Source organism: Prevotella pallens, assembly GCF_900454935.1.
In the GTDB taxonomy this organism is placed as follows: Bacteria; Bacteroidota; Bacteroidia; order Bacteroidales; family Bacteroidaceae; genus Prevotella; species Prevotella pallens.
Genome location: NZ_UGTP01000002.1, coordinates 115343 through 169578 on the forward strand (window position 1 = coordinate 115343; position 54236 = coordinate 169578).

At 40.5% G+C, this 54236-nt stretch carries 75 protein-coding genes and 1 tRNA gene (2 of these 76 running past the window's edge); 29 read left to right on the plus strand and 47 right to left on the minus strand.

The genetic code is table 11. The annotated features are described in order from the left end of the window. The 9 genes from DX009_RS09665 to DX009_RS09705 all read left to right on the plus strand — a co-directional run. Window positions 1-115, plus strand: the 3' portion of a protein-coding gene (locus DX009_RS09665; protein WP_115083918.1) for a hypothetical protein. 134 nt of this gene lie to the left of the window's left edge; the window shows 115 of its 249 coding nt (coding positions 135-249); its start codon lies off the left edge, out of view; it ends in the stop codon at window positions 113-115. Window positions 116-122: 7 nt separating this feature from the next. After that, entirely contained in the window at window positions 123-1022 is a 900-nt protein-coding gene (locus tag DX009_RS09670; protein WP_115083919.1) for a hypothetical protein, read from the plus strand. 4 nt (window positions 1023-1026) lie between these two features. Continuing rightward, complete coding sequence (locus DX009_RS09675) at window positions 1027-1350, plus strand: hypothetical protein (RefSeq protein ID WP_036932256.1); 324 nt, start codon at window positions 1027-1029, stop codon at window positions 1348-1350. Window positions 1351-1353: 3 nt separating this feature from the next. After that, window positions 1354-1590: a hypothetical protein gene (locus DX009_RS09680; protein ID WP_115083920.1), complete on the plus strand. Its 237-nt coding sequence runs from the start codon at window positions 1354-1356 to the stop codon at window positions 1588-1590. Then, a complete protein-coding gene (locus DX009_RS09685) occupies window positions 1587-2366 on the plus strand; it encodes an ADP-ribosylglycohydrolase family protein (RefSeq protein WP_115083921.1) in 780 nt (259 codons plus the stop codon). Before DX009_RS09680 ends, DX009_RS09685 begins: the two co-directional genes overlap by 4 nt. Window positions 2367-2704: 338 nt before the next feature. Further along, entirely contained in the window at window positions 2705-3037 is a 333-nt protein-coding gene (locus tag DX009_RS09690; protein WP_147278678.1) for a hypothetical protein, read from the plus strand. Window positions 3038-3245: 208 nt separating this feature from the next. Next, complete coding sequence (locus DX009_RS09695; protein WP_115083923.1) at window positions 3246-3572, plus strand: hypothetical protein; 327 nt, start codon at window positions 3246-3248, stop codon at window positions 3570-3572. Window positions 3573-3794: 222 nt separating this feature from the next. Beyond that, window positions 3795-4625: a phage antirepressor KilAC domain-containing protein gene (locus tag DX009_RS09700; RefSeq protein ID WP_115083924.1), complete on the plus strand. Its 831-nt coding sequence runs from the start codon at window positions 3795-3797 to the stop codon at window positions 4623-4625. Between the two features lie 25 nt (window positions 4626-4650). Next, the gene (locus tag DX009_RS09705) at window positions 4651-5286 is read left to right on the plus strand and encodes a hypothetical protein (protein ID WP_115083925.1); all 636 of its coding nucleotides are present in this window, start codon (window positions 4651-4653) and stop codon (window positions 5284-5286) included. A gap of 24 nt (window positions 5287-5310) precedes the next feature. On the opposite strand, the gene DX009_RS09710 is transcribed toward DX009_RS09705, so the two are convergent. The 38 genes from DX009_RS09710 to DX009_RS09885 all read right to left on the minus strand — a co-directional run bounded on the left by DX009_RS09710 (window position 5311) and on the right by DX009_RS09885 (window position 29377). After that, complete coding sequence (locus DX009_RS09710) at window positions 5311-8763, minus strand: ADP-ribosyltransferase family protein (protein WP_115083926.1); 3453 nt, start codon at window positions 8761-8763, stop codon at window positions 5311-5313. A 49-nt stretch (window positions 8764-8812) separates the two neighbouring features. Continuing rightward, entirely contained in the window at window positions 8813-10234 is a 1422-nt protein-coding gene (locus tag DX009_RS09715; RefSeq protein WP_115083927.1) for a phage portal protein, read from the minus strand. An 11-nt stretch (window positions 10235-10245) separates the two neighbouring features. Further along, window positions 10246-11739 (minus strand): phage terminase large subunit family protein, encoded by a 1494-nt coding sequence (locus DX009_RS09720; protein ID WP_115083928.1) that lies wholly within the window; start codon window positions 11737-11739, stop codon window positions 10246-10248. Beyond that, window positions 11720-12355, minus strand: coding sequence for a hypothetical protein (locus DX009_RS09725; protein ID WP_115083929.1), 636 nt, complete (start codon window positions 12353-12355; stop codon window positions 11720-11722). The genes DX009_RS09720 and DX009_RS09725 overlap by 20 nt, the downstream gene beginning before the upstream one ends. A gap of 4 nt (window positions 12356-12359) precedes the next feature. Further along, the gene (locus DX009_RS09730) at window positions 12360-12638 is read right to left on the minus strand and encodes an S-adenosylmethionine decarboxylase family protein (protein WP_115083930.1); all 279 of its coding nucleotides are present in this window, start codon (window positions 12636-12638) and stop codon (window positions 12360-12362) included. Next, window positions 12586-14010, minus strand: coding sequence for a site-specific DNA-methyltransferase (locus DX009_RS09735; RefSeq protein ID WP_115083931.1), 1425 nt, complete (start codon window positions 14008-14010; stop codon window positions 12586-12588). The genes DX009_RS09730 and DX009_RS09735 overlap by 53 nt, the downstream gene beginning before the upstream one ends. Before the next feature lie 88 nt (window positions 14011-14098). Beyond that, window positions 14099-14452, minus strand: a complete 354-nt coding sequence (locus DX009_RS09740) for a VRR-NUC domain-containing protein (RefSeq protein ID WP_115083932.1) — start codon at window positions 14450-14452, stop codon at window positions 14099-14101. After that, a complete protein-coding gene (locus DX009_RS09745) occupies window positions 14439-14645 on the minus strand; it encodes a hypothetical protein (protein ID WP_115083933.1) in 207 nt (68 codons plus the stop codon). Before DX009_RS09745 ends, DX009_RS09740 begins: the two co-directional genes overlap by 14 nt. Window positions 14646-14648: 3 nt before the next feature. Beyond that, window positions 14649-15089 (minus strand): single-stranded DNA-binding protein, encoded by a 441-nt coding sequence (locus DX009_RS09750; RefSeq protein ID WP_115083934.1) that lies wholly within the window; start codon window positions 15087-15089, stop codon window positions 14649-14651. Between the two features lie 90 nt (window positions 15090-15179). After that, window positions 15180-15770 (minus strand): 3'-5' exonuclease, encoded by a 591-nt coding sequence (locus DX009_RS09755; protein WP_115083935.1) that lies wholly within the window; start codon window positions 15768-15770, stop codon window positions 15180-15182. Further along, window positions 15767-15964: a hypothetical protein gene (locus DX009_RS09760; RefSeq protein ID WP_115083936.1), complete on the minus strand. Its 198-nt coding sequence runs from the start codon at window positions 15962-15964 to the stop codon at window positions 15767-15769. Before DX009_RS09760 ends, DX009_RS09755 begins: the two co-directional genes overlap by 4 nt. Beyond that, the gene (locus DX009_RS09765; protein ID WP_115083937.1) at window positions 15957-16193 is read right to left on the minus strand and encodes a hypothetical protein; all 237 of its coding nucleotides are present in this window, start codon (window positions 16191-16193) and stop codon (window positions 15957-15959) included. Before DX009_RS09765 ends, DX009_RS09760 begins: the two co-directional genes overlap by 8 nt. Window positions 16194-16204: 11 nt before the next feature. Continuing rightward, window positions 16205-16960: a DNA-methyltransferase gene (locus DX009_RS09770; protein ID WP_115083938.1), complete on the minus strand. Its 756-nt coding sequence runs from the start codon at window positions 16958-16960 to the stop codon at window positions 16205-16207. Beyond that, entirely contained in the window at window positions 16947-17300 is a 354-nt protein-coding gene (locus tag DX009_RS09775) for a hypothetical protein (protein ID WP_115083939.1), read from the minus strand. Before DX009_RS09775 ends, DX009_RS09770 begins: the two co-directional genes overlap by 14 nt. Next, window positions 17297-17470, minus strand: a complete 174-nt coding sequence (locus DX009_RS13370; RefSeq protein WP_181792349.1) for a hypothetical protein — start codon at window positions 17468-17470, stop codon at window positions 17297-17299. Before DX009_RS13370 ends, DX009_RS09775 begins: the two co-directional genes overlap by 4 nt. Window positions 17471-17496: 26 nt before the next feature. Next, window positions 17497-17652, minus strand: a complete 156-nt coding sequence (locus tag DX009_RS13375; RefSeq protein ID WP_181792350.1) for a hypothetical protein — start codon at window positions 17650-17652, stop codon at window positions 17497-17499. Between the two features lie 64 nt (window positions 17653-17716). Continuing rightward, entirely contained in the window at window positions 17717-17920 is a 204-nt protein-coding gene (locus DX009_RS09785) for a hypothetical protein (protein ID WP_115083941.1), read from the minus strand. Next, window positions 17920-18276 (minus strand): hypothetical protein, encoded by a 357-nt coding sequence (locus tag DX009_RS09790; protein ID WP_147278679.1) that lies wholly within the window; start codon window positions 18274-18276, stop codon window positions 17920-17922. Before DX009_RS09790 ends, DX009_RS09785 begins: the two co-directional genes overlap by 1 nt. Window positions 18277-18278: 2 nt before the next feature. After that, window positions 18279-18590: a hypothetical protein gene (locus tag DX009_RS09795; RefSeq protein ID WP_181792351.1), complete on the minus strand. Its 312-nt coding sequence runs from the start codon at window positions 18588-18590 to the stop codon at window positions 18279-18281. Between the two features lie 2 nt (window positions 18591-18592). After that, a complete protein-coding gene (locus DX009_RS13380) occupies window positions 18593-18760 on the minus strand; it encodes a hypothetical protein (RefSeq protein WP_181792352.1) in 168 nt (55 codons plus the stop codon). Beyond that, entirely contained in the window at window positions 18735-18950 is a 216-nt protein-coding gene (locus tag DX009_RS09800; protein WP_115083944.1) for a coiled-coil domain-containing protein, read from the minus strand. Before DX009_RS09800 ends, DX009_RS13380 begins: the two co-directional genes overlap by 26 nt. A 272-nt stretch (window positions 18951-19222) precedes the next feature. Then, on the minus strand, window positions 19223-19474 hold the full coding sequence (locus DX009_RS09805) for a hypothetical protein (RefSeq protein WP_115083945.1): 252 nt from the start codon (window positions 19472-19474) through the stop codon (window positions 19223-19225). Then, window positions 19471-19734, minus strand: a complete 264-nt coding sequence (locus DX009_RS09810; RefSeq protein WP_115083946.1) for a hypothetical protein — start codon at window positions 19732-19734, stop codon at window positions 19471-19473. Before DX009_RS09810 ends, DX009_RS09805 begins: the two co-directional genes overlap by 4 nt. Continuing rightward, the gene (locus DX009_RS09815) at window positions 19709-20113 is read right to left on the minus strand and encodes an NUMOD4 domain-containing protein (protein WP_115083947.1); all 405 of its coding nucleotides are present in this window, start codon (window positions 20111-20113) and stop codon (window positions 19709-19711) included. Before DX009_RS09815 ends, DX009_RS09810 begins: the two co-directional genes overlap by 26 nt. Window positions 20114-20119: 6 nt before the next feature. After that, a complete protein-coding gene (locus DX009_RS09820) occupies window positions 20120-20575 on the minus strand; it encodes a hypothetical protein (protein WP_115083948.1) in 456 nt (151 codons plus the stop codon). Window positions 20576-20627: 52 nt separating this feature from the next. Further along, entirely contained in the window at window positions 20628-21197 is a 570-nt protein-coding gene (locus DX009_RS09825) for a hypothetical protein (protein WP_115083949.1), read from the minus strand. Between the two features lie 129 nt (window positions 21198-21326). Continuing rightward, a complete protein-coding gene (locus DX009_RS09830; protein WP_245944628.1) occupies window positions 21327-22058 on the minus strand; it encodes a P-loop NTPase family protein in 732 nt (243 codons plus the stop codon). 5 nt (window positions 22059-22063) lie between these two features. Next, window positions 22064-23050: a hypothetical protein gene (locus tag DX009_RS09835; protein WP_147278680.1), complete on the minus strand. Its 987-nt coding sequence runs from the start codon at window positions 23048-23050 to the stop codon at window positions 22064-22066. Window positions 23051-23116: 66 nt separating this feature from the next. Then, window positions 23117-23572 (minus strand): DUF4494 domain-containing protein, encoded by a 456-nt coding sequence (locus DX009_RS09840; protein ID WP_115083951.1) that lies wholly within the window; start codon window positions 23570-23572, stop codon window positions 23117-23119. A 2-nt stretch (window positions 23573-23574) separates the two neighbouring features. Further along, window positions 23575-24159: a hypothetical protein gene (locus tag DX009_RS09845; RefSeq protein WP_115083952.1), complete on the minus strand. Its 585-nt coding sequence runs from the start codon at window positions 24157-24159 to the stop codon at window positions 23575-23577. Then, complete coding sequence (locus DX009_RS09850; protein WP_115083953.1) at window positions 24140-24322, minus strand: hypothetical protein; 183 nt, start codon at window positions 24320-24322, stop codon at window positions 24140-24142. Before DX009_RS09850 ends, DX009_RS09845 begins: the two co-directional genes overlap by 20 nt. Next, window positions 24319-25050, minus strand: a complete 732-nt coding sequence (locus DX009_RS09855; RefSeq protein WP_115083954.1) for an MBL fold metallo-hydrolase — start codon at window positions 25048-25050, stop codon at window positions 24319-24321. The genes DX009_RS09850 and DX009_RS09855 overlap by 4 nt, the downstream gene beginning before the upstream one ends. Window positions 25051-25063: 13 nt before the next feature. Further along, window positions 25064-26005, minus strand: a complete 942-nt coding sequence (locus DX009_RS09860) for a recombinase RecT (protein WP_115083955.1) — start codon at window positions 26003-26005, stop codon at window positions 25064-25066. Window positions 26006-26015: 10 nt separating this feature from the next. Continuing rightward, window positions 26016-28007: an AAA family ATPase gene (locus DX009_RS09865; protein ID WP_115083956.1), complete on the minus strand. Its 1992-nt coding sequence runs from the start codon at window positions 28005-28007 to the stop codon at window positions 26016-26018. A 10-nt stretch (window positions 28008-28017) separates the two neighbouring features. Further along, entirely contained in the window at window positions 28018-28350 is a 333-nt protein-coding gene (locus tag DX009_RS09870; protein ID WP_115083957.1) for a hypothetical protein, read from the minus strand. After that, on the minus strand, window positions 28340-28549 hold the full coding sequence (locus DX009_RS09875) for a hypothetical protein (protein ID WP_115083958.1): 210 nt from the start codon (window positions 28547-28549) through the stop codon (window positions 28340-28342). Before DX009_RS09875 ends, DX009_RS09870 begins: the two co-directional genes overlap by 11 nt. Before the next feature lies 1 nt (window position 28550). After that, complete coding sequence (locus DX009_RS09880) at window positions 28551-29102, minus strand: response regulator transcription factor (RefSeq protein ID WP_115083959.1); 552 nt, start codon at window positions 29100-29102, stop codon at window positions 28551-28553. Next, window positions 29099-29377 carry a helix-turn-helix domain-containing protein gene (locus DX009_RS09885; protein ID WP_245944629.1) on the minus strand — a complete coding sequence of 93 codons (279 nt, stop codon included), beginning with the start codon at window positions 29375-29377 and terminating at the stop codon, window positions 29099-29101. Before DX009_RS09885 ends, DX009_RS09880 begins: the two co-directional genes overlap by 4 nt. A 123-nt stretch (window positions 29378-29500) precedes the next feature. On the opposite strand from DX009_RS09885, the gene DX009_RS09890 reads away from it, so the two are divergent. From DX009_RS09890 to DX009_RS09895, 3 genes are read left to right on the plus strand one after another with little or no spacing between them, the layout of a single operon-like run. Then, window positions 29501-29974, plus strand: a complete 474-nt coding sequence (locus DX009_RS09890; RefSeq protein ID WP_115083960.1) for a helix-turn-helix domain-containing protein — start codon at window positions 29501-29503, stop codon at window positions 29972-29974. A 24-nt stretch (window positions 29975-29998) separates the two neighbouring features. Continuing rightward, window positions 29999-30160, plus strand: coding sequence for a hypothetical protein (locus DX009_RS13385; protein WP_181792353.1), 162 nt, complete (start codon window positions 29999-30001; stop codon window positions 30158-30160). After that, window positions 30141-30422 carry a hypothetical protein gene (locus tag DX009_RS09895; RefSeq protein WP_061450501.1) on the plus strand — a complete coding sequence of 94 codons (282 nt, stop codon included), beginning with the start codon at window positions 30141-30143 and terminating at the stop codon, window positions 30420-30422. The genes DX009_RS13385 and DX009_RS09895 overlap by 20 nt, the downstream gene beginning before the upstream one ends. Here DX009_RS09895 and DX009_RS09900 read toward each other — a convergent pair. Both DX009_RS09900 and DX009_RS09905 read right to left on the minus strand, forming a co-directional pair. Then, on the minus strand, window positions 30403-31674 hold the full coding sequence (locus DX009_RS09900; RefSeq protein WP_115083961.1) for a site-specific integrase: 1272 nt from the start codon (window positions 31672-31674) through the stop codon (window positions 30403-30405). The two genes, DX009_RS09895 and DX009_RS09900, sit on opposite strands and share 20 nt — an antisense overlap. Before the next feature lie 116 nt (window positions 31675-31790). Beyond that, window positions 31791-31862: transfer RNA gene (locus DX009_RS09905), tRNA-Arg, on the minus strand. Window positions 31863-32341: 479 nt separating this feature from the next. Between DX009_RS09905 and DX009_RS09910 the strand changes: the two genes are divergently transcribed. Both DX009_RS09910 and DX009_RS09915 read left to right on the plus strand, forming a co-directional pair. Then, a complete protein-coding gene (locus DX009_RS09910; RefSeq protein ID WP_115084064.1) occupies window positions 32342-32770 on the plus strand; it encodes a transglycosylase SLT domain-containing protein in 429 nt (142 codons plus the stop codon). 212 nt (window positions 32771-32982) lie between these two features. After that, a complete protein-coding gene (locus DX009_RS09915) occupies window positions 32983-34083 on the plus strand; it encodes a metallophosphoesterase (protein WP_115084065.1) in 1101 nt (366 codons plus the stop codon). Window positions 34084-34321: 238 nt separating this feature from the next. Here the strand turns inward: DX009_RS09915 and DX009_RS09920 are convergent, their stop codons facing one another. From DX009_RS09920 to DX009_RS09930, 3 genes are all read right to left on the minus strand, one after another. Further along, window positions 34322-35530: an L-serine ammonia-lyase, iron-sulfur-dependent, subunit alpha gene (locus DX009_RS09920; RefSeq protein ID WP_115083962.1), complete on the minus strand. Its 1209-nt coding sequence runs from the start codon at window positions 35528-35530 to the stop codon at window positions 34322-34324. Between the two features lie 518 nt (window positions 35531-36048). Then, window positions 36049-36801, minus strand: a complete 753-nt coding sequence (kdsB, locus tag DX009_RS09925; RefSeq protein WP_115084066.1) for a 3-deoxy-manno-octulosonate cytidylyltransferase — start codon at window positions 36799-36801, stop codon at window positions 36049-36051. A 91-nt stretch (window positions 36802-36892) separates the two neighbouring features. Then, complete coding sequence (locus tag DX009_RS09930) at window positions 36893-37786, minus strand: GNAT family N-acetyltransferase (protein WP_245944630.1); 894 nt, start codon at window positions 37784-37786, stop codon at window positions 36893-36895. A gap of 221 nt (window positions 37787-38007) precedes the next feature. Here DX009_RS09930 and DX009_RS09935 point away from each other — a divergent pair, with 221 nt between their 5' ends. The 9 genes from DX009_RS09935 to DX009_RS09975 all read left to right on the plus strand — a co-directional run bounded on the left by DX009_RS09935 (window position 38008) and on the right by DX009_RS09975 (window position 44621). Continuing rightward, window positions 38008-38781, plus strand: coding sequence for a Rossmann-like and DUF2520 domain-containing protein (locus DX009_RS09935; protein ID WP_115083963.1), 774 nt, complete (start codon window positions 38008-38010; stop codon window positions 38779-38781). Between the two features lie 36 nt (window positions 38782-38817). After that, window positions 38818-39336 (plus strand): KdsC family phosphatase, encoded by a 519-nt coding sequence (locus DX009_RS09940; protein WP_115083964.1) that lies wholly within the window; start codon window positions 38818-38820, stop codon window positions 39334-39336. Window positions 39337-39417: 81 nt separating this feature from the next. Further along, complete coding sequence (locus tag DX009_RS09945) at window positions 39418-40875, plus strand: S41 family peptidase (RefSeq protein WP_245944631.1); 1458 nt, start codon at window positions 39418-39420, stop codon at window positions 40873-40875. Between the two features lie 7 nt (window positions 40876-40882). Further along, window positions 40883-41458: a Maf-like protein gene (locus tag DX009_RS09950; RefSeq protein ID WP_115083966.1), complete on the plus strand. Its 576-nt coding sequence runs from the start codon at window positions 40883-40885 to the stop codon at window positions 41456-41458. Between the two features lie 120 nt (window positions 41459-41578). Further along, a complete protein-coding gene (locus tag DX009_RS09955) occupies window positions 41579-42088 on the plus strand; it encodes a gamma carbonic anhydrase family protein (protein ID WP_115083967.1) in 510 nt (169 codons plus the stop codon). 256 nt (window positions 42089-42344) lie between these two features. Further along, a complete protein-coding gene (locus DX009_RS09960; RefSeq protein WP_006046312.1) occupies window positions 42345-42854 on the plus strand; it encodes an RNA polymerase sigma factor in 510 nt (169 codons plus the stop codon). After that, window positions 42845-43312 (plus strand): hypothetical protein, encoded by a 468-nt coding sequence (locus DX009_RS09965; protein WP_115083968.1) that lies wholly within the window; start codon window positions 42845-42847, stop codon window positions 43310-43312. The genes DX009_RS09960 and DX009_RS09965 overlap by 10 nt, the downstream gene beginning before the upstream one ends. Continuing rightward, window positions 43302-43739, plus strand: a complete 438-nt coding sequence (locus DX009_RS09970; RefSeq protein ID WP_006046314.1) for a hypothetical protein — start codon at window positions 43302-43304, stop codon at window positions 43737-43739. The genes DX009_RS09965 and DX009_RS09970 overlap by 11 nt, the downstream gene beginning before the upstream one ends. Window positions 43740-43784: 45 nt before the next feature. Next, window positions 43785-44621 carry a hypothetical protein gene (locus DX009_RS09975; protein WP_115083969.1) on the plus strand — a complete coding sequence of 279 codons (837 nt, stop codon included), beginning with the start codon at window positions 43785-43787 and terminating at the stop codon, window positions 44619-44621. Window positions 44622-44763: 142 nt separating this feature from the next. Here DX009_RS09975 and smpB read toward each other — a convergent pair whose 3' ends face one another. From smpB to DX009_RS09995, 4 genes are all read right to left on the minus strand, one after another. Continuing rightward, complete coding sequence (gene smpB / locus DX009_RS09980; protein WP_115083970.1) at window positions 44764-45243, minus strand: SsrA-binding protein SmpB; 480 nt, start codon at window positions 45241-45243, stop codon at window positions 44764-44766. Next, on the minus strand, window positions 45240-45746 hold the full coding sequence (locus tag DX009_RS09985; protein WP_115083971.1) for a DMP19 family protein: 507 nt from the start codon (window positions 45744-45746) through the stop codon (window positions 45240-45242). Before DX009_RS09985 ends, smpB begins: the two co-directional genes overlap by 4 nt. 34 nt (window positions 45747-45780) lie before the next feature. Beyond that, entirely contained in the window at window positions 45781-46947 is a 1167-nt protein-coding gene (locus tag DX009_RS09990) for a replication initiation protein (RefSeq protein ID WP_006046319.1), read from the minus strand. A gap of 870 nt (window positions 46948-47817) precedes the next feature. Beyond that, window positions 47818-49026 (minus strand): hypothetical protein, encoded by a 1209-nt coding sequence (locus DX009_RS09995; protein ID WP_115084067.1) that lies wholly within the window; start codon window positions 49024-49026, stop codon window positions 47818-47820. A 437-nt stretch (window positions 49027-49463) separates the two neighbouring features. On the opposite strand from DX009_RS09995, the gene DX009_RS10000 reads away from it, so the two are divergent. From DX009_RS10000 to DX009_RS10025, 6 genes are all read left to right on the plus strand, one after another. After that, complete coding sequence (locus tag DX009_RS10000) at window positions 49464-49871, plus strand: OsmC family protein (RefSeq protein WP_115083972.1); 408 nt, start codon at window positions 49464-49466, stop codon at window positions 49869-49871. A 330-nt stretch (window positions 49872-50201) separates the two neighbouring features. Then, window positions 50202-51119 carry a phosphate acyltransferase gene (locus tag DX009_RS10005; RefSeq protein WP_006046323.1) on the plus strand — a complete coding sequence of 306 codons (918 nt, stop codon included), beginning with the start codon at window positions 50202-50204 and terminating at the stop codon, window positions 51117-51119. 5 nt (window positions 51120-51124) lie between these two features. Next, window positions 51125-52189, plus strand: coding sequence for a butyrate kinase (buk, locus tag DX009_RS10010; RefSeq protein WP_115083973.1), 1065 nt, complete (start codon window positions 51125-51127; stop codon window positions 52187-52189). Between the two features lie 421 nt (window positions 52190-52610). Next, window positions 52611-53324 (plus strand): DUF2975 domain-containing protein, encoded by a 714-nt coding sequence (locus tag DX009_RS10015; protein WP_181792354.1) that lies wholly within the window; start codon window positions 52611-52613, stop codon window positions 53322-53324. 14 nt (window positions 53325-53338) lie between these two features. Next, window positions 53339-53551, plus strand: coding sequence for a helix-turn-helix domain-containing protein (locus tag DX009_RS10020; RefSeq protein ID WP_006046326.1), 213 nt, complete (start codon window positions 53339-53341; stop codon window positions 53549-53551). Between the two features lie 113 nt (window positions 53552-53664). Then, window positions 53665-54236, plus strand: the beginning of a protein-coding gene (locus tag DX009_RS10025; RefSeq protein ID WP_115083975.1) for a M16 family metallopeptidase. Its footprint extends 2248 nt past the window's final position; only the first 572 of its 2820 coding nucleotides appear in the window; its start codon is at window positions 53665-53667; the stop codon falls past the right edge of the window.

The following is a 54236-nucleotide window of genomic DNA, read 5'->3' on the forward strand; positions in this document are numbered from 1 at the left end:
TACCGATGTAATACCTTATACACCTTGTGGAGGTAAGGAGACGTTAGAAAGCATCGTACAAGCTGGTGGCTTTCTCAACTATAACAATATCACATTTGTACAACCAATTAAATAATATAGCAATGGAAGAGATTACACGTAGAGCCTCTGTAATGGCACTTAAAGACCTTGCGTACAGAGCGCACCAATGGACGAGTTTCCACCCCGAAAAGCGTGGAGAAATGTTATTGAATGATTGTGAAACAGAGTTACAGGCGTATTTGGCAAAGTTACCAGCAGAAATGCACGAACACTTTGAGCAACGCTACTTGGAATTGTATGCTAAATGGCTTAGTGCTTGTAGCCGTTGTATCTCCTCTTTTATAACTGGACCCGCAAAGTTCCCTGTTAAGCGTGCAGAGAAACTTAATAATTGGGAGCGTGGTGCAAGGGAAAAACTTGATAACTGGGCAAAGAGGTTTGTAGATAGAGTTTGTAACCCCACACAACACAGGCTTACTGGCTGGGCTGAAATAGAACGCCTACAAGACAAAGTAGAAAAGCTAACTGCATTGCAGGAGGCTATGAAATCAGCCAATAGCGTTATACGCAAAAAGAAGCTCACAGAGGAGGAGAAATTAGATGAGTTGGTAGCTCTTGGATTTTCAGAGGCAAATGCTAAAACGCTACTCGAAGAGCCTCAATACTCATTTATGCGCAAAGGCTTTCAGCAGTACCAGCTTACAAACAACCTTGCTAAAATCAAAGATGCCCAGCAGCGCATAGCACGCCTACAAAATATGGTAGATAGAGAAGATGCAGAGGATATGGTTAATGGTGTGAGGGTTGTTTATTGCTACTCGGAGGAGAGATTGAGATTGTACTTTGATGGCAAACCCGATGGAGAAACCATAAGCAAGCTAAAGAAAGCAGTTTTTAAGTGGTCGCCTCGCAATGGAGCTTGGCAAAGGCAGCTTACAAGCAATGCGATATATGCAGCAGAGAGAGTGCTGGGAGTAGAGAAATTAAACATAGGTAAATAACAAGATGCAAGGTGTACCAAAACAAGGTACGCCTTGCTACAATAACAAAGGTATTATGATTATAAGAACCAATTTAGAGATAGATAGAGCCATAACTGCTATTAGTAAGCGTTTGGAGGATAAAGCAATGAGCAAAGCCTGTAATGCAGCCGTAAAAGAGGGGTACACAGAGGCGTTGGCTATATTGAGAGAGCAAAGAAATGGTTATGAGGGTATAGCTGAAAGATGCCACACCATACAAGGCAGAGCTATTGCAGTACTGGCAGTTGATTTCTTGCGTGGAGAGTGTAATAAAAAAGTGTTGTGTAATGTGCCATTAAAAAAGTAAGGTATGGAGGAAAGTAAGTTTATACTGGTAGAGTTAAAAACGCCCTATATGGGGCAAACAAAGTGGTTATTTGGCAGTAAAAAAGCTATATATGATACCTTGCCAGCAAATGTTGTTGGTATAGCTCTTACCACTCTGCAAAACCGCTACAACTTAGAGGAGGTTTACGAGAACCCCAAATGCAAGATGCAGAAGTTAGTTTTACATAGAACGGTAACAAATAGAGGGAAAAGAAAATGATAGGTTCAGTAATTGGAGACTTAGTTGGCAGTACATACGAGTTTAAGCCAACAAAGGATTATAATTTTGAGTTTATGCCTAATGGCAGTGAGATTACAGATGATAGCATTATGAGTTTAGCCATAGCAGAGGCAATTATGTGTAATCAACCTTATGCAGAGCGTATGAGGCACTGGGGGCGCAAGTACCCTAACCCCAAAGGGGCGTATGGTGGCTCTTTTAATGCTTGGTTAGCCTCTCCAACGCCTCAACCATATAATAGCTTTGGTAATGGCTCTGCAATGCGTGTTGGTGCTATTGGCTGGGCTTTTAATAGCTTAGAGGAGGTGCAAATGGAGGCTTATAAAAGTGCAGAGTGTACACATAACCACACAGAGGGTATTAAGGGAGCTGTTGCCACTGCTACTGCAATTTTTATGGCACGCAAACGATACTCAAAGGAGGAGATAAAGCAGAAGATAGAACAGCAGTTTAGCTATGATTTGAGTTTTACGCTTGATGAGATACGCCCTACATACAGGTTTAATGAAAGTTGTATGGAAACAGTACCACAAGCAATAAAGTGCTATATTGAGAGCAAAGACTTTGAAGATGCGGTAAGGCTCGCTGTTTCGCTCGGAGGCGATGCTGATACGCTGGGTTGTATTACAGGTGGTATTGCAGAGGCAGGCTATGGCACAGAGAATATGCCAACAGAGTTTATGCGGGCTGCACTTATGGCATTACCAGCCGACTTGCACGATATTTTGATTAAATTCTATCAACGTTTTGTGTAGTTTTACTATTATACGGTGCATTTGTTTGGAGTACTCAATAAATAGAGCTATCTTTGCAGTATGTTTGGGTTTGAGGTTTGTACTCAACTCTTACTGCATACATACATTATAGCCAATTCGCTGTCGAAATCACCACCTCGAAAAGAATACAGGCTATATACCTATCCAATGGGCAAATTGTATCTGCTCATAACGTAGAGCTTGCACCAACGGATAGGTAGGTTTGTGGTGAACCTCGACAGCGAATGGTACGGCTCTACGTTTCTGCGTTTAGCACCTTTGTTGAGCTTACCAGTAGGAGAGGTAAAATTACAAACGTTAAACAAAGAATAAAAACTATGAAGAGATTATTTTTTATTTTTAGCCTCATAGGGCTATGTTTGGCTTTTGTTTCTTGCTCAAAGGAAGAAACAGAGCTAAAAACCATTACTAATTTAAGTGGTATTACTTGGTATAATACACACGTTTTATTCCACGAAACAGCAACGGGGGAGAGTAAGGGGTATCAAGATGCAGGTAAAATAGAAACTGGGCAATCTTTTACTGTAAATACAAGTCTTGAGTATTTCCATATTTTTGCAAAAGACCAAAAAGGGACTGGGCTGTTTTCAGACACACTCCGCTTTGTAAATGGGAAAGCAACCGTTTCATATACTAACATCAATAAGTAACATAAACCTATGAAATTAAAAACTTACACATTGTTAGCGTTGATTGGTGTAGTATTACTACTACTTTGCACTATGGTTTCTTTTGTACATAATATTACAGGGGCTTCGTGGAATGCTACTACTATACTGGTAAACAATGCTGCTTATTTAGTTGCATATAGTCTTATCGCTTTGTTTTTTTACAAATTATATAAAAACCAAAATTAAAATGGAAGATACTAACCAAATTCTTGGTGTACAAGAAACCCCTCAAGCTGTTAATAAAGAGGGTACACCATCATATCCAGCAGAGAGCATACTTAAAGGGGTTGCTATTGTTGTGCTGGTTGTAGGAGTTATAGCAGCTATTATATTGCTTGTTACTATGGGCTGGGTACAAGACCCTAAATATACCTACCATAAAGAGATGGTATTTAACCCAATGGGCTTTGTTATGTCAATCATAACATTATTATCCTCAATAACGACTTGGGCGGTACTTAATGTTTTAAGCAATATTTCAATTAACTTGTTTGAGATTAAAAAGCAACTCTAACAGTTAATACACGTTAAATAAAAGTTACTTCCAAAAGTTGTATATACAACTTTTTAAGTTGTAGTAAGGTTGTATTATATTTGCAAGTGTTTAGCATTTGCAGCAAGGTAGGGGAGGCTGCATTGCTGTAAAAAGATATCTAAGGAGCTTAGGCTGTTGTTGTACATCTCCTACATTAGTACACACGGCTTTTGCTCCTTGTTTTATTTAAGCACTTGCAGTATGAGTAATTTATCCGTATTCCAGTATAGCAATGCCCCTATTAGCTTTCGTAAGGAAACAGGGAGCTTGTTTGTGAACGCAACCGAAATGGCAAAAGGTTTTGGCAAGACAACAAAAGATTGGTTGCGTACAAAACAATCAGAAGAGTTTATCTCCTCATTATCAACCGTTAGGCAGATTAGCCCAACGGGATTAGTGCAAATTATTCAAGGTGGTAATCCCGAATTACAAGGCACTTGGATGCACGAAGATGTAGCGTTGGAGTTTGCACGCTGGTTAAGCCCTGCGTTTGCCATTTGGTGCAATGATAGGATTAAGGAGCTGCTACAAATAGGTTTTACAGCTACACAACCTACCATTGAGCAGCTTGTAGAGAACCCCGACCTAATTATAGAGGTTGCAAGCAAGTTGAAAATGTTGCGCCAACAAAATGCAGAGCAACAAAAGCAAATAGCAATTCAAAATAGGCAATTAGATAGCCTTACAACGGAGGTTGTAGAGCTGCAAAAGAAAACAGACTATATTGAGGTTATATTGAGCAGCAAGGAAACTGTAACTATAACCCAAATAGCGCAAGACTATGGTATGAGTGCCAAAGCATTTAACAAGGTGCTGGCAGACCTCAAAATACAGCGTAAAGTAAATAAGCAATGGATATTATACACTCCATACCTTAATATGGGCTTTGTGCATAGCAAAACCATACAAATAACACATCATAATGGTACTATTGGCACGGTGCAGCATACAGAATGGCGACAAAAAGGGCGTTTGTTTTTGTATGAGGAGCTTAAAAAGCACAATATCCTACCAATGATAGAACGTAAATGATTTATTTAGACTAACTTTGCAGGCAATGGATAAAAAATATAGGTACTACAAAGGAGAGCGTACCAACCCCTTTGAGGAGGTAAATGATAAGCAAGGTGCTTGGTGTATGCGCTATAATGAAATAGCTGCAATGTTTTGGTATGTGGAATACTACTGGGCTAATGGAGCTGACAAATATAGTAAATTAGAGGAGCGCAACCCTGCATATTTCTTTGAGAAATACAAAGAGCCTCAAAAGGAGTTTGCAAACATTATAGATGCTATAATAGAGTTTTCTACTCACTCTTTTGCTCACAAGCTCATTAAAAACGGCTGCAAGCAGTGGATAGAGTACCTGTATAAGCACGGTATAGAGGAGAGGTTTTATAAACCTCAATTTGAGGTTACAGAGGATTATCCTACATATTTTAGGTGGTACAAAGGAGAGGCTACCAATCCTTGGTCTTACTTAAAATCAGACAAAGAGGTAAATGCTGGCTTTTGGTGGGATTTTGAATTTATGTACCTCAAACAGCATTTTGGCAATATGCCCAGCATAGAGGTATTTACTCAACACCTTAAAGGGTATTTGTGCAACATAGAGGCTAATAGCCTACATTTTATAGAGCCTCAACAAATCGTATTGGAAGAAACAAGCTATATGGCAGAATACCCGAAGTAGTAATACACGCTTCGGGTATTCTCGTTAAAGTATTTCTTCTAACTCAACACACCAGCTACCAACTCTTGCAATGTCGGGCTTAGTAGCTTTGTACACCCTCAATACACGGAATTTGCTACCAGCTCTAAATACATATTCGTCCTCTCCCATAAAACGGCTAATAGGATTAACATCAACGCCAGTTTTACCTCTTACAAGAAAGGTTAAATCTGTACCAAACCCATCGGCTACTCGTATATCCCTTGTTGTACTCATAGGGTTTAAGCTAACCCATTCCCTGCCACTACTATAAGCACTCTGTATATCTGCCAGCATTTGTTGTGCAGCTGGTTTGCTTAAACGTACTCCTCTATATGTGTGGCTATTATATCTTGGCATCTTTTCACACACACCATTATAGGCTTTTAGGTAGTCCTCTATGAGCTTTACAAATTCATCATATACACCAGCTTGTTTCATTTTTGGCATTGCCCAGTTTATCCAATCGTCAGCTTTATACGCATACTCATTAACAAAGTTACTACCTGCTGTGTACCTACGTAATATAGAGAGTTCTTTTGCTGGTAGCCCTATTTTTTTAGCATAACTTTCACAGGCTGCACTTTCATACTCTCCACCTACTGAACCACTATACACTCCAAAACCATTGGTATTGGTTTTGTGCGTTAAATAGTCTTTTATGGCTTTCTTAACCTCTGCATCTGTATAGCCTCCTATATGTGGCAATTTTGGGTTAATACTTTGGTACTTTACACCCAAATCTGTTACATAATCAGCCAAAGCATTTTGAGCTTGTAGAACTGCACTTGCTCGATAATCTCCATTATTATTTAAGAGTGCTTTTTGAAATTCAGCGTGCAGTCGGTTATACTCTTTTGCCTCTTGTGCAGAGTACACCGATGTCATATCATATTTACTTGTACTCCCTTTGCCAACACCTTTTTTAATTAGGCGTGCTAAACGCTCTTTGTTTAACCTATCAATTTCTTTTTGTGCAGTTTCTAACTTAGCCTTAATAGCATTCTCATCAAGCGTTTGGCTGCTCATTAGTTGCTGTAATTCTGCTACTAATGTTTTTACCTTTGTACTTTTTGTTGTTTGGGCAAAAACAACGGCTGCATCAACATCGGGTTGCAGAGCTTTTATTGCAATCTTTGTATTGTATTGCTCCTCCAGCTTTTCAAAGAAATATATAAACTTTTGGGTTGTGGGATATTTGTTAGGGTTGAGTTTGGCATAATACAACTCTTTTTGGATAACCTTTTTAAGGAATAGCTCATCGGTATCGTAAATGCTTGACTTACCGATGTGCTTTGCCCAGTTCTCCATAAATACCTTTGCATTAGCCTCTCCAAACTCCAATGTAAGCCCATACAGGTTAGGCATATTCTCATACTCTGCAAGTGCCAGTTTTTTAGCCCCTGCCATTTCCTTTGCCAGCACCTTAGTAGCCTTGCTTATTTCTGTTCTGCTCTCACTCTTAACGATTGCTTGTAGTGGTGCTGTATCAACGCCCAGTAAGTCATAATGTCCTTTGTTAGCTGCGTTTATAACATTGTTGGCAACCTTAATAGCTTTCTTATATGCCGTTACCTCTGCCTCAACTTGTGTTTTAATCTCTGCTATGCTCTTTACGAAGCTGCTCCCATCGTTTACCACCTCTAACGTATAGTGCGTTATATTGGTGGTCTTGCCTGCGTGTGTAATAGCCTTAACCTCCTTGCCTGTTACTTTAAGTTTGGTATTAGGTAGGAGCATTGCCGTTTGTTCTCCTCCAATAGTGGTTTGTAGGTATCTACTGCCAGCAGGTAGCTTTATAACACAAATTGCACCTGTGTCAGCAGCGATAGAGCCTTTTTCAAGCGCAACAGAGCATAATTTACTATAATTCGTACCAATATACCGACTACCAGCAAACAAGCCTGTGTCACCATTTATTACAGCTCCCAGCGCATCGTTATCTAATACGGCTACAAATTGCGCCTCTGTTTTGGCTGCAAACTTAGCTTGTGTGGCTATCTTTTCCAGCTCTGCAAGCTCTTTTGTGTTTATATATGTTGAGAGGGTATTATTACCCTTAGCAGCCTCTTGCATTATAGCAGCCAATTCCTCTTTGTCTGCCAACTTGCTTAACTCCTCAAACTGTACACCTGTTGCAGGAGGAGCTGTACAGATAGGGAAACCTCCAGCTTTGCCAGCCTCAACATAATTGCTACATTCTGCAAACTCCTTAGCAGTGAGCGGTTGCACTTTGTTTATTGCCTCAAGCTCCAACTCTTTATTGGCTAATACTTTCTTAAAGTTTGCCAGCCCTGCCTCATTTTTATGCTCCCTTAACCACTTAAAGCCTTTGCCTATTTCTCCATTCTTGTAATTATCAGTTATAAAGTAAGGCAAAGAGGCTGCGTTGCGTATGCGCTCCTCGTTGTCTGCAATCCAACCAGTAAAGCCTGCTGGTACATCTGTAATCATACCAGCAGGTGCAAACGTACTTGTGTCCTCTCCGTTAAGTATAGCCTCTGTTAGTTGCTCCAGCTCGTTATCCTTGCAGAGTATAGGCACAATGTAACAATAGCAGTGAGGATGCCAACCCTTAAAAACAAACTCTTTGGGGTACTTACCCTGCAAATCATCGCATATATCAGTACAGGGGTGGTTATGGCTTAGTTTTACCTCATAGCCCAGCACAAACTCCATTTGTTGCCAACGTGTAATGTCGGCTGTCCTGTAAGCCATATTGGTTTCAGTTCTTGCCAAACGCATAGCGTTCTTGTAACTGCTCCTGTACACGCCTTGCCCTGTATGGTAATTCTTAGGGTTATCGTCCACCCAGTAAAAGGTATCTGTTTCCTTATCATACCTCCTGCGTTTCCATTTGCGCCCATAAATAGGGTTGCCCTCCTCGTCCTCTCCAACCTTATAACGGAATCTACGGAAGAGGTCATCGGGGTTATTAAGGTACTGCTTAACCTTGCGGTTGAGCGTGTCAGAACTTAACCCTTGCCCTATACCCAAATCAAGTGCTACCTCAAGGTCTGTTTTAGCTTGCCCCACATACTGCCAAACACGTTGTGAGAGGTTCAATCCGTCCTGCCTGCGCTCAAAAAAGCTATTCATAGCCTCTTTGTTGCGCTGGAAATAACGTGCATAGTGCTTATCCTCTATGCTGTGTTTTCCAAACAAGCCCTTAACCAGCTTATCGGTTGTGTCGTTGGCATAGTTCCACTCCCTTACAATGTTACCTCGCAAGGATTGGTACACCTCGCTATATAGCTGCCTTAGTTTGGCTTGAACGTCTGGTGCTACATCTTTATAATCCGCAAATGCAAATGGCTTATCTTCGTTAATATCCAGCTCCTCACACATAGCCACTATTTCGCCTATGCGCTTCTGAAAGGTATCACGCACGGCAAGCGCATACCACTCGGTACGCTTGCCCAGTTTAGAGTATATGTCTTTATAATCTAATCTTGCCATTGTATCAATGTTTGTTTATAAATAGTAGCACCAGCGCAAAAATGTTTTATTACTCGTAATTGAATACGCTATTTTTTGCCGTTTCAGCTTCTTTTGCCTCTTTCTCTTCCTCCTCTTTCTTGATGCGCTCTTTCTCCAACTGCTTATCTCTTACCATTGGGTTAATCTCAACAAAAGTTTCGGTACTCAAACCACCTGCTTGCTTAACTTTAATAGCAGTTGTCATAGCCTCAACAATATCCTCTCCAAATGGCTCTTGGTACTCGTGCTTTACTTTGAGCTTCATAAGCTCATCGTGTAGCTCAATGTTGGTAACATTGGCAAGTATAGCTATAATGAGGTTGGCAGTACGCTTGAGGTAATCATCGTGTGTTTCCTTGCGCATAGAGGCTTTTACCTCTGCAAGCACCATCATTTGTTTTAGAGCCTTAGCAGATACGTTGGTTAGCTTACTCATTGTATCAAAATCAATGTTAGGCGTAAAGGTGTTGCGGAAGATATGCCTTTCGTTATCCTCGCTCTCTTGCTTTTTAAGCTCATTAGCCGTATCAGGTACAAGGTATTTGAGTTCTCCCTTTTCTCCCAGCACATACAATTTGTTTTCTGTGTCCTTTTCGGGCAAACCCTTTACAACATCAGCAGTAGCCACCAGTGCAGGGTCTGCCATATAGTCGTTTACATCGGCTGTACGGCTTTTCATATACTCTTGGCGTTCCATAATGGCAGTAGCTCCGTCCCATTCCTTTTCCTGCTCAAAGAGTATAATAGGCTTTTTACCTGCATAGTTGATTTCTTGTTCAACCTCCCAGCCCATAGAGGCACGTTTGCAATGGTATGTGTAGTTGTCGGTGTATATATCCACATAGTAGCTTGTGCTATTACCCCTATCTCGTAGGTAGTAGCCTCGTGCAAAGTACAATAAGCGGTCGTACTGGTCTTTTATGTAGTAAATATCATCGCCCAGCGATTTTGCCAATACCTTAATGAGGCAATCAGCCTTACCCTCCTTGTTGCGGTAACAGTGAAAGAGCAACGCACTCTTTTTCTCTGCACCTGCCAAACGCTTTGCCTGCCTAATGCGTGCGTTAAAGTGCGTATCATCTATAAAGTCGGTATAAGCCTTGTAAGCTCTATCCGTTTCCTTTGAGCATTGTACCCACTGTACAGGGCGACCATAGATGAAAACAACAGCCATTTCGTTAATGTACTTTGGATAGGAGAGAGGGAGTTTCCACCTCTTTACCCAGCCTGTAAAATTGCCGTTCTTATCAAAAGTAGCCTTATCCATACGCTCCATAATGGGGTGCGTTTCAATGTTATACTCTTTGAGAGCTTTTGTTTGCTCAATGTTGTCGTTACTCATTAGAGATAATGCACCTCCGATGTTGCCAGCATTTACAAGCTCCTCAAACGATTGTTGGTAGCCAACAGCCGTTTTGAATTTGCTAAAAAATAAATCAATAACACTCATATCTATAAATTTTATAATATACCATTGAACATTTGCTTTGTAAGCCCATTTGGTAGCTCAAGCTCCCTAATGAGTAAATGGTCTATTGCATAGCAGAGAATATCCACATACTCATCGTGTACCTGTGTAGGGAAACCTGCAACCTCCTCCACAAAGTCCTCAACCCAATCGCCATCTACCAGCACTACACGCCCACACTCAACTTTTGGGCTGCAAGTTGAAAGCCTTGTTGCCTTGCTATCCGTTGGAGTTGGTGTTTTTGTTACGTTTAAGTCCGTACTGGCTCTTAGCTGCTGCACAACGCTTATACCGTTTGCCTTTGGCTCAATGCGCAACGTACTGTTGCGTTTATTAAAGCCCCACGTTTGGCAATAGTCGGGCAAAAAGGCTATGAGGTCGGGAAATGTTTTCCACACCTTTTGAGCGTGATAGATGAACAACTGTTGCCCAATCTTGCAACAAGCCAATATACCGCTGGGGTCGTTGTCTGTTTTCTTTTTGCGCTCATCAAAAGCCGTATCAAGGAAAAAGTGCATTGTTGCGCCCCCTCGCATAGCCTCGAATTGCGCACGGCTAATGTGTTGAAACCAATCCTTTTGTATTATGTTACCCTTTGCACTGGCTGGGGTTTGCTCATATTGCCCTGCATAGCCTCGTGTACCCAAATCAACCCTTGCCTCACTCAATACCTCTGCATCTAATCGCACTGGGTCTAATAGCCCATTTACATAACGCTCTTTAAGCTCTGCTGGCTTTACATTATCGCTTACCTCTGCTGGTAGGCAAATGTGCTTTATTTTGTCAGCTTTCTTTTTGAGCAAATAACCTGTTACATCTTCCTCGTGCAACCTCTGCATAATGGTAATTGTAGGGGTGTTCTTTTTGTTTACCTTACGAGTGGAGAGAGTTTTGGTAAATTCTGTTGCCTGTAAGCGTAACGGCTCACTATCCGCCTGTTTTGGGTTCTGTGGGTCGTCGTTGATGATAATGTGTGCGTGCTTACCAGTTACAGCAGAGCCAGTAGAGGTAACATAACGCTCTCCTCCAGCTGTGTTGCCATAAAAACCTTTACCCGATTTATCACGCCTTATGGCAACTTGTGGGAAAAGCTCTCTATACTTCTCACTCGTAATAATATCCTTACTCTTTTGCGCTTGGTCTAAACTCACATCAGAGCTATACGAGCTGGAGATAACACGCAATGTAGCATCAAGTGTCCATAACCACGCTGGGAACATAATAGTAGCTATGGTACTCTTAGTAGTGCCAGGGGGTATATTTATGATTAGGTCGTATGGCTTTGGCAAACGCTTTACTATGCAATCTGCCAGCTTTTGCAACTCATCACACAAGTACTGGATATGCCAGTTAAATACTGGTTCTTCGGGGATAATAACCGACCAAAACGTTTCTACAAATCTGTAAAAACGCTTCTTGCACATATAAGCCTGCACCTCGTTAAGCAGCTCATCTGTGGGTACTATGTTATTGTTCTTTTTTATCACGCTTTGCAGCAATCTTATAGAGCGTGGTTAGCTCCTCCTCGCTCAAATCCTCGATGTTTAATTTCGCCTGTGTGTTGGCTGGGTTTAATGGTGTGCCATTAGCACCTGTAACCTCCCTCTTATCGGGTGCATACAAGCCCAGTAATTTGCGCCTCTCTGCCAGTTGTTGCCGTATCTCTGTGATGTAGCTAACATCGCCAAATTTGCGTATCTCCTTGCGTTGCTGCTCTATCTCTGTTATGCTATGCTTCTTTGCATCTCCAGCAATAGGGCTGCCTTTCTGCTTGGCTTGCTCCTGCGTGTAGTCTGTTTTGCTTTTCTCCCACGCACTCCATAGCTCTATAATGCAATCATCTATACGCTCAAGCTCTAACTGCATTCTATCCTCTATGTTATCCAGCCTGTACTCTCTCCACTCATTGAGCAGCTTCTTAATGTCGCTCTGTATTGTAGAGGGGTTTGGCAATTTCTCCAGCTGTAACCTTGCTTGCACCTCCTTAGCAATCTTGCGCACGCTGTAACCTCGCTTGTAGAGTTGTGCTACTATTTCAAGGCGTGCCTCTCTTAGTTGCCTCTGCTTGCGGTGCTGTCGGTCGTTAAGTTCTTTAATATCCATAACCTCATAAGTCTTTTATTAGCTCTATAAAACGCTTATAGTACTCCATATTGCAACTTGATAACTCTATGTAGCTCTTGCCATATTCGGGGAATGTATGGATTGCAAAATGGCTCTCTGATAGTAGGTACAAACAGGTGTAGCCTTGTGGCTTAAAATGATGCTCGGTAACATCTAAAATATGGAAGCCACATTTATCCAACACCTCATCAAAAAACTGTCGTAACTTCTTACTCTGCGTTTCCTTTATCCACTCCGAATGATTCCAAATCTTCGCTTGCATACTCTATCTCTTTGTAATTGTTTGGTATCTCTTTAACATCGCCCTTGTAAAATACAAGTACATTTTGGTGGCACTTGCCAACCTTGCGGTTACGCATATAGCGTTGTACTCGTTGTGGAAGAGTACCTATTGGCTCAACGATAATACACTCATTGTAGAGAGGCATACCGTGCGTTGTGAAGATGCGTTTAATATCTCCCACAAAATCGTAATAGTAGCCCTCCTTGCTGCGAATATCGCCAACAACTATAACTGCAAAGCGGTTATCTTTTAAGCACGTTATAGCCCCAGCAAAGGCGTTTTCAAGTATCTTTATAAAGCCCTCGTATATTGGCTGGTTACTCGCATCGTTTGGCTTATCGCTATACACCTCTAAATCGTAGTATGGAGGACAACTAAACAACAAGTCCTGTGTGCCAGTCTTAATGTGCTTACCAACGTTTTGCCCATCATCGCAAATGTAGCGTGCATTCATACCAGCAACACGCTCATTATTAAGCCGTGCCTGTTCCTCTCTCAACTCTACGCCTGTAAAGCTCATACCCAAAGTTGCAGCCACATAGCCAAACACCGTATCGCCTGCAAAGCAATCAAACGCTGCACCACCATCAATGCCAAACCATTTGCAAACTACCTCTGCCATAACAGGGTCTAACAGGCTAACACCGTTATTGATGGTTGCCATACAGTTTGTTTCTCCGTCTGCCAGTGTGCCCTCACGGCTTTCTCCGTAATCTGCAATCTTTTCTCTCCACATAGCTTTGCGCTCTTTCCAGTACCCTTGCCGTGTGTCAAGTATGCTAAACGGAGGAGCTATAAACTTATCTGTTAGCTTGCCGTGCTTCTCTTTCTCCTTGCCTCCAACCTCATTATCACTGCTGCCTGTTGTTTGGTCGGGCTGCCAAACATCCATACCCCATTCGCCCAATAGGTTCTCGTCCCAGTTGTTAGCCAGCATATCCCAGTCCCATTGTCCGAAGCCTAAATTATCCTTGATAAGAAACTCTGCCTGCTCCTCCTCTGTGAGGTTAGAAGCATAGCATACAGGCACAACTGGCTTTTGCTGCCACTCCTGCCAGTACTCCATTAGTGCCTCCTGCTCGTAATCAGTCATACGCTGGTACTTGCTCTGCGCATTGAGGCGTTTAAGTATATCAGCTTTTGTTGCATCTTTTATCCACAGCAATGCTTTTGTGCGCTGGTTGCCACCTAAAACTGTATTGTTACCCTCCAATACAGCAGGGCGAAGCTCAAGCATCTTAGGGAAAACCAACAGGCTCTCCACAAGCTGCATAAACTTATCATCGGTTATCTCTCTTGGGTTGTCGGGGTTGAGTACGACATCTGTTACAAGTATACTATCTACATTCATCGTTTGTGCAATTTGCGTTTAATACGCAAAGAAAACAAAAAGCGTGCAAAATATGCACGCTATATGTGGCTAAAAATTGAAAGTAGAGCTATTTTACCACTAAATACTCCTTAGTGATTGAGATGAAAGCCTCGATAGAGCGACAAAGCTCGTATTTGTAGCCAACACTTTCCAAACTCTTTTGCCACTCCTTTTGAGTTGGTTGTTGCCTACCTGTTGCAGTTTTCATTTCTATGCACAAGCCGTGATACCCTTTCGCTGGATACATAAGTACCAAATCTGGGAAACCTGCTCTTGTACCCATTTTCTTAAACCTTGCAGCCTCTCTTGCATTTCTCCTACCACCATTTGGAGAGTGGTGCAGTAGCTTTGAGAGTTTAGGGTATTGCATACCAAACCAATTTACGCAAGCTATTTGCAATTCGTCCTCATCGTGTTTCATTTTCTTGCCTCCTTTCCTCATAAACCAGTAATACATCCTCAATGTTGCCGTTTGCATCAAGCTGGCTTTGTATGCGAGTTATAACAATTCCCAGCTCATCGTGTAATTTCTGCAACATAGTTGTTGTTACTTTGTGCAGTGTCTTGTTTAACTCCTCCTGTGAGAGCTGCACCTTACATTCTATTGCTGCCATAGTCTAAAATGGTAAATCATCATCATTGCTGTAATTATTCTCTGCTGCCTGTTGTACAGGTTGCGGTTGTGGTGCTGCTTGTACCTGTGGTTGTTCAGCCTTACCTCCACTGTTGGAGAGCAAAACAATCTTTTCGCAAATAACCTCCGTAATGTAGCATTTTTGCCCATTCTTGTTATCATAGCTCCTTGTTCTCATTTTGCCCTCAATGTACACCTGTTGCCCTTTCTTCAAAAAGCGTTCTGCAATAAAGGCGTTACCTCCCCACGCTACAATGTTATGCCATTCTGTTTTCTCTTGCACCTGCGTACCATTCTGCATTGTGTATGCTGGCTCTGTTGTAGCGAGTGTGAACGTAGCAACCTTGTTGCCATTGTTTACCTGTTTTATTTCGGGTTGCTTACCTAAATTGCCAATAAGCTCAACCCTGTTTAGACTTCCCATAATCTTGTTTTTTGTTCTTGTTTTTTGGCAATAGTACTATTACTTAGTATATAATATATATATTACTTATATACCCTACTACTGTAATACTTACTCTGTAATAGGCTCTTTGAGGGCGTTATTTGTGATGCGTTTGTACACCTCATAAGTGAGGTATATATCGTACATTGCATCGTGCAATTTCTCTTCCTCAATCTTTATCCCAAATGCTTGTGCAACGGTGCATAGCTTAAAGTTAAGCATACGGCTTCGCACCTCCATTAGTGCCTGTGTAGCCAGTACCATTACATCAATAGCCGAACTCCAAAACCAACTGCCAAAATAGTTATCCCCATTCTGCACAAACCACGCACGCAAAAACTGGTTATCAAAACTGGCATTGTTATAGCCACAGAGGAAAAACTTATCTGTTTTGTCGTACTTATCAACGTACTTTCCCAGCATCTGCACAAACTCACTGTACACCTCCTGCATAGGTGGGTATTGCAGTATCTCCTCCTTTGATACCCCAGCCACCTGCAAAGCCTCCTCTGTTATGTCGGCTTTTGGGTTTGGGCGTACCTTGTAGTTAAAGGTTTCTTTGATTTCGCCATCAATTACCACCATACCGCTAAACTGGTGTATTCCATTCCTCCAGTACATTGTACCTGTTGTTTCAAGGTCATAAAATAATTGTTTCATTGTTCATTAAAAAGTTTGGGCTGCTGTCTATCAAGCAGCAAGTTATTTACTCTGTTAATTTCTGCATCTACCTCCTTTTCAAGCCTTTTGCTCTCATTTAAGTATGCAGAGGTTTTGCAACGAAAGTACTCCTTTTGAGCCTTACGCATACGCTCAACCAGCCTAAAAAACTGGTATGCCTTTTCTTTACTCATCTATTACCACTTTATCCAAAAGTTGTCGATAGTGTTCGTTCTCCTCCTCCAGCCCTTCTATAATACCTTTGAGCCGTTTAACCTCTTTGTTATACCTCTCACGTTCAAAGCTCTCATAGCTGGTCGGCTTGCAGGTGCATAACTCAATATCACCACTAATGGCAACAGCCCAGCAAGTGGGAATAAGAACCCTACCAACACCCTTTATATTTTCATAATGACATCGCATAAACTATCTATTTACACAAATAAGCTTCTTTGCACGAGTGGAAAAATACATCTTTTTGCCTCTGCACAAAAATTCTTCTTAATCTCAAAGCCGTATGCTCTCCTGCCTAAATTAGCAGCAGCCAATAGTGTTGTACCACTGCCAGCACAAGGGTCTATTACCACATCGCCCTTATCTGTAAATAACTCTATTATACGCTCCAATAGTTTTACTGGCTTTTGTGTCGGGTGTATGCGTGGAGTGTATGTATCACGCTGGTACTCGAAGCAATTAAACACCATAGAGCCGTTATTATTGAACTTTGGCAATTTATCCCTGTATAGCAAAACCCCATACTCACAATTACCAACTACACGCATATTGGCTTTTAGTACCTGTGCAGAGAAGTTTTTGCGGAAAACAAGGTTTATATACTTGCTAAGCCCAAACTCCTTAGCCTTTTGGATAAGTTCAAACTGCTGTTCAAACTCACAAAATACCAGCATACAAGGGCTTTTGCCTGTTTCCTTTGGCTCTTTAACCAGCATTTTAGTGCAAAAGTGTAGAAACTCTGTAATGCGAAAATCTTTGTCCGTATCAAAGAACTCTCTACCTGCCAGCTCACTCTCCCCTTTGCTGTTATCGCCTCCTACATACCATTTGGGGTTTGAGCCATAGGCATCTTTACCTACGTTGTATGGTATATCGGCAATAATGAGTTGTGCCTTTGGTATGCCATACGTTTTGTAGTTCTGAAAATGGTCGTTATATAACTCAATATTTTTCATTTGTACGCTGTTTTAGGTACTGCCTCCACGCAAATTTATTACGCTTTACGGTGTACGCTGTGTTGTACTGGTTTGTGTATGCCTCACGCTCAAAGGATATGCTCCTGTATGCCTTATGCCACTTGCGGTAATAGAGGAGCTTAACGAGAAACTCCAATACATAAAGCAGGTAAAAGCCAATATATAGCAATTCTTTCTCCTGCTCATAGTGTATGCACTCGTGGTTGTAATCCATAGCGGTAAAGGCGACCTTTGCATCTTTTCTTACAATTATCCATTTTAGTATGGTAATTGCTTTGTAGCCTTTGAAAGGAAACCATTTGCAAAAAACTATCTTCATACTTGTACCTCCTTTACCCAGCTATTTTGTGATACTTTTTTGTAGCCTTTAAGCCTCATTACCTCATCACGTGTGCTATCCAAAATCTCATTCACACGCTTATAGCAAAGCCCAATGTATGCAGTGGCAAGGTTGCTCCAAACATCTATGATAAACATTATCTTCTTCATATTTCTTAAGTTTTTATTCAGACAACTCAGGTATTTCCATCTTTTATTGATATTTTCCCGTTACTTCTTGCTATTGTGTGCGTGTTCTTGTCATGCTGCATTATGGCAAAATCTATACTCTGAATCAAGTGGGGATAACTTTTATTTGCCATTGCTCGTGCCAAATTAAGTATTTCTCTCATTTTATAGTCTGTATTCGCGTCAACGATATAATACAGACCTTTTGAAGTATCTATATCCATTTTGTTATTTTTTCAGTCTAATCTCCACTTCTTGCGGAGAGTTTTCAAATGTTACTTCGGGAAACTCCGAATTAGGCAGCTCTAAATCTGCGTCTCGCTCGGAGGTCCAAAAGAATGTCGGTATGTCTCCTTTATCGTATGTATCTAAAATAGGCTTCTGCGTAAACAGCCATAGCCCGTCTTTATCTCTTGCTACCCATGCTTTCATTATTCGCCTCCTTTCTCGTTAAACTTCGGTATTTCACACCAATATGCCACATCAAGTATAAACTCACAATCATCGCAAAATTCACAATGCACCATTCCATTCTCATCGTCCCATGTAGCATAATATGCAAGGAATTGGTTACCATCTTTCGTTATTACGATGAATTGCAGGTCATCTAAATCACCTTTATCCTCACTTGGCAAGTCTCCATTTTCTATACTATGCCACTGGTTAGCCAACGCCCACTCTGCACCTGCCTCAAAAGCATTTCGCACTAATTCCATTTCCTCCCCTAACAGGTAAGGATTTGCTACATCTGCGTACTCTCTTGCAGCTTGTTCTATCATTTTATCCATAGTCATTCGCTTAACTTTTCGTATGTTTTTTCAAATATATCTGGCTTGCAGGGGTAAAACTCCCCATTAACACCCTTGATAATGTAATCTCCAATGTCGGCTTTCATTTCGCCCTCTAAGGTTTGTATGCGTAAACCTTTCTCTTCCACAATACGCTCATACTCGTCCCATTGCCAAAACTCTCTTGTGCTTTCTGCAATGCTCTTTCTGAATGCGATTAAATTACCACCTTTACGGAAACATTCAATTTCCATAAGGTTATTACCATTCCATTGTATGGCTTCAATAACTACTGGTTTCTTTCTGTATTTCATAATTACTTTTTCTTTAATTGATACCTGCGTTTTGTATTACGCTTTTTCTTTATTTTAGCTCTCTTTGATTTGGATTTTAAGCTCTGTACCTTTTGGTTGAGCCAATCAGCCTCCCCATTCTCAATAGCTACTTTGAAATCAATGCTATTTACAAGCTGGCTGGTTGTCATTAGAATGCTCCATTTTATATAATTTCTCTCGGAGCATTTCATTCTCATACTCCAACTCGTCTATATACGCTTTAAGCTCTCCAACCTCCTGCCTACTATATTTGAGGAGTATATGTACTGGTATCTTTTCCAGTCCGTGTACAGGTTTAGCCCTGTTTATGTTTCTTGTGCTTCTACTATTATTACCCATTGTTATTATATATTATATATTACACACCTATGTAAGTATTACTACCTGTGTAGTAGGCTATCGGTGGGGCTTTCTTCTCACACAAAACGAGCGTGTCCTATGCCAGTACGTTTTTGGCTTATGTACCACTGTGTTTGTATGGAGTTTAGGAGAGTACCCCCAGCCAGTTTTGCGTAAAATCTCCATTGCCTCATTGTGATACGCATCATCTTCTATGAATTTTCTAAAATGTAACAAATACGCTCCTCCAATTTCGATATTATATCCGTGCATCATTGGTGTACTGTTTTATAGTATGCCAGCTTAACCACATCATACATTTGCCCTATAACAGCAAAAATATGCACTTTGCCAGCAGTACTGCTTGTTACTTTTATTGCCTCTTTGTTTAAGCCCTCTATTCTGTACCTGTCGTTTGCCGTGTCGCTTTCAAAATGTTTTTTCAAGCATTCCACCAGCTCACAATAAAAAGGCTCTCCAAAGGCTTGTATTAGCTTATCTTTGTTTCTCAATGCAAACCTCATAAACTATCAGCCTTTATGTGTGGTAACAACTTTTGCGTACCTCCTTGCTCGGTCTCCATTGCCTTGTAACGCATAGCCTCCTCTTTGTGCCATTCCTCGGTATTTAGCCACTGCATACAGGGGCGTTTTTCGGGCATGGTAATGGTTGCTATCAAGCCCAGCAACTCTTCGTAAAATAACTCTCCAGTGCGCTTATCGTCATAAGACACCTCAAAGCACCCATTTTCAAGCTGCTTAATTGTTATGTTTCCCTTTGCCATTTCTTTTAATCCAATTTATATGGTTTACTACTTCGCTAACTGCCTCTTTGTTAGCCTTAATTACTTTGCTGCAATGCCTCTTGTATCGCTTCTTTCTGCGTACAACCCAGCATAAATTATCTACACTCAAATGCTCATAGTTGCCATCAATACAGGTAGCCTTGTGTCCTGCTGGCATTTTACTAACAAAATGCTCCAGCACAAGTTTTGCAATTACCACAAGGTGGTACTCATCTTTCTTGCGGAGCGTTACCCTCCTCATACCATAGCCTTTAACTATACGGAGCGTATCAGCGTGTCCGCATTTGCGCACCTTGCCCATATTGCTAACCTCATAGCCAGTGTAACCCTCTACTGGTTTCCAAATTTCTTTATCCATAGCCTGTTAGTATCTAAAATCCGTAAATTGCAATATCACGCCCTCGAAGGTGTTGGACTTTTGGAAGAACCAATTAACCCACTGCTCATAACTCAAGCCATCGTTGCGTGCTATATGCTCTATATCGCCTAAATACTCCTTACCATCAATCCAAATTTGAGGTACTGCATCTGTGCTGCCATAGCAAGCCTCCATTTGCTGCACGCCCAGCTTATCCAGCCTTGCAACCTCAACCTGTCGGCTATTGTATGGTTTACCCTCCCATACTCTGATGCTTAACTCCATTTCTCCTGCATTGATTTTTTCAGCCTTTTTTGCCCAGTAATCATAGTTCCCTCTTATGGTGTGGAGCTTTGTACCAGCTTTGATTTTATCTACAAACCCAGTAGGCTCTCCAGCGCAACTATGCCCTGCCATAAATTGCTTGCTCAACATTAAAACTGCTGTCTTTTTCTTAATCATATTACTTTGTTTTACGTTAATTATATACACGCTTTTAGCACATAAAAACCCCTTACCCCTGTGTACGCTCTAACATCTTGTTGTAGTGCCTATCGCTAAGGGTTTCACGCATTGCCAACATCTTTCTCAACCTTTGTATATCCTCCATTGTTAGCTCCTTTTCCTCGCTGTCCTCATCGCCTGCATCTCTGTATATATTATGTTTGCTAATGTATGCCTCCAAAAAGGTTTGTTTCATATCCTCCAACTCTTGTGTAAAGTTCTCTTTATGCCACTCAAACATATTGGATAACTCTGCATATTGGAGAGCTGTAAGCTCAATGCTTATTCTGTTTCTGCCAATTTGCTTGTAGGACATCGTTCCAACATTCATAACCTTTGCATAACACTGCATAAACAATGTTTGCATAGCCTTGCTTCTCCCAGTTTCAAAGGTGTACCAACGTGTAGCCTGTGTATCTAAAATATCTTCAAGCCTTATGTTATACTGTTGGCAAATCCTCTCTATAGCTTGTTGAGCTGCATACGCCTCTCCTTTGTAGCCTCTATCTGCCAATGCTTGTAGCTTTAAGAGCTTTTGTTTTATGCCCTCATACTGCTTGTTATTGCTTTTGTTGTTCATAATTACGCTTATTTTGGTTGTACTTAAATCCTTATTTGCTGTTTTTAGGCGATTTCTTTCCAGCTTCTATAACTTGTACCATATTACAGGCGAAAGGCTGTTGTCGGGGCTGAAAAGTGCCAAAAACGGCTATCTCCTGCTACTCCCTGCCATTTCAATCACATTGTAGGTCTTAAATCTGTCTATCAAACGCCCAAAACCATCGTGAAACTCACTTTTAAGCTGCTCAATGGTTAGGTTGGTAGTGAGATGCCCATATTTGCCATACTGCACCCATATCTCATTGCGAGCGTGCAAAAACTCATTGGTAAGCAATTTCGTGTCCATACCAAAGTATGTTTTGCTCTCCACGCCTATATCGTTTAGGCAAATGTTTACAGGCTCTGCCTTAAACCCTTTGTTGCTCTCCTCGTTGTAGGTGTAGCGGTCAAGGTTGTTGTGTATGGTGTAGTAGTTTACCATTTGCGTTACAGAGAGGTTTTGAAATGCTTTCGGGTTATTGGTGTACCTCAAATACTCTGCAAATATCTGCATTATGAGCGTTTTCCCTGTGCCAACATTGCCGTGTATGAGTAGGTTCTTATGCAGCTTGTACCGCTTGTTGGGAAAAACTTGCTCTGCAAGCTGGCAATCGTTAAAGTAGTAGAGGAGGAAACGGAGTAGCTCCTTGTTACGCTCATCAATTACAAACTTTCTCCTTTGTGGCTCAAGCACGATAGAGTTTGCTATTGTTATGAGTAGGCTTGCGTGCTGGTTAAACACCGCCTCATTACTCAAATCCTCAAAATGCACTCTTGAGCTTCTATAATCGTTTTGTATGTGCCTCCAAATTTCGTTTAATCTTTGAGGTTCCATTTTCATTGCTTTTAGTAATCAACCCCTCCAAAATCGCCTCCATACTCGTTGGCTGCTGGGGCTGTTGGTTGTACTTGCGTTACTTGTTGCTTCTCTTCTTCGGGGTATTCCATTTCCCACCTGCTTTGGTTTATCCACGTTTGCAGCATTGCCCATTGAGGTACAAACTCCCCAGCTGCTTTTGCAGCCTTTCTGTGTTCCTCCTCTCTTTGTAGTGCTGGCATTAGCAACGGTAACACCTCTTTCCAACTTTTGGGGTATTTCTTTTTGAAATTCTCAAACTCGGTTGTTAGCCCACGCTTCTTACCTTTGTAGGCTTTACGGAACTCATCAAAAATTTGCTCGCTCTCTTTTTTTATTATTTTTTTCTCTTTTATTTCTTCTATAGTATTATCTATATTATTATTAGAAGATATATATATATTATATTCTTGAATGTTGCCCTTTTCTTTGCCCATTGGTATGCCCTTTGTTTGCCCACTAACAGAATTACAACCTTGTAAGTTATCTGTTTTACAAGGGTTTACGTTTGCCCTTTGTTTGCCCATTTCTTCAACTTTACTTTGCCCTTTTGTTTGCCCACTGTTTGCCCTTTTGTTTGCCCCATTTGGGTTGGCATTGCTTGTAACCTCCGTATTATCAATGTTTTCTGTTTGCCCTTTGTTTGCCGTTTCGTTTGCCATTGGCTGATAAATTGCATAATTCGAGATAGTGATAATGCTGTAATTTTTGCAGCTCTCAACACTAATTTCCCCAGTAGAAACAAGTCGCGCTAATCGTGTTCGCAATGCCTTAATGGTTATGCCTGTTGCCTCGCTTAAACGTGATAGGCTTGTGATGAGTTGCCCAGCTTTAAGCTCAACCCCTCTGTACCTCCACCCTTCATCGCTGTTAGCCATTAGGAGCAAATGCACAAACAAGGCAACCATAGTAGGCTCATCTGACCACTCCCATTCAAGTATTTGCCTATGTAGCTTTATCCAACCTTTATTAGTCATTGCTGTTTTTGCCGTTTTTCACGCCCTCTGTCGCATTTTCTATGCAACAGAGGTACGTGTTATTGATTAAGAATTTTCAACGCCTGTATCGGCTTGAAATTTGTAAACATCCATTAGTGCTGTTTCTTTTATGGAGAGAGCATTGTAATCAACCATTGTTGTACTCATACCAGCTTCCAGTTTTTTCATTGCATCACGCAAATTGGCTGCTTGTACGAGTACACGGTTATTGCTTCGCTTCTCGTTACCATTACGCTCATCAATCGTGATAAACTCCAGCTTACACTCAAACCATTTGTCGGCTGCATCTTCGGCACTTTCAAATACCTCTGAGTAGCGTACACGCTTAATATCGCTTACCTCAAACTCTCCAGCCATATACGGTGTAATCTCTTTGGTAATGCGTGTTTCAGCCTCTGTAAAGCTCAAAGCATCTACTAAGTATGGCTCTGAAACTTTCTTTACCATACCATTTTCCTGCGTTTTCTCATAACGCACTTTGCATTCAAACCAGCTACTCATACTTAATCCTCCTTAACTTCTATTCCATAACATCTAAAAATCAAACTCTCGAATTGCTCTGCTACATATAGAGCCTTTTCCTCGCTTGTTAGGCACAAGGGGAAACCCCAAACCGTAACCGTACCCGCACCCCGATAACTCGCATACGCACAGCGAACACCCGAATCCTCCGAATGGCTCGCATAAGCAGAGGAGAGGAGTTTAATACCTCTTTCTTTACGTTTAGCCTCTCCCATTGCCTCTATCTCCTCTTTGGTGTAGAAGTAATACACAGGAAACCACGTTGTACCGTTCTCATCGTACTTTTGTCCGTTGTTTATGGCATCGCAAATAGTAATGAGCCTGTACATGGCATCAGCCTGTAACATTGCTTTCTTATTAAAGGAGTTGCAATCATCTACATTAAACACCTCTTTGCTGCCATCAATACCTAAATGCTTGCAGGCATCTTTGTAGGTTTTAATGCTACGGAAATCAAACTTAAAAACCTCTTCTCCGAAAAGGTGCATTAAAGTTTCTTTTGTATCATCGTTGCTATTATTGTAACAAGCAATAACACTCTCTTTGCTAATTCTTAACTCTTCCATTTTTTACTATTTTCTTTGTTTGTAATTCTTTTAATGCAATTTTCAACAGCCTTATTTTGTTTTGCAATCGTAGGCTTGGAGCTGGTTGCTCTTTTAGTTGGCTTATGCGAGCCTCCAGCACCTCCTCTATGAGTTTTGCGTTACTCTCTTTTATGTACCTCATAGCGGTATGGCATCTATATCCAACACAAGCCCAGCACTTGCTGCAACTACTTTCTTACCTAATTCAGCCTTGCATTCTGCAACAAATCGCCTCTCATCACTGTTACCATCGCTAAGGTGTATGAGTACAATGTTGCGTACACAATGCAAGTTGCTGCTTTTCAGCATAGCAATGGTGTTGCTCAACTCAAAATGGCTTGTTAATAACCTATTACGCATAGCCTGTGGTACTCTACCAGCAAGTATATTGTCTGTTAAAATATCATCTGCATAGTTAGCCTCTATCAAATAGTGGTTTACATTTGCAAATCTATACTTGCAGGCGTATGTATCGGTTAAAAACACAATCTTGCCACACTCGCTATGCTCAATAACAAAACCAACACAAGGAACATCGTGCATTACCTCAAAAGGTAATATCTTAAAGCCTCCCATTTTGTAGCCTTTACCCAGTTCTATACGCTGGCAATTCCTTGTTATTCCTTTTGCTTTCAGTACCTCCTCCAGTGCTAAGACCCTAACACCTGCTTTGGCATACTCGGAGGCATAACCTGCGTGGTCGTTATGCTGGTGGGTGCATAGGCAGCCCACCAGTTTTGAGAGCTTGAAATCTATTGCTTTTTTAGCCTCAATGAGCTTTACACCAGCTTCTATAACCAGTGCCTCATTATTACCATCAAGCACATAGCCATTTCCCTTTGATGAGCTACCTAACACTTTTAATTGCATCGTATATCCTTTTTTAGAGTGGGCATTTCTTTGCAGGTTGAGCATCTTCCTCTACACTCTCTGCTGCTGGCATATCTTGTGGCTTGGCAATCTCTCCTGTATCAGTGTTTACATTTTCACCGCTGGGGAGTTCAACATACTCTGTTGGCTCAACAGTTGGCTCAATGGTCTTTGTTGAGCTTGTATTGGCTAATGTTCGCTCACTTGCAGCTGCATCGGGTGCTAACTCCTCATCTTCTGCACTACCTAAAGCTACCTTGCAGGCACGGCTGATAACCGTTTTCTTGCACATTTGGTCAGTAAACTTGGTGTGCGCTCCACTGTTGCCCCTTGCTGCTCCTTGTTGCCACGAGCTGCGTATCATAGCCATTGTCATAATTTCCAAATGCTTGCTACCATCTTTGTTTATTACCACAGCATAAGCACCTGTAATCTTCTCAATGTTTATGTTCTCCATCTTTGTTTCGTGCTTAACCAGCTGGTATAAGCCGTTTTCATCAACGGTGTACACAAACTCATCGCCCTCATATACAACCTGTGCATTTACAGTGGCAATCTCTGTATCACGTTTTGCACGCATATACTTGCCCCTATAATCCTCCCAAAAAGAAAGCTGGTTGCCAGTTACGATAAAGTAGCATTGCTTCTTTGCCACACTCAAGCCCTTTATAATCATTTCAAGGAAGCAGTTGCAAATACTCTCTTTCGTACAAACATCAACTGCTGGGCGGTCGTTTCTATCCTTTACCGTTTGCAAGTACAACCACGCTAAACGTACAGCATTGCCAGCGTGGTAATTTTGTGGCAAAACCAATTCGCCTGTCTCCTGCATAGCATTCACTCTGTCAAGCACGTTGTTTGCAGTTTCCTCTTGGAAACGTTTAAGTGCTACTGCATTGGCTGATACAGCCATTTGTGTTGGCTGCTGTGCAGCCTGTTCTTTACTCTGTGTCATAACTCAATTTTTAATCGTTGTTATTATGTATTGTTACCAGTTGTTTATCACGGCTTACAATTAGTTGTATGCACTGGCTCTGCATTGGCATAACATCGTTAATGCTTTCTGCGTTATCAATAAAGCAAGGAGCATACACGTTGTTAAAATTGCATATAGCATTGATAATATCAATACCAGCGTTAATGCGGTCTGCATTGTTCAAATCGCTATAAGGTACACCCTTAACAGTGCATTCGCACATAGGTTTCAAAGCTCCATTTAGGCGGTGGTCAAACATCGTGAATTGTACAAAACCAAACAATGAGTTTACACGTTGCTCTAATACCTCAATGTTAGCTTTTACCAATTCCTCTGCTGTGTACTCTTGGCGTTCCAGCTCTGCAAGCTGCTCATTGAGTTTCTTTTCTTGCCCCTCAAGCTCTGTTATGCGCTTGTTTTTGTTGGCAATAATCGTTCGTGTATTGAGCTTATCACGCAAGGCATCACGTTTTGCACGTAATTCCTCTTTGTCTTTTTTAAGGCTCTCACTCATTTTAGAGGCTTCCTGTGTAGCATCTGTATCGGGCTTGTTAAGCTCCTGCGTGCGTGCCTCTGCCTCTTCACGCAAAGCCTTTAACTCTGCATCGTTCTCAATGCGTTCTGCTGCTGTAAGCACTGTAACGGCTTTGGCTTTTTCAAGCTCCTGTTTAAGCTCGTTTTCGTTTTGCTGAAGCTCCAACTGCTTTGCATCAGCTCCCTCTATTCTTTCGTTGAGCTTTTTAGTGCGTTGCTTAATATCAGCAGCCTCTTGCTGCATTGCCTCTAACTTACTTGCTTTTTGAGTATTAAATGCTCGCTCCATTTCGGCTAACATAACATCAACCTTTCCTTGCTCATATCTGCGCAAACAGGTAGGGCAAACAAGCTCATCTTCATTAGCTACGAAATGAGAGCTATCCAACTCTTGCCAGCGGTTTCTAAAGTCCTCTTTCTCGCTCTCAATAGCCTTTAACTGGGCTTGCGCTTTTTCCTTGCTATCCTTTTCCTGTGCAATTTGGTTGCGGAGGTTACGCAATTTGCTTTCTAAATTGCTAATAGTGTTTTGGCGTTCATTCGTTTCTGTATTAAAGTCTTTGCGGTGCTTAAACTCAATGTTATCTGCCTTTTCTCGCAAATCATTTACAGCTTTACGCTCATTTCTGCGTGCCTTATACTCGCTATCAATAACCTTGCTGCGGTCTGCTATCTCCTCATCAATGCGCTCAATAGCTTGTTCAGTGCTGGCTATATCTTTCTCCAGTTCCACCCAGTTACAGCCCTCATCAATGAGTGTTGCTATTTCGTTTCTCTGCTCGCTAATGCGTACAGGTATTCTATCAAGCTCTTCCTTAACCTCTTTTTTCTTATAGCTAAGGTGCTGCAAAAACGCAACGAGTTCTTCGCCATCAATCTCTTTCAGTAATTGAGTAAAAGCCTCGTTACCATCAGCAATGCTCTCCAAACTAACCTCTCCAACCATTTTTGTTAGCAAGGCACGCTGTTTATCATCGGGCAAGTTCGTAAAATAATTAGGGTTGGTAATGCACACAAATAGGCTTTCAGTACAGATGCTATCAATGTATGCTTTGTAGTCTTTCTCTGTGTACTTATCGCCATTAACAAAGTAGTTAGTGGTGTGTCCTGTTAGCTTTCGCTCCTCTTGTTGGCGTGGTTTAGTCCACTTTTCAACGTACACACGTTTTAATACAACCTCTTTGCCATCAACAAGCAAAGCGACCTCTACCTCGTGCGATAATTCGGGTAATACGTTACCCTCCTCATCCTTTGTTTTAATTCCAAACTCGCTTTTGCCCTCGCTGTTTTTGCCAAACAAACACCAGCGGAAAGCATCGGCTATTGTGGTCTTACCAGTTTTGTTAGCTCCCAGTACCTGTGTTACAGTGGGGCTAAACTCAATCTTTCTTTCTCCCAGCACACCCTTAAAGTTGCGCATAGTGAGCATTTGAATTTGTATAACCATATTGTAAAAATTAAAGTAATGTACCTTTGAAAATATCTTGCCTTACAGCCTCTTCTGTTGCCAGCACTTGTAACATTTCTGTTTTGCTGTAATAGAGTGGGCTATTTGTGCTTTTCCCCTCTCTTACAGGGTGCAGTTTGCCCTCTTGTACCATTCTCTTAACCCACGCTTCACCGTGTATAAACTCTCCACCGTGCTGCGTATCTCTTTTGCGGAAAAACTCATACGCTTTGCGTTGTGTTAGTTTATCGCTGGCTGGTTCAAGTTGCTTAATAGCTTGAGCTGCTCCACACTCTGCAACACTCTCTAAAAAAGAGCGTATTTTGTATGCTTCATTTTCCATTTTCTTCCTCCTCTTTTAATGGAGAGTGCATACAGCGGTATTGGTATGCAACTACTACTATACCCAGTATAATTGCGATTAGCAACCTAACAAATGTAAATATGCTGTAATCCTCATCGGGTGTGCTTGCCAATAAAAACATAGCAATAAAACCAATGAAACTTTTTGCCGTTTCTTTTCCTGTAAGCTCTCTTTCCATACTATCCAAATAATTTGTTATCGTTAGCGTACTTGTTGAACTCTCCCATACTATGCACACCCAGTTTTAAGAATGCTGCTTTCCTGTGGTTTGCAACTGTGTTAATGCTGATAAACAATGCTTCTGCTATCTCATCGTCTTTGCGCCCCTCGTAACACATACGCATTACCTCAAGTTGTCGCTCACTTAATGAGCTATTAAATTTTGGTTGGCAAAGTATATGGTCAAACTTGCATTCTCCACGCATAGGGCAACTTACAAACTCAAAGTTAAAGTTCCATTCAGCATCAATATCAATGGTGTTATCAAATACCCCAAAGTTGCATTTTATAAACCTGCGTGCTGCAAGGAAATCACGGTAAGGCTTATTATCTACGCTCTTACTGTATATATCCATTAAGCAACTGTAAGCTGCTGGGTAATACTCTCGGAGTGCATAGAGGAGAGGCTGTATAATATCTGTATCTTTTTCTGTTAATTGCCTCTCTGCCTTGCCTACCTCCCTAAGCGTAACATCGCCCTCTGGAGTGATATAAAACTCTACTGGCTTCATACTTTTGCAGGAAATAAAACATCAGCATTAACCCCTAAATGCTCACTAATCATTTTTTGCTTTAAGGCATCGGGGCGTTGAACACCTTGTATCCACATTCTTACTGTTTGCTGGCTACAACAACATAGAGCTGCTATATCTTCAACAAATGCCTGTTTGGGGGCTTTGGCTTGTCTTGGCAAGCTGTGATAAATATCGGAAAAAGCAATACTGGCATAGCCCCCAGCGGTTATTTTTCTGCAATTTCCATTCTGTTTATTTGTTATTACACCCATTTTTGCTTATTTTTGTATCGTTAGTTGGTTATAACGATGCAAAAGTAAACCTTTTTGGTCGTATTACCAAAAGAAAATACGACTTTTTTTGTCGTAAATTTTAGTGATTTTATATAAGTAACTATGACACAGGCAGATAATGTAGGTAAAAAAATTAAGAACTACTTCAAGGAAAAAGGTATTACTCAAGTAGTAGCTGCCGAAATGCTTGGTTCAACCCAGCAAGTAGTTGGCAGACTGCTAAATGGAAAGCCTTTTGGAAAACGAACAGCAGCTAATTGGAGTAAGGTTTTTGGATTTAATGCAGCGTGGCTAACCACTGGATATGGAGCTATGTTTGAAGCGGATATGGAAAATGTAGAGAGTACGACTAAAAAAGTTGTATTAGAGGGTTCGGAAATTGTGGCTAATGAAATCCTTAAACTCATTAGTGAGGGTAAATTATACCCAGCAAGCGTTGTTAGGGAAAAAGATGAGTTGTTGTATAAGAAAGATTTGGAGATACAAAAACTCAACAGAGAGATAGGGGCGTTAAGGAGCAAACTGCAAGATGAGTTTGACACGCCCCGTAATGAAAAAACAGAGGCTGTCGTATAATCCCATTCAAACCAAAGTATTAGTATGGAAGTTGTTGAAAAACATATAAATAAGGCGTTATTAAAGGTTGAAATTGCTATTGATAACGCTATTATAGATAGCAAGCCTATTGAGGAGCTTGCAGGTATTAAAAGCTGCCTATTAGAGGCAAAAAAATCCCTGTATTATGCCAACACAACAGAGTGAAAACATTTCTACAGGGATAAAGAGGCGTTTCTATGAGGCTTTTAATGTGCTTTTAGAAAACAAAGTAATAAGAGGTCGCCAAACTTATTGCAGGCTGTATGATATTGATAAGAGGTTGTTTTATGCTCAAGAAAAAGAATTAGAGCGTAAGCTGCTTAAACTATACTGGCTTGTTCCTCTTGTAGAGGTGTACAACGTAAGTGCAAGGTGGTTGCTTACTGGTAAGGGGCGTATGATGGCTGCTAAGAAAGTGGAGGAGTAAAACGCACAAGCTCAAGCAATGTTTTGTTTGCCTCATCTTGCTTGCTGTAATCTCTATCTATGTATATATCCGTTATACGCATTTGCTCGTCCACGTGGTTTAATGCCTCGTGTATGGTTGCTTTATCTATCCCTGCTTTATTCCTTGCCAATGTTGCCCACGTATGCCTTGCTGCATAAAACTCTAAATCGGCTATGCTCACCTCGTGCATAGCACCTATTTTTTTAAGTCCCTTGTTGATATTGGCATTAAAGGTATGGGAATCGGAATAACGCTGGTAAAAGTTGAATACTCTTTTACCAGTTTTATCCCTGTACTTTTCCAGTAATGGCATTACGCAAGGCTCAACCTTAATGCTTATTGTTGCGTGGTCGGCTCTCCTGTTGCGTGTTTTGGTACGTTGGTATATTATACGGTTGCCCTCTATTTGTGTACAGTTGTACAAATCTACACTATTCATACCTATAAGCCCAAAGGAGAGCAAAAACATATCCCTTGCCAGCGTAACCCTGCTATCCTTTGTTTTGCCATCGGGTACTTGCATTATAGCTTGTATTTGCTCTGTTGTTATACTCCTCTTGCGTGTGAGTGGTTGGCGTGGAACGTGGAAACGCTTAAATGGGCTTAATGGTATGCGTATAACTCCTGCATCTTCATCATTGTATATATCCTTTGCCTTGTTATGCAATATCCGTATGTTGCCCAAATACAAGGAGGGCGCACGCTCTCCCTTTTTTCTCCCCTGTCGTGCAGGCATATCGTTTTTTATCCATAGGTAGAAATCTGTGAGGAACTGCACCGTAATTTCGTTTATATATAAGTGTTCCCTTTTTAGCCAGCGTACTAATGCGTTTATTGTACACTCGTAACTTTTTGCAGTACCAACTCTGCCAGCCTTTATGTACTCATCAATTATTTGCCTGCCAAACTCTATAAAATCAAGGTTAAATACAGAGTGTGTCCGCTCGTAATTGCTTATATACTCCACAACCTCTGCCACCCCCATACAACTTGCTTTTGCTGTTGGAATAGTAGCCGTTATCTCTTGGTACTGGGTTATCTCCTTTTTAAGCAAATCATTTACTTTGGCTGATTTTATTTTCAACCCTCGTGTCAGCTCCTCTTTGGTTACAAATATGTTTGTGGCAATGTGTCTGCGTTGCCTGTTGTGTGTAACACGTATCTTTACATTGTACGTGCCATCTGCTTTTTTATGGTGGGCATATACCACCGCCTTAAATGTTGTACTCATAATCTTGCAGGTAAATTGTGGCACATTTGAACCACATTTTACCGCAAAAGTAGAGGAAAAGCCTTAAAAGTGCGGAAACAATAAAAGCCAACTTTTGAAAGTTGGCTTTTAAGAAGTACACTTGTAGGGAATCGAACCCTAATCTTAAGAATCGGAATCTTATATTCTATCCGTTGAACTACAAGTGCTTACGAGTTTTTTGTATGTCTGTTTTGCACAATTATTGAGCTTGGTATTTTTGCCTATCATAGCTTTGCACCCTTTTTGTAGCTCAAGCACCGGAATCCTACGCTCTATTCAGCTAAGCTACGGAGCCATTGGTTTGGCTATACGCATTTGGTATGCCGAACGTGTGCAAAGGTACTGTAAAGTTCTTAATTAGCAAAATTTATGCGCCACAAAATAAGCATTAGGCAGAACTGCAAGCAAAGCCAGAAAGTAAGCAAACAGGCGTATTAAGTCTTTTAAACAATAGTTAGAAAGCAGCGTGGTTAATGTATTAATTTGTTAAGTAACACTCAACAATTTGATTATCAGCATATTTTTTTGTACCTTTGCACGCATTAATATGAAGCCGAGAAATTATGTGCACCATTTCTCATGTGCACCATTTCGCATAGCTTGCTCATTTTGTGGTAAGTTTATAGGTTTCGGAAAATTGTATGTAATGAGAATTATAAGAACACTAACAGTAGGAATTTTAATGGTATTGGCACTAAACTCTGCAAGTGCAGAGACTGCCGCAAAAGCTAAAAAATTCGATTGGCGACCCGTGATGGACGCTATTACACAGGTAGAAAGTAAAGGAAATGCAAAAGCCATAAACGGTCCGCACGCTGGAATATTACAAATTTCGCACCACGTTGTGGCAGAATGTAACAACATTTTAAAAGCAAAAGGTAGCAAGAAACGTTACACAATGGCAGACCGTTTCAGTCCCGAGAAATCGAGAGAGATGTTTATTCTGTTTCAGTCAAAATATAACAAGGCAAACAATGCAGAGCGAGCCATTCGTATGTGGCATGGCGGAATAAACTTTAGCAAGAGCAAAACGCAACAGTATTACAACAAAGTGAAGCGGTTTTTAAGAAACTAAACAAACCACAAAACACTTATAAATAGATGCTTATACGCTTTGCCTATATAAAAACTTATAGTGTATGGGTACTTGCAGAAACGTGTTTTTGCCTGTTTAAAGGTATATTCAGATGCTAAGAACCAACAACATTTATGTTTAGTTTGGTATAACAGCAGAAATATGTACCTTTGGAAGAACAAATAAAAACAAAAGAACAAAAGATTGTACGTATGAATTTTACATGGATAATAGGACTGCTTTTAGTGGGTGTTTCGGCAAGTGCCGCATACATTAGTTGGCATATTTGGCAGCTTGTGCCGTTTGGCATTTTAGGAAAATGGCTTGCTGTGGCAGCAATATTGCTGTGTTTCTTCTGCCTTTTTCTAAATACGCTTTTAGACAAGATGCCAATGCCACTTGCAACAGCACTATACGAGGTGGGCACGTCGTCTATATTTATAGGCTTATACTTGCTAATGCTGTTTGTGGTGTTAGACCTTCTTAGGCTTATTAGACTCATTCCTAAGGAGTTTCTTTATAATAGTTGGACAGGAACTGTAACTATTTCGGCACTTATTATAGGTGTCTTTGTATATGGATATCTACACTATATGGACAAAAAACGTGTAGAAATACAGCTGAATACAGAACAGAAAATGAAGCAAAAGCACCGCATTGTGATGCTTACAGACTTGCATTTGGGCTACCACAATCGTGCCGACGAATTTAGGAAGTGGATAGACACCGTGAACAAAGAGCAACCAGAAGCTGTTTTGATAGGTGGCGACATAATAGACAGAAGTATCCGCGCCATAAACGAACAAAATATGGCAGCAGAGTTTAAACGACTAAAAGCTCCGGTTTATGCGTGTTTGGGCAACCACGAATACTACAGTGGCGAACCAAAGGCTAAACAGTTTTACAAAGAAGCGGGTATAAATTTGCTGATAGATAACCACGCTTTAGTTCCGTTGAAAGGTGGCGACACACTACTTGTGATAGGCAGAGACGACCGAACAAATATGCGAAGGGCTCCGCTTAAAACACTCGCAGAGAAAGCACCACACGGCTATTACACCATAGTTATAGACCATCAGCCGTACCATTTGGAGGAAGCACAGCAAGCAGGAGTAGACTTCCAACTATCGGGACACACACATTACGGACAAGTTTGGCCCATTAGCTGGATTGAAGATGCTATTTACGAAGACGCGTTTGGTCCGCTGCAAAAGGGCAAAACGCAATATTATGTGTCGTCGGGTATTGGCATTTGGGGAGGCAAATTCCGTATAGGAACACAGTCGGAGTATATAGTTGCAGAACTTAGATAGGAATTTAGCTGCAGAAAATGTTTCTATACAAATGGGGCATTAGCACATAATGCTATTATATTTAGCTAATACAATTGTTTCGTGCCATACATCGCTTTTTTGCCAGTTATATTGCTGGTAGTACTAACTTGTATTAGCTTGCTACGTATTCAACATAAAATAAAGCAAAATTAGGCTATACGCTAATGCGCCGTTTAGTTATAAGAGCCATAGAGAAGCCATGACTCTTATAAAGTTTTTACCATTCAAAATCTTGTGCCAAACCACCCTCGCTGGTTTCCTTATAAAGCGAAGGAAGGTCGTGTCCGGTTTGTTTCATCACCTCGACAACCTTGTCGAACGAAACACGATGGCGCCCATCGCTAAAGTTAGCATACAGTTGCGCATCGAGCGCACGGCATGCAGCAAAAGCGTTACGTTCTATACATGGTATCTGCACTAATCCGCAAACAGGGTCGCAGGTCATTCCCAAGTGATGTTCTAACCCCATTTCGGCTGCATACTCTATTTGCGACGGCGTTCCACCAAATAGCTGGCAAGCAGCTGCAGACGCCATAGCGCAAGCTACACCTACTTCGCCTTGACAGCCTACTTCGGCTCCAGAGATAGACGCATTGGCTTTTACCACATTGCCAAATAAACCAGCAGTAGCCAACGCACGTAGAATTTTGCGTTCGGAGAACTGATGCGCCTTAGCCAGATGGTATAGCACACCCGGCATAACACCACACGAACCACAAGTTGGCGCAGTAACAATGGTACCACCAGAGGCATTTTCTTCGCTAACGGCAAGTGCGTAAGCATACACCAAGCCACGCGATTGCAGGCTGCTTCTATAGCTTAATGCCTTTATATAATAGTTGCTGGCTTTACGCGAAAGCTTCAACGGACCGGGTAATACGCCATCGTTTTCCAAACCACGTTCCACAGCATTACACATCATAAGCCACACTTCGTGCAAATAGTCCCATATTTCAGGACCTTCACATTCGTTTGTATATTCCCAGAAACCACGCCCACTCTCTTCGCACCAGTGTTGTATTGCTTTCAGTGTAGATAGTTCGTAGACAGGTTCTGTATAAAACATATCGTCTTTCCCTTTTCCTTCAGAGAGCGCACCACCGCCAACACTATACACCACCCATTCGTTTTCAACGTGTTTTTCGGCATCTAACGCCTTATAGCGCATACCATTTGTGTGAAAAGATAGCACTGTGCCCGGTTTCCATATTATTTCTACTGGAGCTATTTTAGATAACACTTCGGTGATAGCCACATCGGTAAGGTGGCCCTTTCCCGTTGCAGCCAAACTGCCATATAGTGTTACTTCGAACGCTTTAGCATTCGGATTACGCTGTGCAAATATCTCTGCTGCACGAGCGGGACCCATAGTATGACTGCTTGAAGGACCTTTCCCTATTCTAAATATCTCTTTCAACGAGTTCATAAATCTTCTTTATAGTTTCTTGGAATATAGTTATAGATGAAGTTGTTACACTATTTTTGCCCACGATAGATATCAGAATGACACCGCAAAGTGGTATTAGCGCATACTTTCAGCGTACAAATGTAACAATTTATTATGGAAAGTAACGATTAAAATGCTATAAAATGGTTTCAGACTATTAGTTTTTCCTATAAGCGTTAGAGCCCTAAGAGATGCTAATTTAATTAGCTCGCTTAGAGTTCCTACTGCTCTATAGGTTTTAATATACCGATATTGAATAGAATTTTTATTGTGTATAAAGAGTTGAAACACGTAAACCTAAATGAGGCATTAGACCGTAACAACAGCACATTTTGTTGGTATTACTGCTTTATACTAACGTTGTTTTTCTTGTTGGCAGATTGTTTTCTATACTAACTTGCTGTAGTTTGCTACGCGTTCGTTATGAAATAGAATCTGTCTGCACAACAATAAAACAAAACTTGTTAAGGTGCTAACACCCATATTGGGTAGAATGTTTATTCAGCTTCGCTTTGTTCAAGCAAAAATTGCTCTGCACGCTGCATATCTTCGGGCGTGTCTATACCTACAGTTTCAACGTTAGTGAGCCCTACTTTTATCTTAAATCCATTTTGTAGCCAACGCAATTGTTCCAAACCTTCAGCCAATTCAAGCGACGATTGTGGTAGCTTTGTTATTTGGTGTAACACATCTGTGCGATAAGCATATAGCCCTATATGTTTAAGAAAAGGATAAGACTCAATCCATTCGCTTTCTTCTTTCTCTCGTATATAAGGAACAAGCGCACGTGTGAAGTACATTGCATAGTTGCGATTGTCTATAATTATTTTTGGCGAGTTAGGGTTCTTTGCCTCTTCTATGGTAGCAAACGGCTTTCCAAGTGTTGCAATCTGTGTACCAACATCATTGAAACAAGCCAGCACTGTTTCAATTTGGCTGCGCTGTATGAAAGGTTCATCGCCTTGAATGTTTACCACTACATCAAAGTTTCCACCAATTTGTTCTAACGCTTCAGCAATACGGTCGGTACCACTTTGGTGGTCGGTACTTGTCATAACAGCATTTGCCCCCAGAGAAGTTATCGTATTATAAATTCGTTTGTCGTCTGTAGCAACATAAACATCGTCGAGTACGGTGCTAACTTGTTCTACAACGCGCTGTAAAACATATTTACCGCCTAATATTGCGAGTGGTTTGCCCGGGAAGCGAGACGATGCATAGCGAGCAGGAATTATACCAATTGCTTTCATTTGCATTTATTTTTTTCTGTTTTTGTATATTTGTGCTGTATTAAAAGAACAGCGTTATAAACATGTTTTGTTTGCATAGCACAGTTTGCAGCTATATTTGATAGTACCAGAACATAATGTGTCGCATTAAGGAATTTGAGAAACGAAACCAACGATAGGCACTTACGGGCTTTCCTCCAAAGCTTAAAATGAAGTCGCGATAGTTGCTATGCGAGAACGGAAGTCCAAGATTAAGAATGTGAAGATGGTTTTGTTTGCGTTTGTGCGTTTCCTTTATCGCATACCAAACTGTAAGTGTGTGGGGGTGATAGAACATATATCGCTTTTCCATAGCTGCATCGAACCACAGCATAGAATCAGTTCCAGAGTCTACAACCACGCTACCTCCAACCATTTTCCCTTTATACTCTGTAACATAAATATGTCCGAAAACACTATTCCCTATCTGCTGAAACAGTTCTTCGTTGGGTATGTATCGCTGTTTGCGTAGTATGTAGTATCGTTTTATAAGGCGATAAAGTTGGTGTATTTCAGCTTTGCTCTCCACCTTTCGTGTTTCAAATCCGCTTTCTATGGCTTTCTCCACTCGCTGAATTACCTTCGCAGAAGCCCGTTCTTCTGGTGCTCTACTGTGTAAAGAATGGTGAACTTGTATCCACGGAATAGGCACAAAGCCGTGTTTGCGCAGTGTTCTGTAGCCAAACATTTTCTTCGATATATCGCTAAGCTCTATATGGAAGCACCGATGGCGTAACAAATGGGCAACAAGGGCATTCATCATTATATCGAAAAGTTTTCCTCTCTCTATATAATCAATATAGTCTTTATAGCAACCTTCGCCATAGATGCGTGCTCGACGAGTGAAATTAATGTACAAGAAACGCCGCTTTACACGAATTTGAGCAAGAATTTGTCCGACAACTCCACCCTTCTCATCAATAGCAACCACCATACACGGGCGCAGACGTGGGGTCTGTTCCAACATACAGAAGAGGTTGTTACTGTGAAAGAAGGAGCCTTTGCAAAGCTCGGGCAGATCTTTACTATGTGTTATAATATTGGTTCTAACTTCCATATAACCTACAAGGTGCTACTGAATGTGCACCGATGGGTGTATAAACATTATTTGCAAATGTAACGAATGTTTTGTAAAAAAGAAAAGAAAGTATGGTTTTTCTATTCGTTTTTAGTAATTTTGTACCTAATATGAAGACTGTATTAATAGGTGCAGGGAATATTGCTACTGTTTTGGGACACGCCCTTTACAATGCAAAACACGACATTGTGCAGGTTTATAGCCACACAATGGCAGCAGCAATTCTCTTGGCGAAGAAACTGAATGCCACACCAACCAACAGTTTAGATACCATAACAAATAATGCCGACCTTTATATTATAGCTGTTAAAGATAGTGTGCTTGATGTTGTGATTAGCAAATTGTGTATAAATCGCACCGATAAGCTGTTTGTGCACACTGCTGGTTCGGTGTCAATTGATGTTTTTTGTGGTCGGGCAAAGCGCTATGGTGTGCTCTATCCTATGCAAACATTCTCGAAAACACGCATTATAGATTTTCAGAACATTCCTGTTTTTATAGAAGCGGATAGCAATTCAACGCTACAAACCATTACGAACGTGGCACAATCGGTTAGTAACAACGTACGCCAACTGTCGTCGGCAGACCGCCGCTATCTACATCTGGCTGCTGTATGGGCTTGCAATTATACTAATTTCTGCTACAATATGGCTGCAGAAACGTTGCAAAAGGTGGGACTATCTTTCGATATTATGTTGCCATTAATTGATGAAACAGCAAGAAAAGTACACTATTTGTCGCCACAAGAAGCACAAACAGGGCCAGCTATACGATACGATGAAAACATAATTGAAGCACAAATGAAACTTATGAACTACGATAAGAGTGCACAACAGCTGTACCAACTAATGGCAGAGAATATTCATAAAAGAAATAAAAAATAGATATATACATATTGTTTAATAATATTTTATAACGCAATGATAAACTACGAGTTAGATAAAATAAAGGCTATTATATTTGATGTAGATGGAGTTCTCTCGCTAAACACCGTATCTATGAATAGCGAAGGCGACCCTGTAAGAACCTTAAACATTAAAGATGGATATGCCATTCAGCTTGCTGTGAAGCTCGGACTAAAACTTGCCATTATGACGGGAGGCAGAAACGAAGAAATACGGAAACGATATGCCTATCTCGGAGTACACGATGTGTTTTTAAATTGTGCCGTTAAGCTGGACACATGGGAAGCTTATCTTAAAGCAAACAATCTGCAACCAGAAGAAATTATATACGTTGGCGACGATATTCCCGACTATGAGGTAATGCAAAGGGCAGGCTGTGCATGTTGTCCAAAGGACGCTTGTGCCGACATTAAAGCCATTGCCACTTACGTAAGCAACTACAATGGCGGTATGGGAGTGGCTCGCGATATCATTGAACAGGTGTTGCGCGCACAAGGAAAATGGCTGAAAAGTGCAAAAGCCTTTGGGTGGTAAGAGTGCTTTGATGGACTTCTTATAAAGGTACACCAAAGTTTTTAGACAAGAATTGCAGACCTTTAAAACTATAATATGTATATGAAAACAGCATTGAAAAACAATTTTGAGAAAACGCTATCGGCGCTTTTGTTCATAGTAATGTGCCTATATACTTGCCAGACCTATGCGCAAATGATGAATATGACACCTTACGATTTGCCCATTCCCGACAGTCTGCGTCTTGCCACAGATAAAAGAATGACTAAAGAACAAGCTATTTACGACATCAATGCTTTGATTTATACTGTCAGTGAAGTACATCCGAACATGTATGCAATGTGCAACCAAGGCGAGTTTATGAGCCGTGTGAACGCAATAGAGCAGGAAATGCCCGACACTATTACGCGCGCCACCCTATATAAGTATGTTGCACCACTATTAGCACTACTCGGCGATGGACACACACACGTGTTTCCACCTTACAACGACATACTTACAAAGACTGTTCTACGCTTTCCATTGCAGGTAGATGTGGACAACCAGAGTGGCAAAATAACAGCTCGCTATTCTCTATTCGGCATTCCGAAAGGGGCAGAAATAACCGAAATAAACGGTGTCTCAAGTGACGCCATCATTGCAAACTTACTTCAATACGTGTCGGGAGAGCGCCCTTTCTTTCGCTTAATGAAACTAAAGGATTACTTTAGCGCCCTATTCCAACTTTGCTATTATGCCGATAAGTATACTATCAAATATGTATGGAAGAACAATATAAAGGAAACAATACTAAAAGGAGCAACCTTCGATGAGATAATAGCCGAGAAAAAGAAAGTCGAAAAGGCTACAGGGAAGCTACTTGAAACAAAGAAACAGGAACAGAAACATTTTGAATACCAACTCTTAGAGGGTGGTCGGGTGGCACTAATGTCGTTCAACGACTGCACAGACCCATCAGGAATGACAGTCTTTCTCGACTCAATGATAACCGAAATAAACGCAAAGAAGGTGCAGAACCTTATAATAGACGTGCGCAAAAATGACGGTGGCGATTCTCGTATAGGCGATTTGATATTCGAACGCATAAGTAAAGTGCCTTTCCAACAGTTTGGAAAAGCCTTTATGCGTATAACTCCAACAACGCAACGTTTATTAAAGAACGCTTACGGTGATAAGTTTCTATCGCCTACAGGACTGTACTTGGAAAATGAAGATAGCTTAAATGTACCACTAAACAATAAAGCTCGCTGCTATACTGGTAAGGTTTGGCTGTTAACAAGCAACTACACGTTCTCTTCGGCTGCTTCTTTTTCGTGGGCATTCAAATACTTCAATATGGGCAAAGTTGTTGGTGAGGAAACTGGTGGTATGAATGTTTGCTTCGGAGATGTACTCGAATACCGTCTGCCCATATCGCAATTATATTGCTACATATCGTATAAGCGGTTCTGGCAATACGGCGCTGACGAAACAGATATACACGGCACGATACCCGATATTGCAGTTCCTGCCGACAAAGCACTGGAAACAACGTTGCAACTGATAAGAAACAAAAAATAAAGAAGATATGAGCTATAAAGATTACCATATTATATTGGCGAGCAATTCGCCCAGGAGAAAAGAGCTGTTGCGTGGTCTCGATATTGCATTCGATGTGCGTGTGCTGCCAAATATTGCCGAAACATATCCTAACACTATAGCACCGTCAGATGTTGCTGCCTATATAAGTAGTGAGAAAGCTGATGCGTACAAAGACGCAATAACTGATAACGAACTTGTTATTACGGCAGATACCGTGGTTATCGTGGACAACGAAATACTGGGAAAGCCTCACAACAATGCTGAAGCAAAGCAAATGCTACACAAAATAAGTGGTAGACAACATCAAGTGGTTACTGCCGTATGTTTAACAACTACGAAAAAGCAACGCTGCTTTTCGGTTTCTACCAACGTTACCTTTAAACAGCTAACAGAAGAAGAGGTGAACTATTATGTAGAAACTTATAGACCGTTAGACAAGGCTGGTGCATACGGCATTCAAGAGTGGATTGGATATATTGGTGTAACATCGCTCGAAGGTAGCTACTTTAACGTTATGGGACTACCCGTGCAACGCATTTGGGAAGAACTAAACGCATTTTAATGTATAAAAAACAACGGTTTCAACGAAACAATACAGCTTCTTTTGCAAGCTAAAACATAGGCTTTTGCAAAACAAAACAACGGTTTCAACGAAACAAAACAATTATAAAAGATTAAAACAATGGCTTTAATAAAAGCAGCAAGAGGAAAAAGTCCACAGTGGGGAGAGCGTTGCTACTTTGCAGAGAACGCTACTTTGGCAGGTAATATAACGATGGGTAACGACTGTTCGATATGGTTTGGGGCAGTGATACGTGCCGATGTAGATGCAATAGTAATGGGAAACGAAGTGAACGTACAGGATTTGGCGTGTATTCACCAAACCGAAGGAAAACCTGTAGTTATTGAAGATGGTGCTAGCATTGGTCATTCGGCTGTTGTGCATGGTGCTACTATTCGTAAAAATGCTCTCGTTGGAATGAATGCAACGGTGCTCGATAATGCCGAAGTGGGCGAAAACTCTGTGGTAGCAGCAGGTGCCGTAGTACTGCAAGGCACAATAATACCGCCTAACGAGATATGGGGTGGCATTCCAGCAAAGCGCATTAAAGCAGCAACGCCAGGACAATCGCGTTTGTTTGCCGACCATTATCTGTACATAAAGAAATGGTACGAGGCAGAGGAAGAGTGAATTTAAATAAATCACACCACTCTTTCATCGTCCACACAAATAAACTAATGCTGTGTATAATGCCGATAAAAGTATGTATATAAGGGCATTATACACGCATTAAGATAACTTTATATTAAACATAAAACACCTATAATATATACCATAACTCCATTTTTATACCAATGAAAACAACCAAAATAAATAATAACAAATAATTTTTTTCAACTTTAAATGTCACAAAACTGTTGTTCGTTCGTTTACCTTTTGAAAAGCAATGGAAATAGAAACATTTAGCCAAATGGCAATAAACCTGCGTAGCCGACTACTTAAAGTGGCTGCAACACTGGAGGGAGGAGATGCTGAAGCCGAAGACTTCGTGCAAGAAACTTTTCTCCGCATGTGGGCAATGCGACAGAAATTAGACGCACATACCAACATTGAAGCATTGGCTATAAAGATTATTAAAGGAGTGGCTATAGACCATTGGCGACATAGAAAAATAGAATGTGCAGAGAGTAATAGGCCGAAAGAACTTGTTGCAGAACTGGAACAGACAGATGGAAAGGACGATATGGAGCTGATACAGTATATTGTAGACCATCTACCACCACTACAACAGCAAGTGTTTAGACTGAAAGAGATAGACGGATACGAAAACGAAGAGATTGCAAAAATATGTAATTGCAAACCCGAAGCACTACGACAAAATCTATCAAGAGCCCGAAGATACATTCAAAAAGAATTTATAAGACTGACAACAGAGAGGAGAACTATATGCAAATAGACAATATTAACAGCTTAATTGCTAAATATACAGAAGGCGAAACGACTGTTGCAGAAGAAGAACAACTACGAAACTTCTTTGCACAAGACCCGCTACTGGTACCAAACGAACTGAGACCATTTTGCGCTTTGTTTCGTTGGGAACAGCAAGAACGCTGCAAACAAGTGGCAAAACAAACGGTTTCATCGGCAAAAACAAACGCTCTTAAAAAACATAAACGCCTACCAAACTGGATTGTTGCTACTGTTTCGGCTGCTGCAGCTGTGGTGATTACATTATTTATAGTGCGACACAATGTTACAAAAACTGGCGATTATGCTTTTATAGATGGCGAATGCACTACCAACAAAACTATGGTTCACCAAGAGGCAGAAGCTGCTCTAGATATGGTTTCTGCCAACGAGGGTGAAGATTTCCAAGCGCTTTCACAAATAGGAGGAACAAGCAATGAAGAATAAAATAATGAGAATAGCCATTATGCTATGTCTGTTTGTAGCTATAATACCTGCAAAAGCACAGAGCGATTTGCAGATAAATATTGTGTTCGAACGCTTCGGAAAGGCAAAAAACTGTAAGATGGTAGTGCTAAACGATGCCGTTCTCAGAGGCTACAAACTAAAGGTTTACAAAGCATTGACCTATAAAAAGATTGGTGCAAGCATAGCTCCATATTTGAATAGCGATAGAAAAAAGGCACGTAAAATACGCGAAATAGTGGATAATGGTAAAATTACCAGTGGCTACTATATGCTTCCACCACTACCTTCGGGACTTAACAGGTATATACTTTTCAGTAATCTAACTAACAATAGTGGAGCCATTATTTATATAGAAGGTACGCTCGGTCCAGACGATATTATGAAACTATGCTACGCTAAACATTGAAACAAAAACCAATAATAATAATATAAACGCAAAACAGATAGAATTATGAAACACTTACTATTTTTATTAATGCTCGCGATGGCTGTTCCTGCAATAGCCAACGAAGAAAACGACACAATAATCTACTACAACAACAAACAATTTGTGGTGAGCACAGACAGCATTGAAACCCATGTGGCTGTATTCAACAAAGACGGTAATGCGCTTGTAAAGAACAAAGAAACTAGCTATATAGATGGTCAGGAGATAGAACGCTTCTTCATTTCTTCGCCATTTGTACCCATTCGGAAACACAAAAATAACACGTTTTATGGTAATATTCCCGATTTCTATATTGGTACAAACTTGCTAAATGGTGGAGAGGCTATGCATAGCAAAGATGTAAACTCGTTAGAATGGGGAATTACACACTTCCAAATAGGTATGGGACTTAACGCTTCTAATTCTCTCGGCTTAGTCTTTGCATTTCAAACGGGTTTTGTTCACAACCATTTCCAAACCAATTATATGCTGACAGATGTAGACGGTAAGCCTACAATTGCAAGGAACACGGCAGAAAATGTGCGCACAAGCTTTATTAAATATTACTACTTTAAGACTCCTATTATGATAGAGTGGAAAAAACAAATGTATAAAAAGAAAGTATATTTAGGGATTGGTTGTTCGGTGGATATTAAGAGCGAGATACGCAGTAAGTATCGTATTAAGAGCAAACGCTATACTGTTAGCCGCAACTTAGACACCAATCCTGTTGGTTTAAACCTTGAGGCTTACTTTGGTTTTAACTCCTTTTCTATTTATGCACACTACAGTTTAACAAAACTAATGAATAGCGGAATTGCTTGCCACCCTTTTGGAATTGGCGTTGGTTTTGAACTTTAATTCAGATTAAACAGCTTAGGTGCGATAGAACAACTATGAAGTCTATGCGCAACAGCTCTCACTTTTAACAATGAAAACGGCATAGAACCTTTATCATAACTATAGGTTCTATGCCTTATATATTTTTTATAAACCGCTGACGTCAATAGCGTTTTATTGCTCTATCCATTTCTCTCCGGTCTTCTTTTTCCTTTAACGTTTGTCGCTTGTCGTATTCTTTTTTACCACGACACAGAGCAATGTCTACCTTCGCACGTCCGTGCTGGTCTATAAACACCAATATTGGCACAATGGTATAGCCTGGCGACTTTGAGTCTTCTGCCAAACGGTTTATTTCTCGCTTATTTAATAGCAGCTTACGCTTGCGTCTGGCTTCGTGGTTAGCAAACGACCCATAGAAATATGGCGATATGTTCATACCCTCTAACCATATTTCGCCTTTGTTAATAAAGCAGTACGTATCAACCAAAGAGGCTTTTCCTGCACGTATAGATTTTATTTCGGTGCCTGTAAGCACTATTCCTGCCGTGTAGGTATCTACAAAATAGTATTCGAAAGAAGCCTTCTTGTTGCGTATTTGTATAGGCGACTTCTTGCGAATTTCTTGTTCTTCTTTATTCATTTTTCAATTGTAGCAAAGTTGTTAATGTGGTCGTCAATGTAAGCAGCTATCATTTTTGTCCACTGTTCTTCGTTCACTATAAAGTCATCGTCAGCATCGTCGAACTCTGGCATTTGTTCGTAGAGTGCCATAAAGTCGTCGTCCGACATTTCTTTTTCTATCTGGCTGTGATACTTGTCGTATGCTTTTCTGGTGCGACGGAGGTGCGAATACAATTCGGTAACGCCCCAATTGCGCATTGCTGGTCCGAAAGGATTCTTAAAGATAAATGCGCCGTAACCATTATAAATAAGCTGAATGTAGCCACCATTCATTACTTCGCTATGTAAATAGCTCCACCCCAACAGTGTTATTTGGTCGGAGTTTAGTTGTTGCATCGTCTCATTGGTTAGCGTTCCTCCTATTGCAGCATTTATTGCATCTATAAATGTTGCTACAAAAGCGTCCTCTCCTTTGGCTGCTGCTGAACGAAGCGTAGCATCGTTTACCTTAACTTCTATCATTGTTTTATGGTTTTCGATTTCTGTTTTATATCCCCTACTCTTTTATTTCTTCTACCGTTGTATTCGGAATGTCGTGTTCGCGTATCATTTGGTCAAGACTTTTAAATGTGTAGGCTGCCTTATCTTTTACATATATTGTGTTGAAACGTTGGCGCAAGTCCATAAGTTTTTGCATAGCAAGCGGATAGAGTTCGGCTGTTATGCGTTCTGCCATACTTTTTGCGTTAGGTTGCGTAAAGTCGAAATACTGTATAAGCATTTGTTGGAACTGCCTGCGTTGCATTTCGTTCATTTGTTCTAACTGTGCGTCCATCTTGTTTTTGGCACGATATATTTGAAATATCAGCTCGTCTGGCTCGCCTCCACGCTGACCACGGTCGTACTTTTTTTCGTAATCGAAGTAACAGTCGCAAAAACCTTTGTCGGCTAAGTCTTTCAGTTCTTGCTTTGCTGGTTCGAGCACACGACGACAAAAGTCGGAGAATTTTTTGTAGTTGTTCTCCAAACGTAGCATTTTTCTAAACTCTAAAGTTTTTATAACGGTGCGCCCTTTGTCTACCCACGATTCTATAAACATATAGATGCGTTGTGTGTAACGATTTTTACAAGCAAACACTATCTGCTTTCCAAGTCGGTGATAACCAAAGTCTAACGATACCAAACGTTCTGCAACGCTACGGTCGAGCTTTAATATTGCATACTTGTTATACGAGCGATCTTCTGGTATATAAACATCGCAAAGGTTGGTTGCTTTTGTATATTTGCGTCCTTCGCTTGTTTTATAAGGAATTTCTACTGGTATGGCGGCTAGCATTTTAAGCGATGTGCGCAACTGCGGATAGTGGTTTGGGTCTACGCCAAGTTCCTTAAATGGCAGTTTTATTGGCATTCGTCCGTCTTCGTCTAGCTCTTTCGTTTTAAAGAGGTCTAACTGTGGACTTCGCTTGTTGTTTAATATGCCATGCAAAATAGCCTGTAAACTCTCTACAATAGATACTAGTATGCGCACCTGAATGAGCGAATAGTCGTGCCGCATCATTGTTACTGCAATGGGCTGAAGTAGCCACGTTTCTTCTTCAATGGGAATAAGCTCGTCTGAAATGCCACGTTTTACGGGCGCTTTCTGCGCTTTAGCTCCCTTTTTGGGTTTAGAAGCCGCAGCCGTTGGCTTCTGTGTTGCAGTTTTTTTGGTTGTTACCATACGTTATTTTTATAATGTGTGGGGATATCTAAATTGTATTTCGCCAAGTATACAGTTATATTTGGATTGCAAAGATAAGAAAACTTTTTGAATAGAACGACTAATGGCGACAAAAAGTAAGAAAAGTTTCGCACTTGCAAAATTGTTGAATAAACGGACTATTGCAAGCCTACACGGTTGCAAGATGTTGCTTTTAAATCTATATTTATAGCGAAAAAAAGAACAATGGACTATAAATATAGGCTGACTTTAGTATAATTAACATTATTTATAATTATATATTTGGAACGATAGAGTTATACGTTTAACTTTGCAATGTGTTTTTCATGGTATTAGATTATTAAGGTTTTGAAGATTGATTGTCGTGAGACAATCAATCTTTTTTTTATGCTTATCCGCCGTTTTCGGTGTGTTGTAACTATATGGTTTCGGTAGGAAACAGACGGAAAATTTGTTGCCTGCGCCTGCGGTTTATTTTGCAACCAAACAGACCATTGTTTATGTTCATAAAAACCTGCAAAATATAGTTGCTTTTGTTTTAGATATCTGTCGTGTTCGTTTTAGATATCTGTCGTGTTCGTTTCAGATATCTGTCGTGTTCGTTTCAGATATCTGTGAGTTTCGTTTTAGATATCACAAAAAACTACAGCCTTTATGTTTCTATTTCATCGTGCTAGAAAGATGTTTATTCTGATAATGAGAAAGAGGCTTTGTATACGGCTATATTCTAACCACAGCATCGGTATAATTGCCTATTCACCAATATATTGCACCGCTTTTTAGCATATAATAGTGCAAACTGTTACAGCCGTTGCTGTTTCTATTGAGCCACTATAAAGGCTACGCCTATTCAACATTGTATTATTCTTTTCAGTTCTTTTTCAGCCGTTCGGCTTCTGCAGCATACTCCTTCATAACTTCAGGTTTAACCACACCAAAGTAGTTGTATTTGCATGCCATATTGTACACATCGGGGTGTTGCATAATCATAGAAGCGGTGGTTGAGGAGCGGTCCCAATAGGCTGTTGCTGTGAGCGAGGGTATGTATTTTGCATAACGTTTGCGCATTTTGTGCTCCGAATTGGCAAAATAGCAAAGCATTTTTGCCTTATGCACAACACTATAGTGCATATCTTTAAAGTCGTCTTCGTTGTCTAACACGTCAAAAAGTAGTTCGCCAAAATACTTCCAATACGTTTTTGTATTTGTGCCTGTGGTGTTTTGCTCTATCAATTCTATCAGCTCACGATGGGCAACCAACTTGCCTTGTGGTGTTCTTTCGAATATTAGATGATAGAACAACACCGGATTAACGTCTTGTGTGGTAAAATACCACTGGTTAAGTTGTGCACTTCCATAATAGTTATAGGTTGAAAACAAGTCGCACAGAATATTGTTTCCATCGTAAGGGTCGCCCATTCCATTATAGTCGTCCTCGTGTCCGCTATAGGTTGCCTGCGTCAAGAACTTGAAAGCAGCTGTATCGTTGTATATAACAAAGTTGTTCAGGGCAAGTATTTGCTGAAATATTTTTGGGCGCAACACTATTTTGTTTGTTCTAACGTCCATCAAATCGTCTAGCAACCAGTTGTAGGTTATAATGCCTTTGCCACACAAGGCATAATATGTACTGGCAAAATTGTAATCAGCCTCTCCTTGTATAGGCAAATAAGGTTGCTGACTTTGCATATTAAGCTTTGCACCAAACACTTCGTGTATGCGTTGCGCAAAAAGTTCGTCGGACGGCTTTTGGTAGCCATGTGTGCGCATATAATATTCCACTAAAGGTATTGTTAGCAGAAAGTCTTCGCGCGTTGGCTCGTATCTTGGTTCCGATTGGTCGTCGCGAAAGTCGCCTCCATTCCAAGCAACTTTCTGAAGTTTTATATGTTTCAGCAGTTTGTTCCAGTTAATTCCCATTGCTTCCAGCTGTTCGCGCGTTAGCAACCGTTTGAAAGTGGGTGTTGTTTTTGACTCGTTTTGTGCAGAAACCACATTTGTGTTTAGGGCTTGTGCGTTGCAATGCAGCAACACCGAAGCCACCACAAACAATAATACTGTTGTTAAAAACCTCTTCATTGTTTTGTTTATATCTATAAAAACACTATCGTTTACAGTTTGCCATTTACAGCTCACGCCAACCAAAAACACCACAGAAACTATTTTGTTGCTACACTTTTTGTAACACAGCAAATAAGAAACATAGTGTATTGTGGCAAAGTTACATATTTTTGTTTTTACAGCCAAAACATCGGGTTGAATATTGCCAAAGTTTCACAATTGTACCACCCCATCGCTATTTTCACCTTATTATATATATAGGTGCATAGCACATAAAAAACATAAACTATTGGTGGTCTAATAACACATTGGGATAAAATAGCAGTTTTACAAATAGAACTCTAACGGCTTATAGAAAACACTAAATAGTTTAATTTCTATAAGTTTGGAATATTTCTTGTGAAACTAAAAAAAATGTGTTACCTTTGTTCGGAACAGTAAAATATATATCAATTATGGAAAAATCAATCGTAAAGTATTTAGGCAACTTCAGAGTAGAAGCTATGTACGAAGCTTCAAAACAAACACTTAAAACAGACGCTGGTAAGGCTTCGGGAGGCTTAGGCGAGTATGCAACTCCGGTAGACATACTAGCACAGTCGCTCGCAGCATGCACTTTAACCACAATGGCTATGCGCGCTAAACGCGAGAACATAGATTTAACAGGAACATACGCTGAAGTGGGCGAAATAATAGAAGATGTTAAGACTCTAACAGTAGAGAAAATAGACATAACATTCCATATTAAAGGAATAGCCGACGAGGCTTTGCGCAAAAAAATAGAAAACTTTGCACTTAAAGGCTGCTTTGTTGGTAATTCGCTAAAGGCACAAAAGAACTTTACCTTCGTATACGAAGACTAAATGCTTAAAGCCCTGATGCATCTATTATGTAGAAGTTTCAGGGCTTCTAAAATTCTTAATATACAGGCGAACAACACATTCTCTGTTCCAGAGAAACATCTATACCAGTTTGAAGCACAACAGTTACTAAAGAAATGTTGCTACTTTAAGAGATATTAATCAAAACATTTCAAAAATGCGCTAATACTATTTCTATCATCTCAGGAAATCTTAAAATATTTAAAAATGCTTCGTTTATAAAAAGTGTATTTTGTTAAATAAATACCTTTTTGTATCTTTGTGGCACTGAACAAGAGATAAGAACTTTCGCATAAAATATAACTATATAATATGAAGAACAAGACAACAAGTATTACAGACTTCTCCCAATTGGTGAAGGAACTGAACGAAAGCGGTATAAAAAATAACGTTGCTGTTGTATGGGCAGAAGATTCTCATACAATAGATGCCGTAGAAATGGCGTACAAAGCAGGTGTTATTAATCCTATCTTGGTATGTTCTGAACAAACAGCCGAAAGGTTTAAAAACATATATGAAACCCTTTTAGCAGACAATCCACAAGACGCATCAGAAAAAGCAGTAGAACTAGTACGACAAGGAAAAGCCGACGCACTGATGAAAGGATTTGTAAACACTGATGTATTACTACGAGCTATACTAAACAAAGAGAAAGGTATTCTACCAAAAGGAAGCGTGCTAACACACATCACAGCAGCCAAAATACCTACTTATCCAAAGCTCTTATTCTTCACAGACCCCGCCGTGCTACCATTCCCAACGCACGAACAGCGCATAGAACAAATAAAATATGTGGCAAACTTCTGCCATGCATTCAATATAGAACAACCAAAAATTTCACTCATTCACTGTTCGGAGAAACCAGATGGTAAACATTTTCCATACACAGAGGGCTATCTCGAACTGAAAAAAATGGCAAACGAGGGGGCTTTTGGAAACTGTATAGTAGATGGTCCGCTCGATTTGAAAACATCGTGCTCGGCAGAAGCATTGGCTGATAAGAAAATAAATTCGCCAATAGAAGGAGAAGCCGATGCAGTAATATTCCCCGATATCGAAGCAGGTAACGTATTCTATAAAACCATAACACTCTTTGCAGGAGCAGAAACAGCAGCCGTATTGCAAGGAACACTGGTGCCTGTAGTATTGGCAAGTCGTGGCGACACCGTAGAATCAAAGTTTTATAGCTTAGCTCTTGCTACCATCATATCTAAATCAAAGAAGAAATAAACACTATGCCTTACAAGATTTTAGCCATTAACCCTGGCTCTACCTCTACTAAAATATCAGTAGCTAACGATTGCGAATTGCTTTTTGTAGAAGACGTTAAACATTCGCGCAGCGAATTAGAACAATTCCATACCATCTTCGATCAGTACGAATATCGTAAGCAACACATACTACAAGAGTTAAAACAACGCAACATTCCGCTCGATTTTAATGCAACTGTAGGACGCGGAGGACTATCGAAAGCAGTAGAAAGTGGTGTGTACAGAGTGAACCCACAGATGATTGAGGACCAACGAACAGCAGAACATCAACACCCTTGCGACTTAGGTTGTAAGCTTGCTTACGAAATAGCAGAAATGATTCCAGGTTGCCAGAGCTTCATAGCCGATCCGGGTGTGGTGGACGAAATGATTCCTGAAGCACACATTACCGGACTTCCAGAAACACCACGCATCTGTATATGGCACGCTCTAAACCAAAAAGCTGTAGGCCGCCGTTACGCACGCGAACATAACACACAGTACAACAAGCTGAACTTAATTATAGCACATTTAGGCGGGGGCATATCGTTTGCAGCCCACCAACAAGGTCGTGCTATAGATGCAAACAATGCTTTGTCGGGCGATGGACCTTTCTCGCCAGAACGAACAGGTACGCTTCCTATGTCGGAAATAGTACGCTTATGCTATCATAGCGGACTTACCGAAGAGCAAATGATGAAGAAAATAACTTCACAAGGCGGATTGCTTGCTCATTTAGGCACTAACGATTTTCGCGAAATACGCAAACGCATAGACGCAGGAGACGAACATGCACAACTTGTAATATCGGCTCTGATACTAAATGTAGCCAAAGCTATTGCCTCTGAAGGTGCTGTACTTTGCGGAAAGGTAGACGCCATAATCTTAACAGGAGGTATGTGCTACAGCGAATATCTTGTTAAGGAAATAAAGAAACGCATTAGCTATCTAGCACCAGTAGTGGTATATCCAGGCCAAGACGAAATGCTTGCTCTTACAGAAAATGCCTTTGCTGCATTGAAAGGCACACAAGTAATAAAAGAATACTAAACCATAAAGTTACTACTGAATAGGTCTCTACATTTAAGAAGCTGTGTTGTTAAACAAACAACAACCCTTCTTAAATGTAGAGACTTGTTCTTTATACACCATAAGCCAAGAAAACAAACACCAATAGAAACTATTACACACTAAAAGCTCTAAAAAGTTCTAGTAAACTATGGCAAATGATAGCAAGAAGTAAAACCACCAAAGAACACAAAGCACACACCATAATAAGAAATAGTATGCAATGTGTTTCAATTCATAAAATGCTACAAAATATTACCATTCATTAATATAAAATTATTGTTAAACAATAAATAATTGTCGTTTTAAATTTGTGAGTAACAAAAATTATGGCTACTTTTGCAGCGTAAAGTGCGAAGAGTGGCTACCACATCTTTATACATTAAAAATCAAAAGGAGCACTATGAATAAACGACTGTATCTATACTGCACATTGTTGCTATGCATCATGTCATGCGTGATGCTTTATACCGTCTACGATGCAAGTAGAGCTCTTATCAGTGGATACACCGTAGGAACAAATATGACTAACCTTGAAATAAAGGCACAAAAAGACAGTTCCTATGCAAAATCGCAAGAATACAAAGACATTGTAAAGAAACAAATGGAAGATGAAGACTGGGCATCAGCTACACCAGTATCGTTTAAGGTAGGCTTAGAAGCACCTCCAACAGTCTTCACTAACCAGAAAACAGGTAAACCAGAACGAGTTTGGATGCGCACCATAGATGTAAACTATAACGCTCCCCACTATTTCTTAGCAATAAAAGGACTTAGTTTTCTTATTATGGCAGTGCTCTCACTCACAATATTGGTGCTTGCGTTTAAACTGATAGCTCGTTTTCGCAATTCAGAAAATATATTCCTGGTGCGCAATCTGAAGCTTATAAGACGATTAGCATTCTGTACGCTCATCTACTATGTTCTCTGGTGGACCATTACACTGATAGAAGTTTACTTCATTAGTCAGTCGTTCAGTATTGCAGGATGTAACATCGACCTTGTGAGTACGCTCGAACTACCTAGTGGGCTCTTCGAAGTTCCATTCACTTTCATAGTGTATGAAATATTCACAATTGGAGTTAAAATGAGAGAGGAGAACCAATTAACAGTGTAGGAAAAGAACTAAAGATGATAGTAGTAAACCTTGACGTAATGATGGCAAGGCGGAAAATGTCGCTAAACGAACTTTCCGAACGAGTTAATATAACCCTTGCAAACTTGTCGGTTCTAAAGACTGGAAAAGCAAAAGCTATACGCTTCACAACACTAAATGCCATTTGCGAAGCGCTAGACTGCCAACCAGGCGATATTTTAGAATACAGAGAAGGAAACCAAGAATAAAACCCTAATTGGTAAGAAATAAAGCCCTATATAATATAAGGTGTACTTAGAACAATAAAGAATAGAAATAAGAAATAAAGAATATAAATATCTACTTTAAGTATAAATAAGATATGAGATTAAAAAACATTTTTATAGCTATTTTTGCGCTATTCGCAACAGAAGTAATAGCACAAAACGAAATGGCAGATATGCCAAAGGCACCTGTTGATGCTGCTGTTAAGATTGGACACCTTGATAATGGGCTTACCTACTACATTAGAAAGAACAATTATCCAGAAGGGAAAGTAAACTTCTATATAGCTCATAAGGTTGGAGCAATACAAGAATTAGACAACCAAGATGGTTTAGCGCACTTGCTAGAACACATGGCTTTCAACGGATCAAAGCATTTCCCAGACGACTCTGTAGTGAAATTTATGGATAAAACTGGTGGCGGATGGAACGCATACACTACTGCCGACCACACAGTTTACTACCTTACAGGTATTAATGCTAAGCGCCCTACACTCGTAGACTCTTGTTTGCTTGTGCTAAGCGATTGGTCGCAAGGACTTACACTCACTGCAGACCAAATTGAAACAGAACGCGATGTGGTGCATAACGAATATCGTGGACACAACGCAATGCAACGATTGCTACGCGCTGCTAATGCAGATTTGTTCCCAAATAGTATATACGGAAA

Bases quoted from the DNA above. Each gene is read 5' to 3' on its own strand.
- DX009_RS09670 (WP_115083919.1), top strand. From the start codon at position 123: ATGGAAGAGATTACACGTAGAGCCTCTGTAATGGCACTTAAAGACCTT.
- DX009_RS09785 (WP_115083941.1), bottom strand. From the start codon at position 17,920: ATGAAAGCATGGGTAGCAAGAGATAAAGACGGGCTATGGCTGTTTACG.
- DX009_RS09805 (WP_115083945.1), bottom strand. From the start codon at position 19,474: ATGAGGTTTGCATTGAGAAACAAAGATAAGCTAATACAAGCCTTTGGA.
- DX009_RS09730 (WP_115083930.1), bottom strand. From the start codon at position 12,638: ATGCAAGCGAAGATTTGGAATCATTCGGAGTGGATAAAGGAAACGCAG.
- DX009_RS09775 (WP_115083939.1), bottom strand. From the start codon at position 17,300: ATGAAGATAGTTTTTTGCAAATGGTTTCCTTTCAAAGGCTACAAAGCA.
- DX009_RS09990 (WP_006046319.1), bottom strand. From the start codon at position 46,947: ATGGTAACAACCAAAAAAACTGCAACACAGAAGCCAACGGCTGCGGCT.
- DX009_RS09685 (WP_115083921.1), top strand. From the start codon at position 1,587: ATGATAGGTTCAGTAATTGGAGACTTAGTTGGCAGTACATACGAGTTT.
- DX009_RS09725 (WP_115083929.1), bottom strand. From the start codon at position 12,355: ATGGATATTAAAGAACTTAACGACCGACAGCACCGCAAGCAGAGGCAA.
- DX009_RS09740 (WP_115083932.1), bottom strand. From the start codon at position 14,452: ATGAAACACGATGAGGACGAATTGCAAATAGCTTGCGTAAATTGGTTT.
- DX009_RS09750 (WP_115083934.1), bottom strand. From the start codon at position 15,089: ATGGGAAGTCTAAACAGGGTTGAGCTTATTGGCAATTTAGGTAAGCAA.
- DX009_RS09795 (WP_181792351.1), bottom strand. From the start codon at position 18,590: ATGAAATACAGAAAGAAACCAGTAGTTATTGAAGCCATACAATGGAAT.
- DX009_RS09960 (WP_006046312.1), top strand. From the start codon at position 42,345: ATGGAAATAGAAACATTTAGCCAAATGGCAATAAACCTGCGTAGCCGA.
- DX009_RS09710 (WP_115083926.1), bottom strand. From the start codon at position 8,763: ATGGCAAGATTAGATTATAAAGACATATACTCTAAACTGGGCAAGCGT.
- DX009_RS09820 (WP_115083948.1), bottom strand. From the start codon at position 20,575: ATGATTAAGAAAAAGACAGCAGTTTTAATGTTGAGCAAGCAATTTATG.
- DX009_RS09690 (WP_147278678.1), top strand. From the start codon at position 2,705: ATGAAGAGATTATTTTTTATTTTTAGCCTCATAGGGCTATGTTTGGCT.
- DX009_RS09880 (WP_115083959.1), bottom strand. From the start codon at position 29,102: ATGAAGCCAGTAGAGTTTTATATCACTCCAGAGGGCGATGTTACGCTT.
- DX009_RS09735 (WP_115083931.1), bottom strand. From the start codon at position 14,010: ATGAATGTAGATAGTATACTTGTAACAGATGTCGTACTCAACCCCGAC.
- DX009_RS09995 (WP_115084067.1), bottom strand. From the start codon at position 49,026: ATGAAGAGGTTTTTAACAACAGTATTATTGTTTGTGGTGGCTTCGGTG.
- DX009_RS09705 (WP_115083925.1), top strand. From the start codon at position 4,651: ATGGATAAAAAATATAGGTACTACAAAGGAGAGCGTACCAACCCCTTT.
- DX009_RS09915 (WP_115084065.1), top strand. From the start codon at position 32,983: ATGAATTTTACATGGATAATAGGACTGCTTTTAGTGGGTGTTTCGGCA.
- DX009_RS09870 (WP_115083957.1), bottom strand. From the start codon at position 28,350: ATGGAAAATGAAGCATACAAAATACGCTCTTTTTTAGAGAGTGTTGCA.
- DX009_RS09890 (WP_115083960.1), top strand. From the start codon at position 29,501: ATGACACAGGCAGATAATGTAGGTAAAAAAATTAAGAACTACTTCAAG.
- DX009_RS09855 (WP_115083954.1), bottom strand. From the start codon at position 25,050: ATGCAATTAAAAGTGTTAGGTAGCTCATCAAAGGGAAATGGCTATGTG.
- DX009_RS09965 (WP_115083968.1), top strand. From the start codon at position 42,845: ATGCAAATAGACAATATTAACAGCTTAATTGCTAAATATACAGAAGGC.
- DX009_RS09955 (WP_115083967.1), top strand. From the start codon at position 41,579: ATGGCTTTAATAAAAGCAGCAAGAGGAAAAAGTCCACAGTGGGGAGAG.
- DX009_RS09895 (WP_061450501.1), top strand. From the start codon at position 30,141: ATGCCAACACAACAGAGTGAAAACATTTCTACAGGGATAAAGAGGCGT.
- DX009_RS13385 (WP_181792353.1), top strand. From the start codon at position 29,999: ATGGAAGTTGTTGAAAAACATATAAATAAGGCGTTATTAAAGGTTGAA.
- DX009_RS09860 (WP_115083955.1), bottom strand. From the start codon at position 26,005: ATGACACAGAGTAAAGAACAGGCTGCACAGCAGCCAACACAAATGGCT.
- DX009_RS09865 (WP_115083956.1), bottom strand. From the start codon at position 28,007: ATGGTTATACAAATTCAAATGCTCACTATGCGCAACTTTAAGGGTGTG.
- DX009_RS09945 (WP_245944631.1), top strand. From the start codon at position 39,418: ATGAAAACAGCATTGAAAAACAATTTTGAGAAAACGCTATCGGCGCTT.
- DX009_RS09845 (WP_115083952.1), bottom strand. From the start codon at position 24,159: ATGGAAGAGTTAAGAATTAGCAAAGAGAGTGTTATTGCTTGTTACAAT.
- DX009_RS09675 (WP_036932256.1), top strand. From the start codon at position 1,027: ATGCAAGGTGTACCAAAACAAGGTACGCCTTGCTACAATAACAAAGGT.
- DX009_RS09840 (WP_115083951.1), bottom strand. From the start codon at position 23,572: ATGAGTAGCTGGTTTGAATGCAAAGTGCGTTATGAGAAAACGCAGGAA.
- DX009_RS09825 (WP_115083949.1), bottom strand. From the start codon at position 21,197: ATGAACAACAAAAGCAATAACAAGCAGTATGAGGGCATAAAACAAAAG.
- DX009_RS09745 (WP_115083933.1), bottom strand. From the start codon at position 14,645: ATGGCAGCAATAGAATGTAAGGTGCAGCTCTCACAGGAGGAGTTAAAC.
- DX009_RS09760 (WP_115083936.1), bottom strand. From the start codon at position 15,964: ATGAGTAAAGAAAAGGCATACCAGTTTTTTAGGCTGGTTGAGCGTATG.
- DX009_RS09695 (WP_115083923.1), top strand. From the start codon at position 3,246: ATGGAAGATACTAACCAAATTCTTGGTGTACAAGAAACCCCTCAAGCT.
- DX009_RS09940 (WP_115083964.1), top strand. From the start codon at position 38,818: ATGATAAACTACGAGTTAGATAAAATAAAGGCTATTATATTTGATGTA.
- DX009_RS09900 (WP_115083961.1), bottom strand. From the start codon at position 31,674: ATGAGTACAACATTTAAGGCGGTGGTATATGCCCACCATAAAAAAGCA.
- DX009_RS09830 (WP_245944628.1), bottom strand. From the start codon at position 22,058: ATGAAAATGGAACCTCAAAGATTAAACGAAATTTGGAGGCACATACAA.
- DX009_RS09810 (WP_115083946.1), bottom strand. From the start codon at position 19,734: ATGGCAAAGGGAAACATAACAATTAAGCAGCTTGAAAATGGGTGCTTT.
- DX009_RS09715 (WP_115083927.1), bottom strand. From the start codon at position 10,234: ATGAGTGTTATTGATTTATTTTTTAGCAAATTCAAAACGGCTGTTGGC.
- DX009_RS09680 (WP_115083920.1), top strand. From the start codon at position 1,354: ATGGAGGAAAGTAAGTTTATACTGGTAGAGTTAAAAACGCCCTATATG.
- DX009_RS09985 (WP_115083971.1), bottom strand. From the start codon at position 45,746: ATGATAGAAGTTAAGGTAAACGATGCTACGCTTCGTTCAGCAGCAGCC.
- DX009_RS09935 (WP_115083963.1), top strand. From the start codon at position 38,008: ATGAAGACTGTATTAATAGGTGCAGGGAATATTGCTACTGTTTTGGGA.
- DX009_RS09790 (WP_147278679.1), bottom strand. From the start codon at position 18,276: ATGGATAAAATGATAGAACAAGCTGCAAGAGAGTACGCAGATGTAGCA.
- smpB (WP_115083970.1), bottom strand. From the start codon at position 45,243: ATGAATAAAGAAGAACAAGAAATTCGCAAGAAGTCGCCTATACAAATA.
- DX009_RS09850 (WP_115083953.1), bottom strand. From the start codon at position 24,322: ATGAGGTACATAAAAGAGAGTAACGCAAAACTCATAGAGGAGGTGCTG.
- DX009_RS09800 (WP_115083944.1), bottom strand. From the start codon at position 18,950: ATGGGTAATAATAGTAGAAGCACAAGAAACATAAACAGGGCTAAACCT.
- DX009_RS09815 (WP_115083947.1), bottom strand. From the start codon at position 20,113: ATGGATAAAGAAATTTGGAAACCAGTAGAGGGTTACACTGGCTATGAG.
- DX009_RS10015 (WP_181792354.1), top strand. From the start codon at position 52,611: ATGAATAAACGACTGTATCTATACTGCACATTGTTGCTATGCATCATG.
- DX009_RS09930 (WP_245944630.1), bottom strand. From the start codon at position 37,786: ATGTTGGAACAGACCCCACGTCTGCGCCCGTGTATGGTGGTTGCTATT.
- DX009_RS13370 (WP_181792349.1), bottom strand. From the start codon at position 17,470: ATGAAGAAGATAATGTTTATCATAGATGTTTGGAGCAACCTTGCCACT.
- DX009_RS09765 (WP_115083937.1), bottom strand. From the start codon at position 16,193: ATGCGATGTCATTATGAAAATATAAAGGGTGTTGGTAGGGTTCTTATT.
- DX009_RS13375 (WP_181792350.1), bottom strand. From the start codon at position 17,652: ATGAGAGAAATACTTAATTTGGCACGAGCAATGGCAAATAAAAGTTAT.
- DX009_RS09835 (WP_147278680.1), bottom strand. From the start codon at position 23,050: ATGACTAATAAAGGTTGGATAAAGCTACATAGGCAAATACTTGAATGG.
- DX009_RS09875 (WP_115083958.1), bottom strand. From the start codon at position 28,549: ATGGAAAGAGAGCTTACAGGAAAAGAAACGGCAAAAAGTTTCATTGGT.
- DX009_RS09950 (WP_115083966.1), top strand. From the start codon at position 40,883: ATGAGCTATAAAGATTACCATATTATATTGGCGAGCAATTCGCCCAGG.
- DX009_RS09770 (WP_115083938.1), bottom strand. From the start codon at position 16,960: ATGAAAAATATTGAGTTATATAACGACCATTTTCAGAACTACAAAACG.
- DX009_RS09975 (WP_115083969.1), top strand. From the start codon at position 43,785: ATGAAACACTTACTATTTTTATTAATGCTCGCGATGGCTGTTCCTGCA.
- DX009_RS09920 (WP_115083962.1), bottom strand. From the start codon at position 35,530: ATGAACTCGTTGAAAGAGATATTTAGAATAGGGAAAGGTCCTTCAAGC.
- DX009_RS09970 (WP_006046314.1), top strand. From the start codon at position 43,302: ATGAAGAATAAAATAATGAGAATAGCCATTATGCTATGTCTGTTTGTA.
- kdsB (WP_115084066.1), bottom strand. From the start codon at position 36,801: ATGAAAGCAATTGGTATAATTCCTGCTCGCTATGCATCGTCTCGCTTC.
- DX009_RS09910 (WP_115084064.1), top strand. From the start codon at position 32,342: ATGAGAATTATAAGAACACTAACAGTAGGAATTTTAATGGTATTGGCA.
- DX009_RS10005 (WP_006046323.1), top strand. From the start codon at position 50,202: ATGAAGAACAAGACAACAAGTATTACAGACTTCTCCCAATTGGTGAAG.
- DX009_RS10000 (WP_115083972.1), top strand. From the start codon at position 49,464: ATGGAAAAATCAATCGTAAAGTATTTAGGCAACTTCAGAGTAGAAGCT.
- DX009_RS10020 (WP_006046326.1), top strand. From the start codon at position 53,339: ATGATAGTAGTAAACCTTGACGTAATGATGGCAAGGCGGAAAATGTCG.
- DX009_RS09700 (WP_115083924.1), top strand. From the start codon at position 3,795: ATGAGTAATTTATCCGTATTCCAGTATAGCAATGCCCCTATTAGCTTT.
- DX009_RS09755 (WP_115083935.1), bottom strand. From the start codon at position 15,770: ATGAAACAATTATTTTATGACCTTGAAACAACAGGTACAATGTACTGG.
- DX009_RS09885 (WP_245944629.1), bottom strand. From the start codon at position 29,377: ATGGGTGTAATAACAAATAAACAGAATGGAAATTGCAGAAAAATAACC.
- DX009_RS13380 (WP_181792352.1), bottom strand. From the start codon at position 18,760: ATGACAACCAGCCAGCTTGTAAATAGCATTGATTTCAAAGTAGCTATT.
- buk (WP_115083973.1), top strand. From the start codon at position 51,125: ATGCCTTACAAGATTTTAGCCATTAACCCTGGCTCTACCTCTACTAAA.